We start from the raw sequence: 55628 nt of genomic DNA, 5'->3' as shown, positions 1-55628 counted from the left end.
AGATGACGGTGCCCTTCGGCACCGAAGCGGCGACTGCGGTGACGCGCTCGATGTCGTCATGGACGTTGCCGCCGACCTTGACCTGCAACCGGTGAAACCCGTCTTTGACGATGCGCTTGGCCAGTGCGGCCATCGCGTCGACGGTGCTATGGGTGACGACCTTGTAGAGTTCCGCCGTCTCGCTCTCGCGCCCGCCGAGCAGCGTCACCAGCGGCACCTCGGCGGCGTGCCGCGAGATCCGAGCAGGCCATGTCGAGCGCCGACTTGATGTAGGGATGGCCCTTGAACACCGTGTCCATCAGCCTGCCGATACTGGCCAAGGCGCGAGGATCGTGGCCGAGCAGATGCGGGGCAATTTCGATGACGCCGGCTCGAGTGCCGGCCGCGAATGCCGGCGAGTAGAAATTGCCGAGCGGCGCCATCTCGCCCCAGCCGGTCAGCCCGTTGTCGCAGGTAATGGCGACGATCACCGCGTCGAATGCGTCGGCGACGCGCCCCTTGGACATGCGGTAGGGCCCGTCCACAAAGGGCTGCACGACATGGTAGGCCTTGATGGTTTTGATCCACAATTTTTCTATCCGTGGTTGCCGCCAACCTGCATCGTCCGGCCGGCTCAACTGCCGTCAGGCCGGTTGCGCGACAGGCCGGCGCGATCGGCCTTGGCGCCCCGGGAAGCACACTGTTCGAGGCTGCGCGCATAGGCAAGCAATTCTTCGAAGCTGTGCCGTTGTCGCCGGCCCGGCCGAACTGCTCAGCGAAACGGCGCCCTCGGCATAGCCGGGAGCGCCGTTGGACCGGGCCTGATGCGGGGGTATCAGGTGGCCGGTTTCTGTGACAGCGGCGAGACAGGCATTCCTGGGCCGATCTTCTGCAGATTGCCTGTTATCACCTGGTCGCCTTCCGCTACGCCGCTCGAGATCGCCACCAGATCGCCGTCGGTCGGCCCCAGCGAAACAATGCGCTGGTCGACAGTGTTGTCCTTGCCGACGACGTAGAGATACTTGCCGAGCTGGCTCGACCCCAACGCCGTCTGCGGCACCATCAGTGCATCGGGCTGCTGCTTGATGTGCAGCCTGACGCGAACATATTGGCCCGGCAGCAGCGTGAACTTGGCGTTGCCGATCGTCGCGCGTGCGGTGATGGTGCCGGTCGAGCGATCGACCGTGTTGTCGATGAAGGTGAGCTGACCTTTGTGGCGCGGTTCGGTATCGCCGGGAAGCAGGACGTCGACATCGATGGGTCCCGCCGCGCGGGCCTCCTCGATCTGCGCCAGATCCGTTTCACTCGGATTGAAGGTGACATAGATCGGGTCGAGCTGCACCAGTGTGTTGAGCACCGTGCCGGCGACGCTGACCAGCGTTCCGACCGAGGCCTGGTTGCGGCCGACGCGCCCGGCGAACGGCGCCTTGATTTCCGAATAGCTCAGATTGAGCTCGGCGGTCCGCACCGCCGCCTGGTTGACGGCGAGCGAGGCCTGGGCCTCGCGCAAGCTGCTGGTGCGCTGGTCGAACGCATCCTTGGCGAGGTATCCGCTCTTGGCCAGCTCGGTGCCGCGACCAAGGCTGGAACGGGCATAGTCGAGCGTTGCTTCGTCGCGCTGGACCTGAGCCTTCGCCTGCTCGAGGGCAGCCTGGAAATCCTCTGGAGCGATCTTGTAGAGAAGCTCGCCCTTCTTGACATCGCTGCCGTCGGGCGCGACCTGCTCCTGCAGATAACCCGGCACACGCGATTGCATTGTGATGCTGCGGATCGGCTCGGTGCGGGCGGCATAGTCGAGATAGATCGGGATCGTCTTCTTGACGACGCTCACCACCGGCACCGGCATGACAAACGCTGCGGGCTCGGGCGCCGCGGTCTCAGGCGTTGCCGCCCCTGCCGTGCCGGCGTTGAGGCCGAAATTGCCCATGTCGAGCAAGTGGACGCTCACCATCGAGATCGCCCCCACGGCAACAGCCGCTCCCAACGCAATTTTCCATTTACGCATGATCAATTCTCCAATCCTATTCGGCCGCTTCGGCCAATCGCTCGAAGGCGGGTTCGGCAGTTGGTTCAGTCGGTTCGGCAACGGGTTCGCCCTTGCTGCGGCGCTCGCGCAGCTGCTCGATCACCGCGTAGAAGACCGGCACGAACACCAGTGACAGGATCGTCGCCGCGACCATGCCGCCAAAGACGGTGGTGCCGATCGACTGGCGGCTGGCTGCACCGGCACCTGTCGAGAACATCAGCGGCAGCACACCGAGGATGAACGCGAAAGCGGTCATCAGGATGGGCCGCAGCCGCAGGCGCGCCGCTTCCATTGCGGCGTCGACGATGCTGAGACCCTCCTCGCGCCGGCGCCGGGCAAACTCCACGATCAGAATGGCGTTCTTCGCCGCCAGCCCGATCAGCATGACGAAGCCGATCTGCGAATAGACGTCGATCTGCATGCCGCGCATCAACAGGGCGACAAACGCACCGAACAGGGCAAGCGGCACCGCGAGCAGAACCATGAAAGGCATGGCCCAGCTCTCATATTGGGCGGCGAGGATCAGGAAGACGAAGACCATGGCGAGGCCGAAGACAATCGAGGCGATCGAACCGGCCTTGAGCTCCTGATAGGTGATGCCCGTCCATTCGTAGCCGAAATCCTTCGGCAGCGCCGTGGCGGCGGCACGTTCCATCGCGGCGACCGCCTGGCCCGAGGAGAAGCCGGGTGCGGCACCGCCGTTGATCAGGGCCGACGCGTTGTTGTTGTAATGCGGAACGGTTTCCGGGCCGACGACAGGCACCAGCTTGCCGAGCGTGCTCAACGGCACCATGCCGCCGGAGGCATTGCGCACATAGAGCCGCGAAATGTCGGCAGCACCCGCACGCGCATCCTTGTCGGCCTGGATCGTCACCCGGAAGGTGCGGCCGAACAGGTTGAAATCGTTCACATAGAGCGAGCCGAGATAGATCTGCAGCGTGTTGAACACGTCAGGCAGGCTGAGGCCGAGCAGCTTCGCCTTGTTGCGGTCGAGGTCGTAGTTGAACTGCGGCGTCGAGGTCGAGAACGAGGAGAACAATTGCTGCGGGTTGAGCTCGGGCTGCTTGCGCGCTTCGGCCAGCACGGCTTGCGTCGCGTCGTTGAGCGCAGCGCTGCCGCGACCGGTCAGGTCCTCCACTTGGAATTCAAAACCGCCGGTCGTGCCGATGCCCGGGATCGAAGGCGGGTCGAAGCTCAGCGCGAACGCTTCTGGAAGTTCCATGAGCTTCGAGCGCACGTCGGCGACGAGCTTCGAGGCGCTCTGGTCAGGGCCGCGTTCGTCCCATGGTTTCAGGATGGCGAATTCCACCGCCGAGTTCGACTGGGCGGCACTGGTGAGGAAGTTCAAGCCGCTGATCGAGCCGACGATATCGACACCGGGCGTGTTCTGCAGGATGTCACGCGCTTTGCGGGCCACCGCGTCGGTGCGTTCCAGCGATGCCCCATCCGGCAACTGGATGACTACGAAGAAATAACCCTGATCCTCGACCGGAAGGAAGGTCGAGGGCAGCCGCTGCCAGACGAAATAGGTCGCGACAAGCCCGGCCGCGAATATGCCGAGCATGATCCAGCGCAGGCGGATGAGGAAGCGCACACCATGGGCATAGGCATGCGACAGCCGATCGAAGCCCGTGTTGAACCAGCGGAACAGCACGAACTGCGTTGCCGGGCGGTGGCGCAGGAAGGCGGCGCTGAGCGCCGGGGTGAGCGTCAGCGAGACGAAGGCGGAGATGCCGAACGAGATCGCCACCGTCAGCGCAAACTGGTTGTAGAGCCGGCCGGAAACGCCAGGTATGAAGGCGACCGGCACGAACACGGCCATCAGCACGGCGGTCGTGGCGATGATCGGGCCGGTGACCTCGGCCATCGCCGCGCGCGTCGCAGCCAGCGGTTTGAGGCCGGCCTCCAGCTGGCGTTCGACATTCTCGACGACGACGATCGCGTCATCGACCACGAGGCCGATCGCCAGCACCATGCCGAGCAGGCTGAGCATGTTCAGCGAGAAGCCGAACATGTACATGACGACGAGCGTCGCCACCAGCGACACCGGAATCGCAATCGTCGGGATGATTGTGGTGCGCCAGCTCTGCAGGAAGATGAACACCACCGCGACAACCAGGACCAGTGCCTCGCCGAGCGTGACCAGCACGTCGTGCATCGACGCCGAAACGAAACGTGTCGTATCGTAATGCATGGCGTAGCTGACGCCCTTGGGGAAGCGGGCCGACAGTTCCTGCATCTTGTCCTTGACGCGCTGCTGCAGATCGAGGGCGTTCGAGCCCGGCATCTGGTAGACCGCGAGCACCACGGTCGGGTCCTCGCCGAAGAACGCCGACGACGAATATTGCAGGGCGCCGAGTTCGATGCGCGCAACGTCGCGCAACCGCACCAGCGAACCGTTCGCGGCATCGGCGCGCACGATGATATCGCCGAATTCCTTGGGATCGCTCAGCCGGCCGACGGCGTTGACCTGCATTTCGAAAGCAGTGCCGGCCGGCGCCGGCGACTGCCCGATCTTGCCGGCCGCGACCTGAACATTCTGCTCGGCAATGGCGTTTTGGACATCGACGGCGGTGATGCCGAGATTGGCGAGCTTGTCGGGATCGAGCCATACGCGCATCGAATAGCGCCGCTCGCCGAAGATCTGCACGTCGCCGACGCCGGGCAGGCGCTTCAGCGGGTCGACCACTTGCAGGTAGGCGAGGTTGCTGAGCGCGACCGGATCGACAGAGCCGTCGGGCGAGGTGAGGTTGACGATCAGGACGAAGTTCGGGTTCTGCTTCTTGATCGTCACGCCGCCCTGGTTGACGATGGCAGGCAACGAGGACGCCGCCTGCGACACGCGGTTCTGCACGTCGACGGCGGCGGTGCTCAGGTCGTAGCCGACCTCGAAGGTGACGGTGATCGTCGAGGAGCCGTCATTGGAGCTCGAAGACGACATGTAGGTCATGCCTTGAACGCCGTTGATCTGCTGTTCGAGCGGCGTCGTGACGGTGTCGGCCACGACCTGCGCACTGGCGCCCGGATAGTTGGCGCTGACCACCACCTGAGGCGGCGTGATGTCGGGAAACTGCGAGACAGGCAGCAGGAAATAGCAGATCGTCCCGGCGAGCACCATGATGATGGCGATCGACGATGCGAAGATCGGACGGTGGATGAAGAAATTTACCATGACACGCACGCCTCGCCCGATGCCTGGCCAAAGGCCTTGGCGACTCTTGACAGCCGCCGGCTGCGGCTTTGCCCGGGAACTTCCAGGAAACGAGGCGGCGCCTTGCGGCCGCGGCCTTGCGCATCCGCAAGGCTACGCAGCATCGTCTCGAAAGCGTGCGGGTCGACACGGTCGGCTTTCATCAGCATCCGGATCATCGGATCCTTCACAACTTCGTCGATCGTCAAATCTTTGCGCTGCGACATCGTAGCGGCTCCTGGCTTGGCGATTTGCAGCGTAAGCCGCCGCAGATCGGGTGGTCTTCCTGTTCGCGGCCAAAGTCGCCTGGGGCGCAGTTTCATGCCTGGGCCGATTTGGCGGAGGCTGTTGACAGGCGCCTGCGAGATTGACACGAGGCAATGGGGGTGTTACCAGTAAGTAACATCTAGAAGTTACAGACCGGTAACACCCTAGTCAAGAGGTGTACCGAGGGATTTTTCGGAAACCCCGGAAACCAAGGAGGTTTTGATGGAAGACGGCACTGCGGAACGCATCCGCCCCCGGGATCGCATCCTGGAGACGGCACGGGATATGTTCCACAAGCATGGCATCAAGGGCGTCGGTGTCGACGCGATCACTGAGGCCGCCGGTACCAACAAGATGACGCTCTACCGTCATTTCGAGTCCAAGGACGATCTGGTCATCGAGTGCCTGCGGGCGACCGCATGCAGCGCCAACGCGATGTGGCAAAAGTTCGAGGCGGAGCATCCGGGCGACAAGCTTGCGCAACTGCATGCCTGGGTCCGGATGGCAGCCGATTGCCTGATGATGGACGGCCGCGGTTGCGACATGGCCAACGCCGCCATCGAGTTGAGCGAGACCGACCATCCGGCCCGTCGTGTAATCAAGGAACTCAAGCAGGCTCAGCGCGACCGTCTCGTCGGCCTGTGTCGGGATGCCGGCATCGGCCAGGCAGAGCTTCTCGCCGATACATTGTCGCTGCTGCTTGAAGGCGCCCGTGTCAGCCTTCAAAGCGTCGGAGCCGAAGGCCCCAGCGCGCAGTTTGTCCGCATGGCGGAAGGCCTGATCACCTCGTTCAGGGCCAGATAGTCTCGCAAGCGGAGAAACGATCGGTGGTGTGTTCATTGCGAGCCGCGCCGCGAGTGCTCTTTTGCCTTGGGATGTGCTGTCATCTCACGTCTCCGTTGCCGGTCTGCCGTCGCGCTCTTGCGCGCTGCGGTCGCTGCTGGTTGTGAGCAGGCTAGGCCCGATGGCGAACTGGTGAGAGTGACAAGTGTGGCGGGATTCCGATGGGGCTGCGGCGCTGCCCGAACCGGCCGATGGCGATAGCCGCCGCCTTGCCCGAGACCCCAGAACAAAAAAAGCCCGCTGCCGGGAGGAGGTGGCAGCGGGCTCGATTTCGAATACGGCACGGGAGGAGGTGCGCCGCACTCAGCGTCGGCATCGCATCTGGGAGGAGTAGATGGCCGACACCTGCGAAACTAGCGATTGCCCAATGATTCGGCAATAGCAAAAGATGCATAGCAGATGTGCAGATTCGCGGTATCAACCGAATTTTAACCATCGGGGCAAGTGACCGTGGCGGTTGCGCGGCATCACTGGACGGGCACGTTTTCCTTGAAGATAAGGCGCGGTTCGATGAATTTCCGCGTCAGATAAGGCGCCGAGGAAGCGATCGAGCCGAGCAGGCGAATGACCGATTGCTCGGCGATCAGCCGTGCATTCTGGTCGATGACGACATCGAGCAGATCGTCGACGAGATAGCCGCGTGTCGCTCTTGTCAGGTCGTGACAGATGAACACCGGCTTCCTTTGCGGTTTGGCTTCCAGCAGCGCTTTCGCTACGCCCGAGCGTCCGGCGCCGACGCAATAGATGCCGAGCAGTTCCGGCTCGTTGTGCAGCGCCTTCATCGTCGCCGTGTAGCTGATACCAGGCTCGTCGTTGATCTCGACGGCGCTGGTCACGGTCAAATTGCGGAACTCCTCGCTGAGCACCGAGCGAAAGCCCATTTCGCGTTCTTCATGCCCGCGATAGGAGCGTGACCCGACGATCATCGCCAGATGGCCCGTGCGACCGCCCAGGAAACGTCCCATCAAAAGGGCTGCGGTGCGCCCGGCGACACGGTTGTCGATGCCGACATAGGCCGATCGCGGCGCGCCCGGAACGTCCGACACCAGCGTGACCAGGCGGATGCCGGCTTCGACGATCTCGCGCAGGATGTTGCGCGTTCTCGGGTGATCGATGGCGATGACGCCGACGCCGTCTGCCTTGAGCGAAAGGTTTTCGACGGCCGCCTGCAACGCGTTCGGCGAGATGCCGGCGAGCTTGTGGATCCGGCAGGAGGCGACAAGCGGCAGGCGTGCGGCATAGTCCTCGATATGATTTGCCAGATCCGTCATGAAGGCATTCGAGCCGATCGGCAGGAAGAACTCGAGATGCGCCGGCCGCGAGGGCAGCGTGACCTGATCCACGACCGGCAAATAGCCAAGCTGCTTGGCCGCCTCCATTACCCGCTGCCGGTTGGCGGCGCTGGCGCCCGGCCGGTTGTTCAGCACCCGGTCGACCGTCGCGGTCGACAGCCCGCAGCTTCTGGCGATGTCCGCAACGGTGGCTTTCATAGTCGCAGTCATAGGAGCCGATGTGATCCTGTACCAGAGATACGGCCAACCCGGCTTCCAACTGGCCACTCAGCCTTGTGGTTGCTTCCCCTGGACGATGGCGTCGCGGATCTCCTTGTCGGACATGCCGGTGATGATCCGTTCGACTTCCGCGACGTCGGTGTTCTTCGGGTCGATATCGTCGGCAACCACCTTGCCGCGGCGCATGACGACGATGCGGTCGACCACCTGGAAGACGTGATGGATGTTGTGGGCGATGAAGATGCAGGAATGGCCCGAATCGCGGGCGCTGCGCACGAAGCTCAGCACACCTTGCGTCTCGGCGACGCCGAGATTGTTGGTCGGCTCGTCGAGGATGATGAGGTCGCTGTCGAAATGCATGGCGCGCGCGATCGCCACTGCCTGCCGCTCGCCGCCGGAGAGCGAGCCGATTGGTGTGGTCGGCGGGATGTTCTTCGAGATGCCGACCTGCTTGAGCAGATCGCGGGCGACCACGTTCATCGCCTCCTGGTCCATACGGTTGAGGAAACGCGGCGGCTTGATCGGCTCGCGCCCGAGGAACAGGTTGCGCGCGATCGACAATTGCGTGACCAGTGCGGAGTCCTGGTAGATCGTCTCGATGCCGTGGGCGATGGCGTCGCTGGTGCTGCGCAAGTCCACCTTCTTGCCGCGGATGAAGATGTCGCCGCTGGTCAGCGGGACCGCACCCGACAAGACCTTGATCAGCGTCGACTTGCCGGCGCCATTGTCGCCGAGCAGACCGACGATCTCCCTTTCATTGACATGGAAATTGGCGTCCACCAGCGCCTGCACGCGCCCGTAGTGCTTGCGGATGTTTTCCATGCGGACAAGCGGCTCAGTCATGGTTCAAGTTCCCGCCTGATGCCGGCGTTCCAGCCATGAGTGGAGCGCCATCATGCCGAGGATGATCGCGCCGATGAAGATGTTGTAGGCAAGCCCAGGCACCCCGATCAGCACGATGCCGTTGCGCATCACGCGCAGGATCAGGATGCCGAGCACGGTACCGATGATGGTGCCACGTCCGCCGGTCAGCGCCGTGCCGCCGATCACCACCATGGCGATGACTTCGAGCTCGTAGCCGGTGCCGCTGTTCGGGTTGGCCGCCGAAGTGCGCAGCGAGCTGATGACGCCGGCAAGCGAAGCCATGATCGACGACAGGATGAACAGGCCGATCTTGACGCCGCTGACATTGACGCCGCGCGCCCTTGCCGCATTGGGGTTTCCGCCGGCCGCCTGGATCCAGTTGCCGGTCCGGCTCTGCGTCAGCACGTAGCCGAGTGCAATCGCGGCTGCGATGAACCAGAACAGCGACATGTAAATACGGAACGGTCCGATGAAGAAATCGCCGACCAGCGCCTCGGCGAGCCAGCTGCCTTCGGCGCTCCAGGTGCGTTGCGGAAATCCGCTGGTGACGAACAGAGCGGTGCCGCGCACGACCAGCAGCATGCCGAGCGTCACCAGGAAGGACGGTATCTTGAGTTGCGTCACGAACCAGCCATTGACCAGGCCGATGAAGGCGGCAACCAGCAAGGCCACGATAAAGCCGGCTTCCAGCGAGGTGAGGCCGCTGTTGAAGAGCGTCCACATCAAGACGGGCGAGAAACCGAACAGCGATCCGACCGAGAGGTCGAATTCGCCTGAAGTCATCAACAGCGTCATCGCCAGCGCGATCAGGCCGAGCTCAACCGTGAAGGCCAGTATGTTGCTGATGTTCTGCGGCGACAGGAAGTCGTGGTTGAACCCCCAGAACACGACGAGCTCGACGACGAGCAGCACGAAGGGCCCGAATTCCGGCCTGGCGATCGAGCGTTGGATGATGGAACCGTTTTCCACGTTGGACCCGCGACATGGTTGGGACTGGCCAAGCCCGAAACCGCATGAGGCGGTTCGAGGCTCAGCGGGATGATGGGGATGATCGTGGCAGCGTGCCGCGACCGTCCCGATCGCGGTTTTATTTGCCGGACAGGATGTCGTCGTAGACCTGCGCGGTGTCCTTTTCGTAGAGCGCGCCTGTGATCACGTCGAAGCCGGGCGGAATGCCGCTAGCGGCCATGTTGGCGATCGAAAGCGCCACATAGCTGGTCGCCTGCGGATCCTGCCACTGCGCGGCATTGACGTAGCCGGTCAGCACCTCCTGGGTGGTGTCGAGCGAGTTGCCCCAGCCGACGACCGGGATTTCACCCGGCTTGATGCCGGCCTGGTCGAACACCCGCTCAATCGAGCCGGTCACCAGGTCGCCGAGACCGATGATCGCCTTGACCTTGGCCCTGTTGGCGGTGAGGTAGTCGACCATGCGGTTGATTGCTTCGGCCTGGTCGAGCGTGGCTTCGGTGATTTCATAGGTGATGCCGAGCGGCTCGAAGACGCTCTTGATGCCTTCTCCTTCCTGGACGCCATAGGTGGCGCCCGGGATTTCGACCGGCATCCAGACGAAATCACCCTTCTTCACCAGTCCCTTGTCGACCAGATACTGAGCCCAGTTCTTGCCGAAGGTGACGTTGTCGCCGCCGACATAGGCGTTGAAGTCCGCCTTCGGATCGGGCGTGTTGAAGTTGATGATCGGGATGTTTGCCGCTCGCGCCTCCTTGACGAGCTCGATAAGGCTGCCCGGGTCAGGGCTGGTGGTGGTGATGCCGTCGGCCTTTGCCGCGATGGCGGCGCGAACAGCCTCCTGCTGGGACGACACGTCGCCATTGTGGAACGAGGTGTTGACGGTGTTGCCGGTGTCCGTCGCCCATTGCTTGGCGCCGGCGAGGAAATAGGTCCAGACCGGGTCGGCCGGGCCGCCATGCGAAATCCAGTAGAAGGTCTTGGCCTGTGCCGCCGCCGGAATCGCCAGCGCCACGATCAAGCCGAATACAAATAGTCGTAGCCTCGTCAGCATTTGATTTCCTCCCATTTTTAAAACGTCCTCCAGCTCCGGCGACGATCACGGCAAGCCTGACCGTATTCTTGCCAGCGGCGATCTGGATGCATCAGAGCATCCGCTTTTTCGATCAATGGCAAGCCTCCATTTGCCAGTGGTAGTTGGCGCACGACGACGCGCCATCAGCCATCCCATCAGATTGCATCAGTTTGGCTGATATCTTTTGGGGCAAGCGGTACTCGGCGCCGAAGACGAGGCGCAGGCGGGACGGAAGCTAGATGAGGTCGGCCCTGGCAAGGTCGCGCATGAGATGGCTGGCGCCATAGGTCCAGTGGGGACAGTCGGGCGACAGCCGCACTCGGTTGACCAGAGCGCCGAATTTCTCCGAGGAGATGGTGACGATGTCGCCGACCTTGTGGGTAAAACCCTTGCCCTTTTCGCCGCGATCCTTGGACGGCACGAACATGGTGCCGAGATAGAGCGCCAGCCCGTCGGGGTATTGGTGATGCGGCCCCATGGCGGCGGCGACCAGTTCTTCGGGCGAGCGGCTGATCTCGGCCATCGAACTGGCGCCTTCCAGCGAAAAGCCGTCCTCGCCCTCGACCTTCAGCCGCACGGTGGCCTGCTTCACGTCATCGATGGAGAAGACATCGTAGAACAGCCGGATGAACGGGCCGAGCGCGGCCGAGGCGTTGTTGTCCTTGGCCTTGCCGAGCAACAGCGCCGAGCGCCCTTCGACGTCGCGCAGATTGACGTCGTTGCCGAGCGTGGCGCCGACGATCTTGCCGCTGCTGGCGGCGATCATGGCGATCTCCGGCTCCGGATTGTTCCAGGTGGAGACCGGATGCAGGCCGACATCGGCGCCGAAGCCGACCGACGCCATCGGCTGGCATTTGGTGAAGATTTCGGCGTCGGGGCCGATGCCCACTTCCAGATATTGCGACCAGGCGCCGCGCTGGATCAGCTTGGCCTTGATTTCCATCGCCTCCGGCGAGCCGGGCTTAAGCTTCGACAGATCGTGGCCGATCAGCCCGGCAATGTCGGCGCGAATGGCGTCCGCCTTCTCGGCGGAGCCACGCGCCTGCTCCTCGATGACCCGTTCGAGCAGGCTGACGACGAAGGTGACGCCCGACGCCTTGACCGCTTGCAGGTCGACCGGAGAAAGCAGGATTGGTTTTTGCGGATCGCGCGCGGCCTGAAAGCTGTTGGCGGCGATCGCATCGAGCGATCCGATCGGTTCGCCCGCAGCGGCGTGGACGTAGCCTGCTGGGTCCGGCATCTCGCAGACGTCGCGCACGGTTGGTGCCATGCTCGAGGTGATGTCGAAGACCGTACCGCCGCGTACCGTGACCACCAGCGGATGGGACCTATCGCTTGTCCGGGCGCGGCCGATGAAGAGGCCCTCTTTGGGCAGGAGAGTGGTGTTCGTCATGGCTACGGTCCTCTGCTGTCTTGTTCTGTGCGACGGTCATCGCTGCCGGACCAATGGTTCACAAAGAGCCTGGCCAGCGGCGGCGGCACTTTCAACAAATTCCGGCCAAAGGTCTATCCCGCCCTCAAGGCAAGTTTTGTCATTCTGTCCGGGCAATCTCTGCGCCGCTGGACGGTAATTGACCTTGGGCGTGTCCCAACAGCGAAGCGGAGACGCGCTTTCAAGATCGTGAAATCATGACTAGGATTTTTCACGCTAGAACTGCATTCCAGGTGACCTTTGCCCGCACCGTTCTCCAATCCGATCTGGCAGAAGCCGCAATCAACCGCCGGGCTCCAATCGCTTTTTCCCGGCGGGCAACCTGTCGATATCGTTATCGTCGGTGGCGGGATCCTGGGTCTGTCGACAGCCTTGCATGCAGCCCGATTCGGCCTTGCCGTGCAGGTGCTGGAAGCCGGCGAGATCGGCCAGGGCGCATCGGGCCTGAATGGCGGCCAGGTGATCCCCGGCCTGAAATATGATCCGGAATGGCTGCTGGAGCATTTTGGCCCCGAACGCGGCGAGACCCTCGTCAATTTTGCAGCCTCGACGGCGGACGCCGTCTTCGAATTGATCCGCGACGAGAAACTGGCGGTGCCGTTCGTTCGCAACGGCTGGATCCAGGCAGCGCACACCGAGACGGCGCTGAAGGCGGCGGCGAACAGGGACCGGCAGTGGCGGAACCGCGGCGCCGATGTCCGGCTTCTGAGCCAGACCGAGATCGCCGCGTTGACCGGCGCGCAGGGCTATCTCGGCGGCTGGCTCGACCGCCGCGCCGGCGTGATTGATCCGCTTGCCTATACGTCGGAACTGGCACGGATCGCGTCGGCCGCGGGCGTGAAGATCGCCGAGCACCAGAAGGTGGTGCGCCTCGATAAGAACGCCGGCCTTTGGCGTATCTCGACGGAGGGCGGCGCCGAATTGCAGGCGAAGGCGGTCATTCTGGCGACGAACGCCTATACCGGCGATCTGCTCCCCGGTCTCGCGGAGACGATCGTTCCGCTGCACTCCTTCCAGATCGCGACAGCGCCGCTGCCGGCCGATATGGCGGCCGAGATTCTGCCGGAGGGGCAGGCGGTATCGGACTCGCGCCGCATCCTCGTTTATTACCGCAAGAGTACCGACGGGCGGCTGGTGCTTGGCGGGCGCGGCCGGATGGCGCTGCCGACCAGCGAAGGTGACTGGGCGCATCTCGAGCGCGCGCTGCTGCGGCTCTATCCCGCGCTACCCGGCGTCGGCATCGAAAAGCGCTGGTTTGGCCGGGTGGCGATGACGCCGGATCACCTCCCGCATATTCACGAGCCCGAGCAGGGCCTGATGGCCGTGGTCGGCTGCCAGGGCCGTGGCGTCGGCCTGATGACCGCGCTTGGCGAGCGCATCGCTGGCTATCTAGCGAGCGGCGACGCCAGGCAATTGCCGTTCCCGGTCTCTCCGATCCGGCCGATCCCGTTCCACGCCTTTCGGCAGGTCGGCGTCGCCGCGACGATCGCCTGGTATCGTACGCTGGATGCATTCGAGCGCTGATTTCATATCGGCATAGGAATCAGCTTGACAGTTTCATGATTATGAAAAAGCTTTAGGGGATTTCAAAATCCGATAGGCATACGATGTCGACCATCGTTGCAAGGCAGCCACTGCCGGAGTCCCGGTCATCGACGCGTTTCCGGTTGGCCATGCTGCTGCCGGGCGGGCTGGTCACCTTCTTCCTGATCCTGTTTGCTCTCGTCCTGGTGCTTTTCCTCGCCTTTCGCGGCAATGACGGTTCGCTTCTGGGCGTCGGTTTCACCCTTGTGAATTTCATCACGGTGGCTTCCGATCCGCTGTACTGGACGGTGACGCTGCGCTCGCTGGCCATTGCCGGCCTGGTGACGCTGGCAACGGTCGTCACCGCTTATCCGGTTGCCTACTATCTTGCCTTCCACGCCGGCCGGCGGCGCGGGCTGCTGTTGTTTCTGGTGACGCTGCCGTTCTGGACCAGCTATCTCCTGCGCGTCTTCGCCTGGAAGATCGTGCTTGCCTATAATGGCGTGCTGAACTCGGCGCTCATCGAAAGCGGCATCTGGTCCGAGCCGACATTGGCGTTTCTCAACACGCCGGCCGCCGTCATCGTCACGCTGGCTCATGCCTATGCGCCATTCGCCATCCTGCCCATCTATGTGGCGCTGGACACGATCCCGAAATCGCTGCTCGAAGCCGCCTCCGATCTCGGCGCGAAGCCGTTCACCAGCTTCCGCCGCGTCGTGCTGCCGAACTCGATGGCGGGGGTGCTGGCGGCGGCTCTCGTCGTCTTCGTGCCGACGGTCGGCGACTATGTCACTCCGGCGCTGGTCGGCGGCCCTGCCAGCACCATGATCGGCTCGCTGATCCAAGCCCAGTTCGGCAAAGCCAATGACTGGCCGTTCGGCGCCGCACTCGCCGTCGCCGTCATGCTGGTCATCCTTGCCGTGGTGCTGGTGGTGCGTTCCGCCGATCGCAGATTTGGCAGCCGGACATGAACACGGCGCGTATCGATGCAAAGCAGGGCGGCGGTTGGCTCGGCGCCTATGTCCTTGCCTATCTGGTGTTCCTGTACTTGCCGATCCTGCTGATCCCGCTTTTCTCCTTCAACGATTCGATCCAGGCGGCGTTTCCGCTGCAAGGCTTCACGTTTGAATGGTACAAGACGCTGTCCGGCAATTCGGCGCTGTCCGGCGCCCTTGCCAACAGCCTCCTCATCGGTGCAATTGCCGCCACCGGTGCCACGCTCTGCGGCATCACCGTGTCCTACATGGATCTCTTCGGCCGTTCGCCGCTTGCCGCCACGATCAGCGCCATCGCGCGGCTGCCGATCCTGATCCCCGGCGTCATCGTCGGCATCTCGCTGCTGATCCTGGTCAACCTCATTGGCTTTGGACCGTCACGCACTGCCATCGTGCTCGGCCACATATTGGTGGCGCTGCCGACGACGGTGGTGATCATGAAAAGCCGCTTCGCCGCTATCCCCAAGACCATCCACGAGGCCGCGCTCGATCTCGGCGCGTCCGACTGGACGACGTTCAGGCGGGTCATGCTGCCGCTCAGCTTGCCGGCCATTGTGTCAGCGTTCATGCTGGCCTTCCTGACGTCCTTCGACGAGTTCATCGTCGCCTTCTTCCTCGCCGGCACCGAGCCGACCTTGCCGCTCTACATTTGGAGCCAGCTGCGTTTCCCGAAGTCGCTGCCCACCGTCATGGCATTGGGCACGGCCATCCTGGCCGTGTCCTTCGTCATCGCGGCAATTGCCGAAATCCTGCGCCATTGCGGGCTCGCCGCCGCTCAGCGGCCCGTACCCGCCAACCTGTCCAAACCAGAAGAAACCGAAAGAGGAGAACTGCAATGGCATTCGACCTGAAATCGATAAATCGCAAGACAGTCCAAGCCGGATTGGCAGCCTTCGCGCTGGCGCTTTCGTCGACCGTCGCGCTTGCGGCCGACAAGTTGCAATATTTCACCTGGTCGGGCTACGAACTTCCCGACTTCAACAAGAGCTTCCTCGCCGCACACCCCGATGGCGTCGAGGCCTCGATGTTCGGCGACGACGATGACGCCTTCACCAAGGTCAAGGCCGGTTTCCGTCCTGACGTCGCCCATCCCTGCTACGACAAGGTGGCGCGCTGGAACAAGGAAGGCCTGCTGCAGCCGATCGACACCAAGCGCATCAAGAATTGGGATTCGATCTTCCCAGTTTTCAAGAACCTGCCCGACCTGCAGGCCGGCGACGGCAAAGTCTGGATGGTGCCGTGGGACTGGGGCAACACCTCGATCCTCTACCGCACCGATCTGGTGAAGAACCCGGAACCGAGCTGGAACCTTTTGTGGGACAAGCAATATGCCGGGCGCATGGCGACGATCGACGCCGTCCACGATACGCCGGTGGTGGCGGCCCTTCTCGCCGGCGTCAATCCGTTCGACATGACGCCGGAACAGATGGAAAAGGTGGCTGAAAAACTGCGCGAGCAGCGCCCGCTGCTCTCCAACTACACTACCGACATGACCTCGGTCGAACAGGCGCTGGCGAGTGGCCAGTTGGTCGCCGCCATGACCTGGAACGCGTCGGCCACCTCGCTGAAGAAGCAGGGCGTGCCGGTCGAGTTTATGAAGCCCAGGGAAGGCATGCTGACCTGGGCCTGCGGCTTCGTCATGCTCAAGGACACCAAGAATGTCGACCTCGCCTATGATTTCATCAACAGCCGGCTGGAGACGGATTCGGGAAAATACCTGATTCAGGCCTATGGTTACGGCAGCTCGAACAGCTCGGCCTTCGCCGCGGTGCCGAAGGAGGAATTGGAAAAGCTGCAACTGCCGTCTGATCCGGAAGTGATGCTGAAGACCACCGTCTTCACCGGGCCGATGAAACAGAATGACGAACTCGCCAAGATGTTCGAGAAGGTCAAGGCAGGCGGCTGAACCTGGCCTTCCCTTCTCCCCTTTGTGGGAGAAGGTGGCCGAGTGGAGCTCGGTCGGATGAGGGGTGGTCCAGTTCGGCACAACCGAGCTCCGGCCAGCACCCTCAACCGTCTCGGCGCTGCGCGCCAAGCGCCGCTCCAGGATACCGAAAACGAGGTCGGGAAACAGATGGATATACTGGACAACGCGGCTGAAAAGCCGAAAGACGACGCCGATGTGCGGGTCGGCCGGCGCGTGCGGGCGCTCAGGCTGGAACGCAGTCTTTCGCTGGCCGAGCTTGCCGCCATGGCCGGCGTTTCGATCGGTGCTCTCAGCCAGATCGAGCGCGGCCTGTCCTCGCTTCGCGTCAAGGTGATCTGGCCGCTCGCCGCCGCTCTCGACATCGAGCCGTCGGCGCTGATCGCTGACGGCAACGATGCCGTCAGCGATCTCTATTGCGTGCGCGCCAACAGTCGGCGCCAGATCCCGGTGAAGTCGGAAGGCATTGCCAAGGCGCTGCTGTCGCCGCCGGCCGCTACGCTCAACGGCATGCTGGTGACGGTGGAAGCCGGCGGCGGCACCGTCGAAGCCTACGCCCATCCCGGCCACGAATTCGGTTTCGTCCTGTCGGGCGAAGTCGAACTCGTGATCGATTCAACCACCTACGGGCTGAAGACCGGCGACAGCTTCGCCTTCAAAAGCACCTTGCTGCATGCCTTCCGCAATCCGGGCGCCGAGCGCTGCCAGATCCTCTGGGTCAACACGACCAAGCCGTCCGAGGTTCGCGATGGCGCCTGATCCTCTGGTCCGGCTGGATGCGGTGTCGAAGATTTTCCCCGGCGGCATCGTCGGTCTCGACGCCGTCGATCTCGACATTGCCCGCGGCGAGTTCCTGACCTTGCTCGGCCCATCCGGCTGCGGCAAGACCACCAGCCTGCGGGTGATCGCAGGGTTCGAAAGCCCGTCGAGCGGACGGGTGCTGCTCGAAGGCCGAGACGTCACTTCGCTGCGGCCCTTCGACCGGCCGGTCAACACCGTGTTCCAGGACTATGCGCTGTTTCCGCACATGGACGTTGCCGAAAACGTCGGCTTCGGCCTGTCGCTGCGCAAGCTTTCCGGGGCAGAACAGGCAAAGCGCGTCGGCGAAGCGCTCGACATGGTTGGCCTTGCCGAGAAGCTCGGCGCCCGCGTGTCCGAATTGTCGGGCGGCCAGCGCCAGCGCGTCGCGCTCGCCCGTGCCATCGTCTGCGAACCGCGTGTACTGTTGCTCGACGAGCCGCTGTCGGCGCTCGACGCTCATCTGCGCGAACAGATGCAGGTCGAATTGAAGCGGCTGCAGTCGCGGCTCGGCACGACCTTCGTCATGGTCACCCACGACCAGACCGAGGCGCTGTCGATCTCCGATCGCATCGTCGTCATGAACAAGGGCGGCATCGAGCAAATCGCGCCGCCGGCCACGCTCTACGACCGGCCCGCCACCAAATTCGTCGCCAGTTTCATCGGCACGATGAACCTCCTGCAGTCGCGCTTTGTCGGCCGGGACGGCGATCGGTTGCGTTTCGCCGCCGGCGCCCTGCCGCTCGAAGCCACGTCGGAAACCGGCGAAGCGCCGGGAGAAGGCGCGGTGCGAACCATCGGCGTACGTCCGGAGGATCTGTTGGCGACGACCGAAGCAGCGACCGGCACCGCGCCGGTGCGGGTGAGCAGCATCGTCTTTCACGGTCGCACCTTGCGCCTGCACGCCGAATTGGGGCAGGGGATACCTGTGGTGATCGATGCGCCACGCCGGGCGGAAGGTTTTCAATTCAGCGTCGGCGATGTGGCGCATATCAGCCTGCGCCGCGGCGCTAACTGCCCTATGCTACCCGGCTAATCTGGATCCCCGTCCTATCCAGAAAACCGGAGGCACCACCCATGAGCAATCACCTGAACTTCTTCATCGACGGCAAATGGGTCGCGCCCGTGGTGCCGGCGACGCTGGATGTGATCGATCCGTCCACCGAAGAGGCCTACACCAAAATCTCCGTCGGCTCGAAGGCCGATGTGGATCGCGCCGTGGCGGCGGCGAAGGCGGCTTTTCCGGCCTTTTCGCAGGCCAGCAAGGCCGAGCGCCTGAAGCTGCTGAAGCGCGTCCTCGAAGTCTACAACGAGCGCTACGAGGATATCGCCCAGGCTGTCAGCCAGGAGATGGGCGCGCCGATCACCTGGGCGCGCCAGGCGCAGGCCTGGGCTGGCAGGGCGCATATGGAAGCTGCCATCAAGGCGCTGAAGGATTACGAATTCAGCGAGAAGCGCGGCACCACCATGGTGGTCAAGGAGCCGATCGGCGTCTGCGCGCTGATCACGCCGTGGAACTGGCCGCTCAACCAGATCGTCTGCAAGGTGGCGCCGGCGATCGCCGCCGGCTGCACCGTCGTGCTGAAGCCTTCCGAGATCGCGCCGATCAGCGGCATCGTCTTTTCGGAAGTGATGGCAGCGGCCGGCACGCCGAACGGGGTCTACAACATGGTCAACGGCACCGGTCCGGATGTCGGACAGGTCATGGCCGGCCATCCGGATGTCGACATGGTTTCCTTCACCGGCTCGACCCGGGCCGGCATCATCGTCGCCAAGACGGCGGCCGAGACGGTCAAGCGCGTGGCGCAGGAGCTGGGCGGCAAATCGCCCAACATCGTGCTTGCCGATGCCGACTTCGAGAAGGCCGTGCGCAAGGGCGTCAACGCCTGTTTCGGCAATAGCGGCCAGTCCTGCGATGCGCCGACGCGCATGCTGGTGCCGGCCGCCCGCCACGATGAGGCGCTGGCGATCGCCAAGAAGGCGGCCGAGGCGCACAAGGTCGGCGATCCGCGCTCGGAAGACACCAAGCTCGGGCCGGTGGTCAGCAATATCCAGTTCGAAAAGATCCAGCGGCTGATCGAGGCCGGCATCGCCGAGGGTGCAACGCTGGTCACCGGCGGTCCCGGCCGGCCGGAGCATCTTAAGCGCGGTTATTACGTGCGGCCGACCGTCTTCGGCCACGTCACGCCGGGCATGACCATCGAGAAGGAGGAGATTTTTGGGCCGGTGCTTTCGGTCATCTACTATGATGACGACGATGACGCGGTGAAGATTGCCAACGACACCGTCTATGGCCTCGCCGCCTACGTGCAATCAGGGGATATCGACCACGCGCGAAAGGTCGCCGGCCGCCTGCGCGCCGGACAGGTCTCGATCAACTATCCGGAGTGGGACACCTTCGCGCCGTTCGGCGGCTACAAGCAATCCGGCAACGGCCGCGAATATGCCGACTGGGCGATCCACGACTTCCTCGAGATCAAGGGCATCATCGGCTACGGCGCCTAGTGAAAGAACCCGCTCAGCCCTCCGTCCAGGAAGGACGCGCGGCGCTCTACAAGCCAGACTATTCGGCGGCTTCGCGGACAGGGATCAGGCGCCGCTCGACCTGCTGGAGATGCAGGCGCATCGCTGCTGCCGCGCCGCCGAGGTCACGCTCGGCGATCGCCTCGACGATCCGTTCATGGTCGGCAAAGCTGTGATGGTCTGCCGGAGGGCGGGCGCCTTCTGAACGAAGACGTCCCCAGACCACGGTGCGGCGCACCGCGTTCAGCACGTCGAACAGGCCGAGCAGCACATTGTTGCGGCTCGCCTGCGCAATCTGCCGGTGGAGCAGATTGTCGACATTCTCATATTGCCGCCATGTGACGGCTTCCCGCGTCTGCACCAGCGATTGCCGCATCGCGGCAATATCGGAAAGCGTGGCGTGCAGCGCCGCTTCGCGCGCAATCTCCGGCTCGAGGATGAGGCGCGCGCGCATCACATCGGCCGGATTGGTGCGTCCGGCGATTTCCGAAATGCCGATCGTCTCTTCGACCGGCCCGCTGCCGACGAAGGTGCCCCTGCCGACGTGACGCCAGATGCGGCCGTCCTTCTCGAGCACCGCCAGCGCCTTGCGCAGATCGCCGCGCGATACGCCGAGGCTCTCCGACAGTTCCCGCTCGGCAGGCAGCCGCGTCTCACCCGCATGGTCCATCTGGGCAAGATAGGCCTGCAGCTGAACCAGGGCGGCGTGGCCGCCATTGCCGGGATCGTCCATCAATTTAACCAATCCGCATATGATTTTCCTCTGCCGGTGTTAAAACGATTAGTGGAAACCGTCAACTGCCGAGTTTTCTTGATCGTCGTGCCCGATATGGCGCAGTTTCTTCTTGACCAATCTGCTCCATGGCCTTAACCAATCAAGGAAATGGTTGCAAAAAACGGGAGGAATGACAATGGCCGGCGTGTCCAGAATCCTTGCCACCGCTTTCGCCGCGGTCCTGGCATGTGCAGCGCCCTTGTCGGCCGCAAATGCGGGCGACATGCGCATCGCATTCGGCGACCTTCCCGGCATCGAGTCGGTCCAGACGCTCGCCGCGATAGAGCGGGCCAAGGAGCGCGGCGTGAATGTCGAGCTCATTGTTCTCAATGACGAGGATCTGGCTGCCCAGGCCATTGTCGGCGGCCAGGCCGATGTCGGCATTGGCGCGCCCTATACTTTGATCCAGAAGGTCGGCGTGCCGATCCGCATTTTCGCGCAGATATCGACGCTGCGCTTCTTTCCCGTCGTCAACAGCGAATTCTACAAGGAATGGAAGGATCTCGACGGGCAGGAGGTCGCCGTCCAGGCGCGCGGCTCCGGCACCGAGGCGGTCATGCTGCTGATGGCGAAAAATCACGGCATCAAGCTCGGCAATATCAGCTATGTCCCGGGTTCCGAGGTTCGCCGCAATGCGCTGCTCCAGGGCACCATCAAGGCGTCGATCGTCGATGCCGCCAACCGGCGCGCGCTCGAGGCCGAAGCCCCCGGCAAGTTCATCGTTCTGCCGGTCGAGGATCTCGGCGCCTCTGACGAAGCGCTTTTCGCGACCGCGGACTATCTGAAGAACAACGCCGCCGACGTCGACATCCTGGTCGAGGAACTGATGAAGACCGCGCGCGAGATCACCGAGAGCCCGGCGGTCGCCGTCGAGCTTCGCAACAAATACAAACTGCTGCCGGATCTCGGCGCTGAAGCCGACAGCGAAATCACCGAATACTACAAGGAAACCGCGGAAGCCGGCAGTCTTGCGCTGAACGGCGGCGGAGCCGACGCGGCCAAGGACGACTTTGCCTTCTTCAGCCTTGCCGGCCAGATCGAAGGCGATCCCGCCAGCCTCAAGGTCGAGGACTTCTGGGATGTCTCGGCAATCGACCGCGCCGTCGCCAAGCTCGGCAAGAAATAGGCGGCTGCCGGATGGCCGTAAGCGTCAGAACCGACGGCGAGGCTGCCGGCCTCGCTCCTCTTTCCAATCGCAGCGCAACGGGGGCTTCGTGGGACCAGCCGATCCTGCTCAGGCTTGTGTCGATCGCCCTGTTCGCGGGAATCTGGGAGGTGGCCGGTCGCATTCCGGTCAGCTTCGCCTTTCCGACTTTTTCCGACACGGTCGTCGCGTTTGCCGGACTGCTAGCCGACGGCAGCCTGGCGACCGCCTACCTTTCGACGCTGCAGCCGCTGGTGCTTGGCGTTGTCCTGTCGGCGTTCCTGGGTGTCGGCCTCGGCACGATCTGTGGCCTGTGGCGCACCGGCGAATGGCTGGTGATCCCTGTGTTCATCGTGCTTCAGGCAGCACCCGTCGCCGCCTTCATTCCGATGGTCACCTTTGTCTACGGAATAGGCATGACCGCCAAGACGCTCGCCGTCATGATCCTGGCGCTGCCGGTCATCGTGCTCAACACCTACAAGGCGGTGCGTAACGTCAACGAGTCGCTGCTGGTCATGTGCCGATCGTTCCTGGGCACCCGTTGGCAGACCGTCACGAAGATCATCCTTCCGGACGCCAGCCCGGTGATTTTTGCCGGCTTGCGCCTCGGAGTCGCTGCCGGCTTCGTCGGCGTGGTGCTCGCCGAACTGCTGATTACCCCGACAGGCATCGGCGACCTCATCACCTTCCACCGCTCGCGCGCAGACTACGCCGAGATGTACGCAACAATTGCCTCGATCATTGCGCTTTCCACCCTGACGCTCGTCTTTCTGCAGTGGGTGGAAGTCCGCGTTTTCAGGCCCGAGAGCCGAGGTGCTTAAGATGGGCGCGAGCGCACTGCGAAATGGACCGTCGCCGGTTCCCGCGCCGATCGATTCAATCGTGGAAGTGAGAGGAATTTCCAAGACCTACGGCAATGTCGAGGCGCTGCGCGGCATCGATCTCGACTTTCCCAGGGGTAAGCTGACCAGCCTTCTCGGACCCAGCGGTTGCGGAAAGACGACGCTGCTGAAGATCATAGCGGGGCTGATACGGGCCGATGGCGGCACCGTCGCGATCAACGGCAAACACGTCACCGCACCCGGCCCCGAACGCGCTTTCGTGTTCCAGGATTTTGCGCTGATGCCGTGGGCGACCGTGATGCGCAACGTGGCCTTCGGACTTGAATTGCGCGGCACCAACAAGGCCGAGCGCGAGGAGACCGCCCGACGCTACATCGCCGAGGTGGGGCTCGCCGGCTTCGAGGACAAATATCCGCATCAGCTCTCGGGCGGCATGCGCCAGCGTGTCGGCCTGGCGCGGGCGTTGTCGGTCGATGCCGATGTCCTGCTGCTCGATGAACCGTTTTCGGCGGTCGACGAGCAGAACCGGCGGAAGTTCCAGGAAGACCTGATCCGGCTGCGCACCAACCAGAACAAGACCTTCATCTTCGTGACCCACTCAATCGAGGAATCGGTCTACATCTCCGACCGCATCGTCTTGCTGTCGCCGAGACCCGGCCGGGTTTCGCAGATCATCGAACCGGAAATCGATCGCTCCGGCGACCCCGAGCGCATTCATCGCGACAGGTACTATCTCGATACCGTCGATGAGATCTGGCAGGGGCTGAAGCAATATGTGGAATAACCGGCCATGACCTTGTTTGGCTACCGTGTACCAATGATGGCGTCCCTGCTCGTCTGGTGCGTCGTATGGGAAGTCGTCGGCCGGCTCGACCTTGTCTTTCTGCTGCCGCCGTTTAGCGACGTGCTGGTTGCAGCGGTCAGTCTCGTGCAGACGCCGTCCTGGCAGAGCGCGACGGTCACGACCCTTCGTGCCTTCGCCATGGGCATGGCCCTGTCGATCGTTATCGGCGTGCCATTGGGCATCCTGATGGGACGCGTCAAGATCGCCGACGACCTGCTCGGCATGTGGGTCAACATCTTTTCAAGCGCACCGCTCTCGGCGATCGTCCCGGTGCTGATGATCCTGTTCGGCTTCGGCGAGAAGACGATCGTTGCGGCTGTGTTCCTGTTTGCGATCTGGATCGTCGCTCTCGACACCCGCGCCGGGGTCCGCCATATCTCGCCGTCGCTGATCGAGATGGCGCGTTCCTATGGCGCCTCGCGCCCGGCGCTCTATAGCAAGATCATCCTTTGGGCGGCACTTCCGGAAATCCTTGCCGGCATTCGCCTCGGCCTCATCCGCGGCGTCAAGGGCGTCGTCATCGGCCAGTTGCTCGTCGCCATCGTCGGCTACGGTGCGCTGTTCGAAACCTTCTCGCGAAACTTCCGCATGGCCGAATTCTGGGCCTTGACCATCATCCTTTTTGCCTTCGCCCTGCTGATCGCCGAACTGATCGAACGGGCCGAAGCCAAAGTCGAATACTACGCAGGAGCAAGACAGTGAGCATGCACGGCACGCCTTCAAGCTACGTCATCGAACCGACCGCAATCCCGAGCATCCCGGTGGCGGGAACCGACAAGATGTTTCCGGTGCACCGGGTCTATTGCGTCGGGCGCAACTATGCCGCGCATGCCGTCGAGATGGGGCACGATCCCGACAGGGAGCCGCCATTCTTCTTCCAGAAGAACCCCGACAACCTCGATACGACAGGAGAATTTCCGTACCCTCCGGCCTCCAACGATGTCCATCACGAGATCGAAATGATCGTGGCGCTGAAAAGCGGCGGTATCGACATCCCGGTCGAAAAGGCTCTGGACTGCGTGTTCGGTTATGGCGTAGGTCTCGACATGACGCGGCGCGATCTGCAAGGGAAGGCGAAGGACATGGGCCGTCCATGGGAGGTCGGCAAGGCTTTCGAGGCATCGGCGCCATGCACGCCACTGGTTCCGGCAAGCTCGACCGGCCATCCCAGCCAGGGCGCGATCTGGCTGGACGTCAATGGCCAGCGAAAACAGACCGGCGACCTCAACCAGATGATTTGGAAAGTTCCGGAAATGATCAGCTATCTCTCAGGTCTGTTCACGCTGAAGCCGGGGGACATCATTCTTTCCGGCACGCCGGCGGGCGTCGGCGCGGTCGTTCGCGGTGATGTCCTTCGCGGTCATGTCGATGGCGTCGGCGACCTAGAGGTTCGCGTTGTCTGAAGCGGCCTCGATCATTGAACGGCTTGCTGCCGGCGCCGACGATGCGCCGGCAATTTCGGCACCAGACAGGATCACGCTCAGCCATGGCGGACTGCGCCGCCTGATCTCCGAGACGGCAGCGCAATTGCATGCGCTGGGCCTCGGCCGTGGCGACCGGGTGGCCATCGTGCTGCCGAACGGGCCGGAGATGGCGACGGCCTTTGTCGCGGTGGCCGCAGTGGCGTCGACCGCGCCGCTCAATCCGGCCTACCGGGCCGACGAGCTCGATTTTTATCTCTCCGATATCGGCGCCAAGGCGATCCTCGTCGGCGAAGACGAAAGCGGCCCCGCGGTAACCGTGGCCGAGCGCCTCGGCATAGCGGTGCTCAGGCTCACAGCACTTCGTGACGCACCAGCCGGCAGTTTTGTGATCGAGGGCAAACCGGTTGGTCCGTCTGTTTCGCCCGGCCTGGCTGAAGACGGCGACATCGCGCTGTTGCTGCACACGTCCGGCACCACGTCACGACCCAAACTGGTGCCGCTCAGCCACGCCAATCTCGCCGCCTCGGCCGGTCATATCGGCGCGACGCTTTCTCTGACGGCCGGCGATCGTTGCCTCAACATCATGCCGCTGTTCCACATCCATGGGTTGATCGCGGCGGTGCTGACCTCGCTCGCCGCCGGCGGCAGCGTCTTCTGCACGCCAGGCTTCAACGCGCTGCGCTTCTTCCATTGGCTGAGCGAGGCGCGGCCGAGCTGGTACACGGCCGTGCCGACCATGCATCAGGCAATACTGCCGCGGGCGGCGCGCAATGCAGATGCATTGGCCGCAGCACCCCTCCGCTTCATCCGCTCGTCCTCGGCATCGCTGCCGCCGCAGGTGATGGCCGAGCTCGAAGCGACCTTCGGCTGTCCGGTGATCGAATCCTATGGGATGACCGAGGCCGCGCACCAGATGGCTTCGAACCGGCTGCCGCCGGGCCTGCGCAAGCCGGGCAGCGTCGGCGCCGCCGCCGGACCGGAGGTGGCGGTGATGGCGCCGGACGGGCGATTGCTGCAGCCCGGTGACACCGGCGAAATCGTCATTCGCGGGCCTAATGTCACCGCCGGCTACGAGAACAATCCGGACGCCAACGCCACGGCTTTTGCGCATGGCTGGTTTCATACCGGCGACCAGGGCGTGCTCGATGAAGACTTCTATCTGCGCGTCACCGGCCGGCTCAAGGAGATCATCAACCGCGGTGGCGAGAAGATCTCGCCGCTCGAGGTCGACGACGTGCTGATGGATCATCCGGCGGTGGCGCAGGTCGTCACCTTCGCCACGCCACACGACAAGCTCGGTGAGGAGGTCGCGGCTGCGATCGTGCTGCGCGAGGGCATGGCCGCGACCGAAGCCGACATCCGCCGCTTTGCCGCGACGCGGCTTGCCGATTTCAAGGTGCCGCGCATTGTCCTGATCCTGGACGAAATCCCGAAGGGCGCGACCGGCAAGCTGCAGCGCATCGGTCTGGCGACCAAACTGGGTCTCGTCAAACCCGGGCTTGGATAATGATGCGGATCAGCATTTTTGGCGCCGGCGCGATCGGCGGCTATCTCGCGGCCAAGCTTGCCATGGCCGGCCGGGTCGATCTGTCGATCGTGGCGCGCGGCGCGCATCTCGACGCGATCAGGGCGAACGGGCTTCGCCTGATCGAAGACGGTCAAGAAACCGTCGCCTCGGTCAGGGCCGCCGCGCAGCCGCAGCAGCTGGGCGTCCAGGACTATGTCGTGCTGGCGCTCAAGGCCCATTCGGTCGCACCTGCGCTCGACCAGATCGCGCCGCTGCTGGGCGAGGGGACCGCAGTCGTCACCATGCAGAATGGCGTGCCGTGGTGGTATTTCCACAGGATCGGCGGGCCGCTCGAAGGCACGCGGTTGCAAGCGGTGGATCCCGGCGGGATGATCTGGGACCGGCTTGGGCCGGATCGCGTCATCGGCTCGGTTGTCTATCCCGCGGCCGAGGTGGATGCGCCCGGCCTGGTCCGCCATATCGAGGGAAAGCGGTTCTCGCTCGGCGAGCCTTCGGGCCAGAAGAGCGAACGTGTCACTCGGCTTGCCGAGGAGATGGTTGCGGCCGGGCTGCAGGCGCCGGTTCGCGACGACATCCGCAGCGAGATTTGGGTGAAGCTGTGGGGCAATCTCTCCTTCAACCCGATTTCCGCGCTGACCGGCAGCTCGCTTGCGGCAATCGTCGCCGACGAGGCGACCCGCACGCTTGCCCGCGCCATGATGCTGGAGGCGCAGGCGATCGGCGAAAGCCTCGGCGTTCGTTTCCCGATCTCGGTCGACCGCCGCATCAAGGGCGCCGGTGACGTCGGCGAGCACAAGACCTCGATGCTGCAGGATCTCGAGCGCGGCCGTCCGATGGAGATCGACGCGCTGGTGACGGCGGTCCAGGAGCTCGGCCGACTGACTGGGCAACCGACGCCGACCATCGACAGCGTGCTGGCGCTGGTGCGCCGCCTTGCCGTCGAGCGCGGCTGCTATCTGACATGAGACACGTTTATCAGGCGCTCGCCTTAAGGAGGTGAGCGGAATGCCCTTGCGAAGAAAGAAGCTTCACGGCCTTTTTGTCAAAGGAAACGAAGACTTCCCCGCCCAGCCAGCGACCATCATAGGAAATCACCCCATCAGCAAAATCACCACCAGCATCAAGGACCGCCAGACCAGCTTCAACTGCGGGCCGATTGACCACGACATTTTCCGTGTTCAGCAGGGCACGGATCGCGGCGGAAATGTCATCACAGGCGGTCCCGTATTGGCGCGCCAAGACCCAGGTGAATTCACAGAGGGATTGTAAGCTTACCGCCACGATTTCAGCACTTGCCAGCAATTCGACAGCGGCACTCGCCTGCCTGGCATCGTCAGCCACATAGGCGCGGAGCAGAACATTCGTATCAGCCGTGATCTTCATTCCTTGCCGGCCCCGGCGGCCGCACCAGCCTCGGCAATTGCCTCATTGATTTCCTCAATGGTGAGAACCTGGCCATTCGTCTTGCCTTTCAGGAAGCCATGAAGGTCCCGGAACGATCCCTTCGGCCGCGATGCCTTTAGCTCTGCCCGGCCATCCGGCAGCAAATCCAGTTCGATTTTTTCTCCCGGCTTGATGCCGAGGTGTTGCAGCACGTCTTTCCGAAAAGTGACTTGCCCCCGTGCCGTTACGGTCAGTGTCGTCATTGGCAGCATCTCCTGATTGGAAGCGAATGTAATGCAAAAGTGCATTACATTCAAGCGCCGGCCCCAGCCGACTCGATCTCCACTTGACTCTCCAATTTGTTCCTGTTTTGTTTCACGCCTTCGTCGCGTCCAAAGTGCTTTAGGGGCACGCGATATTCATCCTGACATGGGTTGTCAGCTATCGAGCGGACCGCCAGTGGCAGGTTAGCAAACAGTTCCCTACTTGGAACGCGTCTGAACAGGAGGAACACCCATGACTACCGCGGAAATTGCAGAGGATTTCACAGAGCTGCTCAAGCAGGGTCAGAACGATGTTGCGGCTGAGAAGTACAACGCCGACGACATTGTTAGTTACGAAGCAATGGAAGGGCCGATGGCGGTCTGCAATGGCAAGCAGGCCGTGAAGCAGAAGGGCCAGTGGTGGGAGGAGAACAACGAAGTTCATGGCGGCTCGGTCGAGGGTCCATATGTCAACGGCGACCAGTTCGCAGTGCGCTTCAAGTTTGACATAACGCCCAAGGCTACCGGCGAGCGTGTCAGCATCGACGAGGTTGGTCTGTACACGGTCAAGAACGGCAAAATTGCCGAAGAGCGCTTCTATTATTGAGGCTGAACCGGTTCTTGGAGCCTGATCACTTAGCTGCATGGTTTGAAAATCAGGCATGGCGGCCAGGACAATGCCGTGGCCGCCATGTGAGCACCTCAAATCCCCTTCACATATGCCGCAAGCTGGTCGGCCACGGTGCCCCAGCCGTCGAAGAATCCCATTTCCTCGTGGTTCTTTCGTGTCGCTTCATCCCGGTGGATGGCGGTCGCGGTGTAGCGCGTCGCCTTGCCTTCCGGCTGCAACGATATCACCGCTGTGATAAATGGGTCTCCTGACGGCCGATAGCCGGGCAGCAACGCATCGGTCCACACCAGCCGCTCGTTGGGCACGATGTCGAGATAGCAGCAATGCCGGTCGTTGACCTCCTTGCCATCAGGCGACTGCATGCGGGTCCTGAACAGGCCGCCGGGTCTAAGATCGATCTCGCAATCGGAAACGATCCACGGCTTTGGTGTGAACCATTGCCGAACATGCTCGGGCGTCGTCCAGGCTGTCCACAAAAGCTCGCGCGGCGCGTCAATGATGCGTTCAAGGACGAGGTCGAGTTTGGGGTCGGGTTTCAACAGCAGGGTCGAACTCATTTGTCTTTCTCCTTGAGTTTTAGGACGTAGTCGTCGAATTGATCGAGGCGGCGTTCCCAAAGCGCGCGTTGCTCGGCCAGCCAGTTTTCCGCGAGCTTCAGCGGCTCAGGCGCGAGTTGGTAGGTCCTGATGCGGCCAGTCTTTTGCGAGCGCACCAGCCCGCAGCCTTCCAGAACTTTCAGGTGTTCAATGAAGGAGGGCAGCGCCATGCCGAACGGCTGGGCAAGCTCGCTGACCGAGGCGGGGCTTCTGTTCAGCCGCTCGACAACACGGCGGCGCGTCGGATCGGCAAGCGCCCGGAAGATGCCGTCGATCGGCGGGATGTTCGAACTTGCGGTCTGCGGGATTGTTGCGGCGGTCATGTCTTCCTCGTGCCACTGCGCATGGCAAAGATGTTCGGAAGATACTTAGGAAAATTCCTTAGTTTTAGCAAGCCCAAAAAATTAAGGATGCCGGCCTGATCGCTGGCAAAGGGAGAGACGCGGTTTTAGGGTGCCGTCAGATTTGAATTTCTATCCGTCCGAGGGACCATCATTATGACGATCACAATGTACGGCATCACCAATTGCGACACGATCAAAAAGGCGCGCATCTGGCTGGAAAGCCACGATGTCGCCTATCGTTTTCACGATTACAGGGTCGAGGGGCTGGAGGCGGATAGGCTCGACGGCTGGTCCGGCAAGGTCGGCTGGGAAATCCTGCTCAACAAGTCGAGCACGACGTTTCGCGAACTGTCGGACACGGACAGGCTGAGCCTCGACGAGAGGAAGGCCAAGGCGCTGATGCTGGCCAAACCGACGATGATCAAGCGGCCGGTCCTCGATCTTGGCGATCGTATCCTCGTCGGCTTCAAGCCTGATGTCTATCAGCAGGCGCTGGGCGGGTTGAAGTAGCCGGACGGGATGCTTTTCACGCTCCGGCTCGCCAGGCGAATCGGGTCGCGGAAAAGACCTTGGCCTGCCTGGCCGAGAGCGCGTCCCACGCTGCGCGGCAGCCGGGGTCCGGCTCGATTGTCTCGGCGATGCTCGTCATCGCATCCGCAGCCTCGGCAAAACCCTCGAACCATCCGATGCCGACCGCCGCGCTGATCGCTGCACCGAGCGACGAGGCTTCGGCATTGTGACCCTTATGGATCGCGATCCCGGTTGCGTCCGCGATCATCTTTGTCCAAAGCTTGCTGTTGGCGCCGCCGCCGATCGCCACCATTTGCGCCGGCGAAAGACCATGGCTGCGCATCTCTTCAAGAGCCCGGGCGGTTTGCAGCGTCATTGCCTCGAGCCCTGCACGATAAAAATGACCGAGCGTGTGCGAGGGGTGCATGCCGATGAAGCTGGCGCGTGCGCTCGGATCCCAATGCGGGTCCATGCAGCCGACCAGGGTGGTGCCGGCGAGAAGTCCGTCCGAGCCGATCGGCACGGCCGCCGCTTCCCTTTCGAGGCGGTCGAAGATCGCCGGATCGGAGCGCCCGCCGGCAAACATGTCGACGAACCAGTTGACGTAATAGACACCCGCCCGCTGCACGGCCTCGAGGAAATAGCCATCGCCGGTTGGCGAGGTCATGGTGCGCCAGAAGGCGCCGACCACCGGTTCTGGCGACCAGATTCCCGCGATGATCGCGGTTCCGAGATTGAGATAGACGACGCCGTCGCGCATGGCATTGACGCCGAGCCCGGCGCATTGCCCATCGCCGCCGGCGGCAATCACCGGCGTTCCTTCCGAAAGGCCGGTTGCGGCGGCGGCTGCGGCATGAACAGTCCCGACTCGCGTGCCGGACCGCACCGCATCGGGAAGTTGCGACGGTTTGATGCCGAGATGATCGAGGATCGGCTGCGACCATGCCTTGCGCGAGATGTCGAAGAGACCGAACGGATCGGCGCTGGTCCAGCTCGCGCTTGGCGTTCCCGTCAGTCTCAGCGTCAGATAGCCATGCACGTCGAGGATTTTGTTCGCCTGGTCCAACCGTTCCGGATCGTTCTCGCGCAGCCATTTCAGGCGATAGACGACCGGCGTCACGTCGATCGGCTTACCGGTGATCTGGTGCAGTCGCTCACGGCCGATCTCCGCCGCGAAACGGTCGACCAGCCCGGCGGCGCGTTCATCGAGCCACAGGCTGGCGGGTCCGATCGGCGCGCCGGCGCCGTCGATGAGGGCAACGGTCTCGCGCTGGTTGGAGATCGCGATCCCGGCGATGCGTGTCGCGTCGACCGCGTCGACAAGCTGTCGCAGCGCCGCTGTTGCGGCCCGCCACCAGTCGGTGACCTCCTGCTCGACATAGTCCGGCCTCGGCTTCATCAGCTCGAGCGGCGCCCGGCCTTCCGCCACGGCTCGTCCGTCCCGGCTCCAGGCAATCGCCTTGCAGGATTGGGTGGAACTGTCGAGGCCGACGACAAGAGGTCCGTCGCTGCTGCCCATGATTGTCCTCCGAGACGATGAGTTCCACCGGTGCTGGTTACCGGCTATTCCAAGAGACTGTTCGCGGTGGCCATGTCGGTGACAAAATGTGTCGCATATCCGCCGCCGAGCCCGGCCCTGATCGCCGCCATCTTGCGGGCGCCACCGGCGGCGCAGATGCGGACCGGCACCGCTTTCAGTTCGTCGAGCGTGATGCCGACGGTGCGTCCGTCGAGCGGCGTTGCGAAAGCGGCTCCCTGAGCGTCGATGAACCGCCCGATGATGACCCCGAGCGCGCCCTGCTCGATCATGCCGGCAAGTGCGGCGGCATCCGATATCCCGGCTCGGGCATAGGTGCTCTCCGGCCCGATATCGCCGATCCCGAAGATGACCTTGCCGGCGGCATGGATCATGCGGAACTGGTTGACGAGCATCGGCTCCTGCATGAGTTGGTCGTGCAGTTCGTCGGTGGAGACGATCGCCGGGGCAAGCAGGTTTATGCAGCGGGCGCCGAGCCGGTTGGCCATCAGCGAGGTGCAGAATTCCGGCGAGAAATCGCTGGTGCCGATCGAGCTTCCCGAGAGCTGGACGACGGTGAGGTTCCGATCATGCCGTAGTCGTGGGATCGAGCGGGCGGCAGCGAGCACCGTTTTTCCCCAGGCAACGCCGATCGTGTCGCCCGGATCGACCATCGACGCCAGCAGCCGTCCTGCCGCTTCGCCGATGCGGCGGTCGGCATCGTTTGGATCAAGGTCGGGGATAACCGCCGCGCCGCGAAGCCCGTATTTTTCCATGAGACGCCGCGAGGTCAAGGTGCGGGCAAAAGCGTCGTGGTCGACCTGCACGGCGACAAGTCCGCTTTCGCGCGCCTCCTGCAGATAGTGCACCACGCTCGCCCTGGAGACGTTCATGACCTTGGCCACGTCGCTCTGGTTGAGCTGGTCGACATAGTAGAGCCAAGCAGCCCACGCCACCGCGCTGTCGAATTCGGGCGGCAGTGCCGAGAGCCCAGATGGTCGGACCACGTCGATGTCGGCGTTGGCATTCATGCCCCTTTTTCCGCAGGTTTGCAGAACGAAGTCAAGCGTCGCGGGCAAATGCTTGACAAAAGACAGTGATAGGTGACTATTGTTTATAACGCCAACGCTCCTGCGCCTCGATTACAGGGTCGCCAGCATGAGGACGTCATGACCAATCCGGCAGCCGGATCCTGGACGGCATTGATCGACGACATTCTGGACGGGCGCTGGACCAACCCGGAGACCGGGAAAAAGGCGGTGGTGCCGTATGACCGGATTGTCATTGAAGAAAGCCTCGAAGGGCGGGCGGCCGATCTGGTTTCGGAGCTCGATCTGGGCGAGCGGTTCACGGTCGTGGCGGATGCCGCCACCTATGATGCGCTTGGCGAGCGCGTTGCGCGCGAACTGAAGACGCTCGGCCCTGTCGATGTGGTGATCCTGGATCACCCACATGCCGACATGGCCAATGTCGAAAGCCTGGCCGTCAAACTCGCCGATGCAGACGCCGTGGTCGCGGTCGGTTCCGGGACGATCAACGATCTCTGCAAGTTCGTCACCGGAAGGAATGGACGGCGCTATTGCGTGTTCGGGACGGCCGGTTCGATGAACGGCTACACATCGACGACTGCGTCCATCACACTGGAAAGCGGCCTGAAGGTATCGCTGCCTTCCCACGCCCCATCAGGCTTTTTCGTCGATCTTGGCGTCTCCGCTGCCGCCCCGACCTATCTGTCGGCAGCGGGGTTCGGTGACTGCCTTTGCCGCTCGGTCGCCCAGATCGACTGGTGGATGTCGCACCGTCTGCTTGGCACGGCCTACCATCAGGTCCCTTTTCTCATCCAGGAAAAGGATGAGGCGGCGCTCAACCAGCGTGCTGCAAAGCTTCCCGAACACGACATCGAGGCCAATGGCTATCTCTATCGCGTACTGACGCTCTGCGGTCTCGGAATTGCCTTCACCGGCGTCTCAAATCACGGTTCCATGGGCGAGCATCAGATATCGCATTACATCGACTGTTTCGCCGGCGAGCGTCACCCCGGCACGCTGCACGGCACCCAGGTCGGCGTCGCTTCGCTCACCATGGCGCGATTGCAGCAAGCAATGCTGGCAAGCGAAAAGCCGCCGGTGGTGAAGGCGACGAAGATCGATCCTGACGACATGGTCCGCCGCATGGGCCCGGCCGTCGCCGCACAATGTCTCGACGAACTGAAGAAGAAGGCCTTCGACGAGACTGCCGCCGCAGCATTCAACGAGCGGCTGCAGGAGCTCTGGCCGACACTCAGGCAGGAGCTCAAGCAATTCCTGATGCCAGTCGACGAGATGCAGCGCCTGCTGAAATCCACCGGCGGGCCGATTTCAGCGGCCGAACTGGGCACGCCGGCCGATTTCTATCGCGAAGCCGTCGTTCATTGCCGGGAGATGCGCAATCGCTTCTCGTTCCTCGACATTGCTGCGGATGCAGGAATGCTGGAGGATTTTGCGCGCGGGGAAGCCTGACCGGATGCGCGACCTCGCCGAATTCGGACCCGAAACTGCATCGCGCATTCGCGGCGTCTTCTGCGATATCGACGACACGCTGACCACCGAGGGTCGTCTTCCGGCCGATGCCTACCGTGCGCTCGAACGCCTGCACGAGGCGGGCCTTGTCGTTGCTCCCATTACCGGGAGACCGGCAGGCTGGTGCGACATGATTGCCCGGTTCTGGCCGGTCACCGGCGTGATCGGCGAAAATGGCGCTTTTTACTTCGCTTATGACCAGGCAACGCGAAAGATGATCCGGGTTTTCGCGGCGAGCGCTGAGGAACGCCGGGAAAACAGGCGCAGACTTGCCGAACTGGAAAAGCGCATTATCGAGGAAGTGCCGGGTTCGGCGGTATCCGCCGACCAGCGATATCGCGAAGCCGACCTGGCCATCGACTTTTGCGAGGATGTTCCGGCGCTGCCGCTCTCCGATGCCAGGCGCATCAAGCAGATTTTCGAGCAGGCCGGCGCTGTCGCCAAGATTTCGTCGATCCATGTGAACGGCTGGTTTGGCCGATACGACAAGCTGGCGATGACGCGCCGCTTTGCAAGCGAGAGGCTGGGAACCGATCTCGATGCCGAAAGGCAGGCCTATGCGTTCGTCGGAGACAGCCCGAACGATGCCCCGATGTTCGGGTTCTTTCCGAACTCGTTCGGGGTCGCGAATGTGATCGACTTCCAGGGACAGATCGACGCCGAACCGGCTTTCGTCGCCAGGTCGCGGGGTGGACGCGGCTTCGTCGATATTGCCGATATGATCCTGGCAAACCGAAGGTCGGGAGAGGTCTGATCGGCAGGCGCCAAATGTGCCGATTGCAAAAGACGCAAAGGATGTTCTGCAGGCGATGGAACCGAACCAGGGACGGCTTAGGGAAGATTCGCTGCCAGTCGGTTTTCAGATGAAAGCCGGCGAGATGCACCAGGCAGTATCGCACAGCAGCTTCGGTTGCTGCCGCAATGCCGGCCGGTCACAGCGAACTGCCCGTCTCCTGGTCGGTTATGAGGCCGGTGAAGAATCCCTTTTCCAGGAGCTTGGTCATGATGCCGACCTTGTTCTTTCCGCCGGAAACAAGGATGCGTTTGGGAATGTTCAGCGTGTCGCTGGGATAAACCCCGACAATGCGCTCGTTGACGGGATGGTCGATGAGTTCGGCGTCCCGGTCGAAGAAATAGCCGAGAAAGTTCCCGATCGGCTTCAGTCTCAGGATATCGTCGAATTCCTCGTCGGTCATGTAGCCGACGCTCCGCAGCGTCGAGCTGGTTGTGCCGCCGACGCTCATCAGCGCAAGGTCGGCGTTCAGCGCCTTCTGGATAACCTCGCGCGCGCTCGGTTGCTGCAGGATCGTTTCGCGGCTTTCGCGGCTGTCGCAGATGATCGGTCCGGGGAGATAGTAGGATTCGGCCTGGGTGCGCTGGGCAAAGACGGCGGCGGCGTCGTATTTGTCGATCGACGACCGGCGCGACAGCGAGCCGAGAAGCGGCACGACGGTAACGTTCCTGAGCGCCACCGGCTCGATGTTGGAAGCGAGCCATCGCATGGTTCGGCCCCACGCCATGGCGATCGTCATGTCGTCCCTGAGCAGCGTCTCGACCGTCTGCGCGGCATAGATGCCGATCACTTCGGAGAGCCCAAGCTCCGAACCGGTATCGTTGGGTGTGACGCTGCATATGTCGAGCCGGTACTTTCGCCTGAGCTGTTCTTCCATTTCGAGCGCCTGGGAGGTCCCGGCGTTGATGCGGATCGAGACGATGCCGCGCTCCTTCGCCTCGGCCAGCAGCCTGTGGATCTTGGTGCGGTTGATCTGCAGCCGCTCGGCGATGGCCTGCTGCGTTTCGCCCAGCACGAAATACTGATGGGCAACCCGTGCCAGCAGACCGATCGACGTCATGAGGGTCCTCCGATGCTTGTGGCGCACTCATCCGAATGCCGCTGTAGCCGGCCAACAAGTGCTTGCCACGGACAGGGCGACGATATAGCATTTGAACAAATGCACAAGATATGAACATTTGTGCATCGCAAAACGAAGCGGTTCGGGAGGAACGCGTGCGGGTTGCCCAAGCCAGACGTTTCGTCATTTCGGATCACCCACTGCCCTGGCTGCTGCCGCTGGTGGCGATCCTGCTTGTCTTCACCGTCTACCCCCTGATCTACAACATCTGGCTGAGCTTCCATGAGTTCGTCCCGCGCCGGCGGGCGCTCGAATTCGTCGGAACGGAAAATTGGGTGCAGCTGTGGAACGACACGCGGTTCTGGCAGTCGCTCGTCATCACCTTCACCTATTTCGCCATCGCGCTGATCTTCGAGCTGGTGCTCGGCATGGCGATCGCGCTGCTCCTCGACAGCGACGGCTTCGGTTTCGGATTCCTGCGCGGCGTGCTGACGATGACGCTCGTCATCCCGCCAGCCATTGTCGGCATGATGTATCTGCTGATGGAGGATCCGCAGTTCGGCGTGATCAGCTATCTCCTGCAGTCGATCGGACTGCTCAATTCGAACAACCCAATCCTCGCCACTGCGTCGACCGCGCTTGCCGGCGTTCTCGTCGCGGAAATCTGGCAGTGGACGCCGTTCATGGTGCTCATCTTCCTCGCCGGTCTCAGGGCGCTGCCGCCGGAGCCTTACGAGGCCGCGATGATCGACGGCGCGTCGTCGTTCCAGATTTTCCGGCGCATCACCTTGCCGATGATGTCGAAGGTGATCGCCATCGCCGTGCTGGTCCGCGGCATCGATCTGTTCCGCGTTTTCGACTACGTCTTCGTCATGACCTCCGGCGGGCCGGGAGCGTCGACCTACTCGCTGTCCCTCTATGCATGGCAGCAGACGTTCAGCTTCGTAAAATGGGGCTATGGAGCCACGCTCAGCCTCGTCACCCTGGTGATCATCCTCGTCATTGCCAACCTCTTCATCCGTATCGCCAAGGTGAGGTGGTAGAATGAACGGCTCCTTCTCGACCCGCATGCTTCGCACCATCGCCGCCTGGGTTGTGGTCGCGATCTTCTTCTTTCCGATCTACTACTGGACGTCGGTGGCGTTCAAACACGGCAACGACATCTTCAACCGGCCGCCGAAACTGTTCGCCTTCACGCCGACCTTCGACAATTTCCAGAAGGTGTTCGGGATTTCGCTGGGCAGCGGCGGCATCACCGTGACGCCGGGCGGCGGCAACTTCTACATGGCGCCCCGCGTCTGGGATTCGATCGTGATCGCGACGCTGTCGACCGTGCTCGCCGTCGCCATCGCCACGCTTGCCGCCTATGCCCTGTCGCGAATGAACTTCCGCGGCCGGCACAGTTTTGTCGGATGGGTGCTGTCGACGCGCATGATGCCGCCCGTCGCGGTCGCGGTCCCGATGTTCTTCATCTACAAGAATTTCGGTCTCATCGACACCTATACCGGCATGGTGCTGATCCACGCGCTGATGAACCTGCCGCTCGCCGTCCTCCTGATGAAGAGCTTCTTCGACGACATTCCCTCCGAGATCGACGAGAGCGCGATCGTCGATGGCGCCAGCCGCTTCATGATTTTTCGCCGGATCGTGCTGCCGATGGCCAAGGGCGGCATCGCCGCCACGGCAGTGCTCTGCTTCATCTTCAGCTGGACCGAATTCCTCTTTGCGCTGACCCTGACCACCACCTCGGTCAAGACCGTGCCAGTCGTCTCGTCGACCTTCGTCACCTCGATCGGCACCGCCTGGGGCAACATGGCCGCGCTTGGCGCCGCATCCATCATTCCCGCTTTCATCTTCATTCTGTTGGTTCAGAAGCACCTCGTGCGCGGTCTCACGATGGGATCGTTGAAACAATAGATGGGAGGCTCGAATTCGCAGCCTTGTGAAAATCGCGAATTAAACCGGAGGAGTAGACAATGAAAGACAGCATCAGAAAGGCGCATCTTGCTTCTGTCACCGACCGCTTCGTTCGCGGACAGATGGACCGCCGCTCGTTTCTTCGCGCAGCAAGCATTCTCGGCCTCGGTGCCGGCGCGCTCGGCATGGGCTTGGGACGACGTCCGTTCTACGGCATCAGCCAGGCATCGGCTCAGGAACAGGAGCTAAAGCCCAGCGCCGAAGTCACCAAGTGGCTCTCGGATGTCGGCAAGCCCTTTGCCGGAACGACGCTTCGTCTCGCCACCGAATCGACGCCGCCGTCGAATGCCATCGCCACGCAGCTCAAGCAGTATTTCGAGGAGGCTACCGGCATCAAGGTCGAGATCGAAGTGCTGCCGCTCGAGCAGGTGCTGCAGAAGCTGACGCTCGACGTGGCCTCGAGCCTTGGCACTTACGACCTCTACTATATCGACCAGAGCTGGGCGGCGAGCTTCAGCCAGGACGTCTTCGATCCGCGTGAGCAGCTCAAGAACGCCGACCTGGCAATGCCGAACTACAACATCGACGACTTCCTGAAGCCGCTCGTCGACGGCATCGCCATGTACGAAGACCGCATGGTCGGCGTGCCCTACGACATCCCGATCTTCATCATGCAATACCGCAAGGACGTCTGGGACGAGCTCAAGCTGCCGCCTCCGGCCACGCTGGACGATTTGCTAAAAGCGTCTGCGGCGATCACCGACGCCAAGGGCCCGAACATGTACGGCACCAGCGGCCAGATGAAATCGGGCCATTACAGCCTCGAATGCGATTGGACGGCGTGGCTTTGGGGCCATGGCGGTTCGATTTTTGGCCCCGACGGCAAGTTCACCGGCAATGACGACGCCGGCTTGGCCGCCATGGCCTACTGGGACAAGCTCAAGGCGACGATGCCGCCCGGCGTCGACGGCTGGACATGGGACGGCGAGGGCCAGTCGGTCGGCCAGGGCGTCGCCGCCTCGATGCTGTCCTGGGGCGAATTCTTCCCGTTCTTCGACGATCCCAAGGCCTCCAAGGTCTCGGGCCTGATGGAAGCGATGGTTCCGCCGAAACCTGCCGCGACGCTGCGCACCGTCGAGCAGACCGGGTTCGGCGAAATTCCGGGCGTTGGTCACCAGGGCGGCTCTTCGCTCGCGGTATCGAAATACTCGAAGAGCCCGGACGCCGCCTGGATTTTCATGCAGTGGGCGACCTCAGCCGATACCCAAGCGCTGATAACGGTTCTGGGCGGCGGTACCGGGCCAACGCGCACCAGCGTCTATGACGATCCGCGCGTGCTGGCCAATGCGCGTGTTGGCGCCGGCACGACCCGCCACTTGCCGGTCGTGCGCGACACCATCGCCAACTACATGGGATCCGAGCCCGACCTGCCGGCATGGGCAGAACTCTCGAGCGACATGATCCCGGTTGCGCTGGGCAAATACTTCGCCGGCCAGTCGGGCTCGGCCAAGGAGTCGCTCGACGCCCTGAAAACCCAGGTCGACGATCTCGTCGCCAAGGGCTGAGTCTTCCCCCGGGCTGGCTGCCCGAAGGCCGCCAGCCCGGGGTATCGACAATTTCGATTGAGGAAAGCCATGGCTGGAAAACAGCTCGTAGCAGTGACAGGAGCCAGTTCTGGTATCGGCGAGGCGGTCGCCAAGGCGTTTTCCCGCGCCGGCCACCCTGTTTTGATGATGGCCCGCCGTCTGGAGCGCATGGAGGCGCTGAACCTGCCCGACAGCATGGCTCGGCAGGTCGATGTCCGCGACCGCGCCGCGATCGCGGCTGCCGTGAAGGAGGCGGAAGCCGAATACGGACCGGTCGACATGCTGTTTGCCAATGCCGGCATTGCGCGGCTTGCCGACATAGGCCGCCAGCCGCCCGAGGAATGGGACGAGATGATCGACATCAACACGAAGGGCGTGCTGAATTCGGTCCACGCCGTGATGTCGGGCATGATGGAGCGCCGTCATGGGACCTTGTTCATGATGAGTTCGATCGCTGGCCGGAAGGTCTATCCGGATCATACCGTTTACTGCGGGACGAAATTCTTCGTTCACGCCGTCTCGGAATCGCTGCGCGACTATCTTTCCGATTACGATGTCCGCGTGGTCGTGCTTTCGCCCGGGGTGATCGAAACCGAAGTTCTGAGCGGCGTCCTCGATCCGCAGACGCTCGCCAACTACAAGGCCAATAAGCTCAAGATCGGCGGCGGCATCGGACCGGAGCACGTCGCTGACCTCATGCTGCACACCTACCAGATGCCGCAGAACGCTCTCGTGCAGGAAATCGTCATCACGCCGACCAGGCAGAAATACTGACGACCCGAATCCGGGCGTCTGGAGAGAGAGAATGGCTACCGTAGAATATAAGAACATCGCCAAGAGTTTCGGGCATGTCGAGGTGATGAAGGACATCTCCTTCGGCATTGCTGACCGCGAATTCGTCGTCCTTCTTGGGCCGTCTGGCTGCGGAAAGACCACGCTCCTGCGCATGACAGCCGGGCTCGAGCGAGTGACCAACGGCGATCTGTTGATTGGCGACAGGCGGGTCAATGACGTTCACCCGCGCGATCGCGACATCGCGATGGTGTTCCAGAACTACGCGCTCTATCCGACGATGAAGGTGTTCGACAATATCGGCTTCAGTCTCGAAGTGGCGAAAGTGCCAAAGGCCGAGATCAGGAAGAAGGTCGAATGGGCGGCGGAAATCCTGAATCTCACGCCCTACCTCGGCCGCTATCCCAAGGAACTGTCGGGCGGCCAGCGCCAGCGCGTCGCCATGGGCCGCGCCATGGTGCGGAATGCCGCCGTTTTCCTCTTCGACGAGCCGCTCTCCAACCTCGACGCCAAGCTGCGCACGCATATGCGCGTGGAAATCCGCCAACTCCACAATCGTCTCGGCACGACCACGATCTACGTCACCCATGATCAGATCGAGGCGATGACGATGGCCGACAAGATCGTGCTGATGCATGCCGGCAGGATCATGCAGATCGGCACGCCCGACGAGGTCTACGAGCGCCCGAACTCGAAATATGTTGCTGATTTCATCGGCTCGCCGTCGATGAATTTCATCGCCGGCGCTGTCGAGACCGCAGGCGGCCGTCCTCGCTTCGTCGCTGAAGGCGTGTCGATCGGCCTCTCACCGCAGATCAAGGCGACGCCAGGCCAAAAGGTCATCATGGGCGTCCGGCCACACGATCTCGGCATTTCGGATGCGGGTGAGATCAAGGGCGAGGTCGTGCTGTCCGAAACGACCGGCGCGGATGTTCAGATTCATTTGCGCGTGGCGGGATACGACGCTGTCGCCGTGGTGCCGCGTGACGAGCGCCGCAACGCCGGCGCCGCGATCAATCTTTCGGTGCTGCCGGGCAAGGTGCATCTCTTCGATGCGGCCACGGAACTGCGCGTCGCCTGAGTGATCCGGCAGCACGCGCTGCCTCAGCCCTTCAGGCTGAGATAGTCGGCCAAAGCCACCGCGTTGTTATGCAGTTCGTCCTGGGCGCCGTAGAGCAGCGTCACCCGGCCGTTGTCGAGCAGGGCGCGCAACTGGCCGACCGCCGCGCTGTTCCTGTCGAGTTCGCCGCGATAGCGCTGCTGGAATTCCATCCAGCGCGTCGGATCGTGGCCGAACCATTTGCGCAATTCATCGCTTGGCGCGATGGTCTTCAGCCATAGCTTCAGTTCGGCGTCTTCCTTGCGGACGCCGCGCGGCCATACGCGGTCTATGAGCACCCGCTGCCCATCGCCAGGCGAGGGCGGCTCGTGGATGCGCTTGACCCTGATATCGAGTTTCATTGCCAACTCCGGGGTTGGCCGCCATGACGGCTTGCCGGCCATGACGGCTTGCTGGCGGCTGCTTACGCCCACTCGCCCTACGCCCACTCGCCCTTGCGCATCACCGGCACGCGGCCGCCGTCCTTGCCGACGCCGTCGATGTCGACCTTGTCCGAACCGATCATCCAGTCGATGTGGATGAAGCTCTTGTTGCCGCCGCGCGCAGCGATCTCGTCCTGAGTGAGCGAGGCGCCGTCGACAAAGCACTTCGAATAGCACTGGCCGAGCGCGATATGGCTGGCGGCATTCTCGTCGAACAGCGTGTTGAAGAACAGCAGGCCGCTCGCCGCGATCGGTGAGGAATGCGGCACCAGCGCGACCTCGCCGAGCCGGCGCGCGCCTTCATCGGTGTCGAGCACCTTCTTCAGCACATCCTCGCCGCGGCTGGCCTTGGCCTCGACGATGCGACCCTCCTCGAAACGCACCGCAATGCCGTCGATCAGCGTGCCTTGGTACGACAGCGGCTTGGTGCTCGAAACATGGCCTTCGACGCGCCTTGCATGCGGCGTGGTGAAAACCTCCTCGGTCGGGATGTTCGGATTGCAGGTGATGCCGTTTTTGGCGGTCGAGGCGCCGCCCATCCACTCATGGCCGTCGGCCAGACCGACGGTCAGGTCGGTGCCGGGTCCGGTAAAATGCAGCGCGTGGAAATTATGGCCGTTCAGCCATTCGGTGCGGCTGCGCAGCGCCGCATTGTGCGCTGTCCAGTTGCCGATCGGGTCGTCCACGTCCACCCGCGAAGCGGCGAAAATGGCATCGGCGAGTTTTGCCACGGCGACATCGTCGGCATCGTCGGGAAAGACCTGCCTGGCCCAGGCCAGGTCGGGATAGGCGACGATGTTCCAGTTGATGTCGAAGCCGGTGATCTTTTCCAGTGCCGGCTGGTAGGCGATCGAGTTCGCCTTGTTGGCGCGCGCCACCTTCGCCGGATCCTGCGCCGACAGCAGCGACGGATCCTCGCCGCGCACGGCAAGCCGCGCCGAATGGTTGGCGAAGGCCTTGGCCATGCCCTCATAGAGCCAGCCGGCGGCGTGGTCGAAGCTGGCATCGGCGCCGTAGCGAAAGCGTGCCAGCGTCATCTCGTCGTCGTTGAAGATCGGCGTCACCAGGCCGGCGCCGGCCTTGTAGGCATGCTCCACGATCCGTCGCGTCAAAGGCAGCGCTGCGATCGACGATGTCACCACCAGATCCTGCCCCGGCTGCAATTGCAGCCCGACCTTGATGGCGACTTCTGCCAGCCTGTCGAGTTTCACCGGGTCGATCGTTGCGGCAACGCCGCGCGAATGTGTGGTCATGATCCTGCCTGTCGCAATTGGGAGTCTGGTTCTTACATAGACCGGTGGCACCGGTCTTTCCACCGTGATCGACCGGGCCTCCTCAGGCCGCGCCGGCGAGCGCGCCGAACTGCGCCATCGTTGCCTCGATCTCCTCGCGGATCCAGATCTTGAAATCGCGCAGCTTGCGGCTCTCGCTCTTGCTGGCCGAGGTCACCAGCCAGTAGCCCAGCCCGCTCTCAGCGCGGACGCCGAACGGCGCGACCAGCCGGCCGTCGGCGAGAGCGTCAGCCGTCAGCAATTGCCAGCCGAGCATGACGCCGTGGCCGGCGATCGCCGATTCCAGGCAAAGCATCGGGTCGGTGAAGCGCGCGCCCTTGAGGAAGCTGACCGGCTTTACCCCGGCCGCCTCGAACCAGCTTTCCCAGCTGATCATCGCTTTTTCGTCGGTGATCGCGCAGGTCAGGGCGAGATCTTCGATTGATTTCAGTTTGTCGGCGATCGCCGGAGCGCAGACCGGGAAGACTTCCTGCGCCAGCAGCAGTTGCGCGCGCACGCCCGGCCATTTGCCGTCGCCAAGCCGGATGGCGATGTCGATGTCCGAGCGATCGAGATCGGCGATCCGCACCGAGGCGTCGATGCGCAAAAGCACATTCGGATGGCGGGCGAAGTGACGTGACAGTCGAGGCAGCAGCCACTTCGAGGCAAAGGCCGGCGCGACTGAGACCACCAGCGTGCATTCGGAGGCCTCGTCGGCGAGCGCCACGGCTTGGGCGAGCTCGCGGAAACCTGCCCCGAGCCGGGCGGTGAAGACGGTGCCGAATTCGGTCGGCACCAGACCGCTTGCCGTTCGTTCGAACAGCGCCTGGCCAAGTTGCGCTTCCGTCCGCCTGACTTGCTGGCTGACGGCGCTGGCGGACACGTTGAGTTCGCTCGCCGCAGCCGAAAGCGATCCCAGGCGGGCGACGGTTTCCACGGCGCGCAGGCCGTTGAGGTGGACGCGGTTCAGCATGGCCATACAGTTTTTCTGAACCGGCACGGTTGAAATCTCAATTGAAATACACGGTAGATTTTAAGGAACAGGCAGACCTGTGGAGGAAAAATACGATGAAGATTTTGTCACTGCTCAGGGTCTTTTCCGGCACAAGAGCAAAGCCGGTCGCATGAAAACGAGGCCATCCGATGGGCGACCGATCCGCTGTCGCATCCTGTGCTCGACACCATGTCGGAGCGTGAACTCGGCGACGTGCCGTTCCGGCTGACGGCCCGGCGCACGGCTTACGAGACGGGCACCGGGCAGGTCGGCTGCGGCTGAAATCCTCCGCACACAGAGGATTTGACTTTAATTAGACCCGAAAAGGACTGCGGACGGTCGCTGCGGAAACGTTCGCGGGACAGCGCCCCCCTCTGCCCTGGCCCAATAAAAGGCGGATTGTCTCACTGGCAGGCGCCCCTATGGTGCACTGCAATGAGAACCGCTTCGCCGTCTCCTTTGCGCCTCGCCTTCGCCGGCATGATTGCCCTGGCCGTCGCCATGGGCATCGGCCGCTTCGTCTACACGCCGATCCTGCCCGGCATGATGGAGGAACTTGGCCTGTCGCCGGCCGATGCCGGCTGGATCGCATCCGCCAACTATCTCGGCTATCTCGTTGGCGCGCTCGCGGCCGTCGGCGGCTGGGCGCACGGTCGCGAGCGCCTGCTGATGCTTGCCGGTCTTGCCGCCACCGCAGTCCTCACCGGGCTGATGGGCCTGGCCGACACGATGGCGGCTTTTCTCGTCATCCGCTTTCTTGCCGGTGTGGCCAGCGCCTTCGTCCTGGTGTTCATGTCCAGCATCGTTTTCGGCCATCTCGCCGCGGCCGGCCGAAACGACCTGCAGGCGCTGCATTTCGGCGGCGTCGGCCTTGGCATAGCGGCGTCCTCGGCGCTGATGGCGATACTCGTCACCGAACATGCCGGCTGGCCGGCGGGCTGGTTCTGGTCCGCCGCGATCTCAGCCTGCGCCATTGCCGTCGTGGCGCTGCTGCTCGGCCGCACTGCGACCGCCAACGGTGCCGATGGTCGCGAACCGGCGCTGCCGAAGGACCGCTCGCTGACCAAGATCATTGTCGCCTACGGGCTGTTCGGCTTCGGCTATATCGTGACGGCGACGTTCCTGGTCGCCATCGTCCGGCAGGGCGGCGGCGGCCGCGTCTTCGAAACCATCGTCTGGATGGTCACCGGCCTTGCCGGGATTCCCTCGGTCTGGCTTTGGCAGAAGATCGCAGGAAAGATCGGGCTCTACCAGGCTTATGCCTTGGGGTGTCTTGTCGAGGTGGTCGGCGTCACCGCGAGCGTCACTATGGGCGGACAATTTGGGCCGCTGCTCGGCGGGTTTCTGCTTGGCGGCACCTTCATCGCCATCACCGCGCTCGGCTTGCAGAGCGGAAGGCAGCTTGCCCCGCAAGCGCCACGCCGGATCCTGGCGTTGATGACGGCATCCTTCGGCCTCGGCCAGATCATCGGTCCGGTCGTCGCCGGCCTGCTTGCCGAAGCCTCGGGCGACTTCTTCCTCGCATCGATTGTGGCCGCCGCCGTCCTGCTTGTCTCCGGCGCGGTCATCTGGTCGGCTGCGCCAAAATCGCCATGATTGTGGTCTTGCTCCGTGCCGGGCATCACGCACCGGCCATTTTCATTCCGATCGAGGTGTGACCTTATGCCCGCTGAACAGCAACGCCGCTGATTTGCGCATCGACCGAGGATTTCCCTACAGTGTTCGTATCCTTCTTCCCGCAGCCGAAGCTGTTCTTCATTTCGGCCGTCGCCTGGAGCCTTCTGCTCGTCCTCCTGTGGTTTTTCGGCGGCGAGCACCTTGGCACGATCCTCGGCATGCCGCCGGTCGATCCGCAGGCAGCACCCGTCATCAGCCCGATAAGATTCCTGACGCCGGCATTCCTCTGGTTTTACGGATATTTCTTCGCCGGCATGGGCGTATTCTATCTTTTCTGGGCGCTGTATGCCCCACATCGCTGGCAGATCTGGTCGATCCTTGGCTCTGGTTTGATTATTTTCGTCACCAATTTCATCGTGCAGATCAGCGTGGCGCTCAATGACTGGCGCGGCATGTTTTACACCATGGTGCAGAAGGCGCTGACCACGCCGGGCTCCGTTTCCCCTGCCGAGCTTTACTATGGAGTATGGCAGTTTCTGTCGTTGGCCCTGGTCTATATGAGCATTGCCGTCCTGAACGTCTTTTTCGTCAGACACTATGTGTTTCGCTGGCGCACCGCGATGAACGATTATTTTACCGCTTACTGGCCGCGGCTGCGCCATATCGAAGGGGCGTCGCAGCGCGTTCAGGACGACACGATGCGCTTCTCCAGCACAATGCAGGGGCTCGGAGTGAACTTCATCGATTCCATCATGACCCTGATTGCATTCCTGCCCTTGCTGGCCTCCCTTTCTCTCCATGTCTCAACGCTCCCTATCGTCGGCGCAATCCCTTATCCGCTGGTCATCGCGGCGATCGCCTGGTCGCTGTTTGGCACCGGCTTGTTGGCAGTCGTCGGCGTCAGGCTGCCCGGGCTGGAGTTTCGCAATCAGCGGGTTGAAGCCGCTCTGCGCAAGGAACTTGTCCTCGGCGAGGACGATACGGCACGCGCGCAGCCACCAACGCTGGCCGAGCTTTTCAGAAATGTTCGCAAGAACTATTTCACGCTCTACGCGCACTATGTCTATTTCGACATGGTCCGTTATCTCTATCTCCAGGTCGATAACGTTTTCGCCACGCTTATTCTGGTTCCTACCTTGGCTGTCGGCAAGATAACCCTTGGCGTTTTCCAGCAAATTGTCGCCGCCTTTTCGCAGGTCGCCAGTTCGTTCCAATATCTCGTGAATTCCTGGCCGACCATCGTCGAGCTGATCTCCATCTACAAGCGCCTGCGCGCCTTCGAGGCGACGCTTGAAGGGGCGCCGCTGCCGGAAATCGACCAGGCCTATCTGGAGCGGGAGCGAGCCGGCTTGCGGCCTGAGGATCAGCCGGTAAGTTGAGCGTGACGGGGCGGCGCGCGCTTCCGGCTCAGCCGCCCACCGACGCCTGCTTTTGCCGGCGTTGGCGCGAAACATAGTCGCGAAAACTGAGGCACTCGACGTCGGGCATGGTGCAGACCTCGCCGGCAAAGCGCTCCAGTGCCTTCCAGTAGGCGCCGTCATTCATCAGTGTGAAGTGGAAGCCGAGTTCCAGCGGAATGCGTCTGCCCTGGTATTGGGTGTCGAAGGCGGCGTAAAAAGCGTCATAGGTCCGGTTGGCGAATTCGTCCGCCTGGCTCGGCCGCTCGAAACCACCGGAATGCCTGACATAGAGATTGTAGTCCATCGCGATCACCCGCCTTGTGTCAGGACCTTCCGGAATCTGCGGCAGTGAGAAGCGTGTGATGCCGTCGCTGGTCTGTGGCCGGGCAGGGCCGCGCGACACACCGCTGGCGTCGAACCAATAGCCCGCCTTTGGCAGCGCCTCGTAAAGCGCCTTGTTTGCCGACAGATAGGGTGCGCGAAAGCCGACCGCCTTACGTGCGATTTCGCGCCAGCCTGCGGGTTCGGAGGTAATAGCATTGATCGAATAGGCGTTTTCGAGAATGCGCTTGAACGAACCGAACTCGCTCAGCCAGTCGGCCTTGTTCCAGTCCTTGCCGTCGAAATGGCCGCAAGCGTGGCTGCCGATGTCATGCCCTTCCAAGGCGGCGAGGTTGATCTGCTCGAGCCGGTCAGCGACGTCCTGCTTCGAGGCGGCAAAGCCGATATTGGATTTGCCTGATGTCTTGCCGGGCGCCGTGTATTCCTTGCGCGTCTCCGGCGACAGCAGGAAGACGCAGGACACGAAGTAGGTGAAACGGGCGCCGGTGCGCTGGGCCAGCGCCCGGCTGCGCTTCCATTGCGAAATATCGCGGGCGCTGTCGAACGAGATGTGGACGGCCTGCTTCGGCTTTACCGGCGCTGGCGGGTCGGCGACAGCGGCGCCCGCCGCAGCAAGCGACGCGATCGAAAACGCAACAGCGCGGGGAGTCATCAGTGTCCGATCTGGATTTTGAGGATGGTTCGCGCAGCGGCTATCGGCGAAATGTGGCGTGGGTGCGGTCGCCCTTTTCGGTCATCCTTGACATCGCCTGTCCGGCGATTAGCCGATTTTCCGGTCGAACCCCTTCCATGCCGGCAAAATTTCGCTAAAACGCCGCATCGGCCTGAAGTGCAGAATTGATTTTCAGGAAGCACGATGCGCAAATTCAAAGTGTTAGAGCGTACTTTCCATGGACGCACGTCGCTCTAAACCGCCCTGAGGCGGGCAGGATGGTTTTGAGATGTCGGACGACAGTTTTATCCGCGAAGTCAATGAAGAGATGCGTCGCGATCAGGCGCATGCGCTATGGGACCGTTTTGGCCCTGCCTTGCTTGCGCTCGCGGTGCTGGTCGTGGTCGGCACCGCAGCCTTCGTCGGCTATCGCTATTGGGACGAGACCCGCGCCAATCGCTCGGGCGATGCCTTCTCGCAGGCGCTGAAGCTCGCCAATGAAGGCAAGAGCGACGAAGCGCTGGCAGCCCTCGATGCGCTGGAGAAGGATGGCTACGGCGCTTATCCGCTGCTCGCGCGCATGCGGGCGGCAACCGTCAAGGCGGATAAGGGCGATGTCGCCGCCGCCGTCAAGGACTTCGACGAGGTCGCCGCCGATACGGACATTCCATCAGGCCTTCGCGACATGGCGCGCCTCAGGGCAGCATTGCTGCTCGTCGACCACGGTTCCTTCGCCGATGTCTCCAGCCGCGTCGAGGCGCTCACCGCCGATACCAACCCGCTGCGCCACACGGCGCGCGAAGCGCTCGGCCTTGCCGCCTGGAAGGAAGGCAAGGCGACGGACGCACTGAAACTGTTCGACCAGATCGCCTCGGATGACAGCGCCCCGCGCAACGCGCGCGAGCGGGCGACCTTGATGTCGGAGCTGATTCGTGGGTCGGGCGGCGTATCCTAATGCATGTCGCCCAAAAGTGTGGTTCGGTTTTGGGACAACGACATGCTGGCAGATGTAGGGCCGCATGACGTTCAAAGTCGCCATCATCGGCCGGCCTAACGTCGGCAAATCGACCCTTTTCAATCGTCTGGTGGGAAGGAAGCTGGCGCTTGTCGATGACACGCCGGGCGTCACCCGCGACCGTCGCGTCCATGCCGCCAAGCTCTACGACCTGCATTTCGACGTTATCGACACTGCCGGCTTCGAGGATGCTGCTGCTTCGACGCTGCCGGGCCGCATGCGCGCCCAGACCGAGATCGCCATCCGCGAAGCCGACCTGATCTTTTTTACCATCGATGCCAAGTCCGGCCTGATGCCTGACGACAAGACCTTCGCCGAGATCGTGCGCAAGTCCGGCAAGCCGGTTGTCGTGGTCGCCAACAAGGCCGAGGCGCGCGGCGCCCAGGGCGGCATGCTGGAGGCCTGGGAACTCGGCCTTGGCGAGCCGATCCCGGTCTCGGCCGAACACGGCCAGGGCCTGCCCGATTTGCGCGATGCGGTGATATCAGCACTGGGCGAGGCGCGCGCCTTCGGCGAAGAAGAGGATGCCGACGAGGAGGCCGCCGCCAGCGAGGTGCTGATCGGCGAGGACATCACCTATCCGGACGCCGAGCCGGGCTATGACGATACCAAACCGATGCGCATCGCCGTCGTCGGCCGTCCGAACGCCGGCAAGTCGACGCTGATCAATGCCCTGATCGGCGAGGAGCGGCTCCTGACTGGGCCAGAAGCCGGCATCACCCGCGATTCCATCTCCGTCGACTGGGACTGGCATGGCCGCCGTCTCAAACTGTTCGACACCGCCGGCATGCGCCGCAAGGCCCGGATCCACGAAAAGCTGGAAGTCATGTCGGTGCAGGACGGCTTGCGCGCCATCCGCTTTGCCGAGATCGTCATCATCGTGCTCGACGCCACCATTCCCTTCGAGAAGCAGGATCTGCAGATCGCCGACCTGATCATCCGCGAGGGCCGTGCGCCGGTGATCGCCTTCAACAAATGGGATATGATCGACCGTCCCCAGGAACTTCTGGCGGAACTGCGCGAGAAGACCGAGCGGCTGTTGCCGCAGGCGCGCGGCATCCAGGCGGTGCCGGTCTCGGCCGAGACCGGGCGCGGCCTCGACAAGCTGATGGATGCCGTCATCAAAACGCACAGAGTGTGGAACAGCCGCGTCTCGACCGGCAAGCTCAACCGCTGGCTGGAAGGCATCCTGGCGCATCATCCGCCGCCTGCCGTCGCCGGTCGCCGGCTGAAGATCAAATATGTCACCCAGGCCAAGACGCGCCCGCCGGGCTTCGTCGTGTCCTGCTCACGGCCGGACGCGATGCCGCAATCCTATGTTCGCTATCTCTCCAACAGCCTGCGCGAAGCCTTCGACATGCCAGGCGTGCCGATCCGCATCGCCTTGCGCACCTCGGAAAATCCGTTCGCCGGCAAGGCGAAGAAACGCCACTGAGCGCCGCGTCTTCCGGGCGCCGGCATAGACCGCGACGCGCTTTAATGGGCGGTGTAAGCTCCGTCCACCAGATGGTAGCTCCCAGTGATAAAGCTGGCCTGATCGGACAACAGGAAGCACACAAGAGCCGCTACCTCTTCCGGTTTGCCGCGCCTGCCCATCGGCTGAAGGGCTGCCATGCGCCGGGTGGCCAATGTCTCAATTTGCTCCGATAGAAGCGGCGTTTCGATCCAGCCGGGGCCGACGGCATTGATTCGGATGCCCATCCTCGCATATTCAATCGCCGCAACCTTGGTCAGTCCAACGACCCCGTGTTTCGCTGCCGTGTATGCGGACGCAGTCGGCAAGCCGACGGAACCGAGAATCGAGGACATGTTCACGATGGCGCCTCCGCCTCGATCCAGCATGGCGGCGATTTCGTACTTCATGCTGTAGAAAACGCCATTCAGATTGACGTTTATCAGCTGGTGCCAGTTGTCGAGCGGATAGTCTGCCGTCGCTTTTCGAACGCCGTCGATACCTGCATTGTTTACCGCCATATCCAGTCCGCCGCATTTCTGGACAGTGAACTCGATCAGCTTTTCGACGGCTGCCGCATCCGTGACATCGACCGCAAAGTCGTGGGCCCTGCCGCCTTGCGCGCTTATTTCGGCGGCTCTGCAGCGCGCGGCCTCGGCATCAAGGTCGGCGACAACAACTTCGGCTCCTTCTTGCGCGAGTTGCCGTGACACAGCCGCTCCTATTCCGGAGCCTGCGCCGGTCACAATCGCGACTTTACCATGGAAGTCAGGCTTCATCGTCTCTGTCCTATGCCCATTGTGGCCTAACCGAACAGAGGCGGACGGTTATCGCAAGAAGTTTCGCTCCAATTCGCTCGTCAATCCTGTGAATTCATTTTGCCACCCCACAGCGAGACTTGGCCCGCAGGCCTTGCAATGGTAGAGACGAGGAAGGGCGGTAGATTGACCAGTTTCCTAGCAGGTAGAAATGGAAGAACACAACATTGCGCGCCGGGGGCTCGTGCTGGGAAGTCTGGCTCTGATGCTCTCCGGGTGTACGTCGACGTTACAGCAGGTGACGGAGCCGATTTCATCCGCGTTCGGACCAAGGAATGGCCTCAATCCTCGTTTCCGACGGAAGCAAGTGCGGTACGACGGAAACGAGCCGCCTGGAACGATCGTCGTCGATACTTCGCGACGTTTTCTCTATGCCGTCGAGGGCGACGGGTGGGCGACGCGCTACGGCGTCGGCGTCGGCGAGCAGGGGCTTTCGTTCAAGGGTACAGCGACCGTCGCCCGCAAGGCGGACTGGCCGTCGTGGACACCCACCACCAACATGATGAGGCGCAAGCCTCGCCTGGTGAAATATGCAGGCGGGGTCCCTGGTGGACCAAACAACCCGCTTGGTGCGCGTGCCCTTTATCTCTATCGCAACGGGCGCGACACCTACTTCCGGATACATGGTACAAACGAGCCATGGACGATAGGCACAGCGGTATCGAACGGGTGCATCCGTTTGACAAATGACGACATCATCGACCTCTACGACCGGACTCCTTTGGGCACGACGGTGGTGGTGGTTTGATGGTGGGCAGGCCTGATCTTCGTTGGATGGTGCGCCCTGCCGGCACGTCACCGCAGAGGTGTCGCCTGCAACCGGGTGCCGAGTGTGTCATTTCTGCACTAGGCTTTGGTGTAGATCGCAGCTAACTTGGTGGGGCTGCATATCTTTTTATTTGTGGCGATTCTATAGGCTCTTCCGCCCCTGGGGAAAGGATTGCTTGATGAGCAGGATGTTGATTGTAATGGTTGCTACCCTCGCCGTTGCCAGCCTGAGCGGCTGCGCGAACGGCTGGATCGGTAAAGGAAAGGGGAAGGCTCCTCCGCCGGAACCCGTTGCCGTAGAAGAGCCCGTGATTAAATAAGCACCGGCTTTCGGAGATGGGGAAGGGCCGCCAGGCCCTTCCCCATCGATATGCAGGGGCCAAGGCCGGATTCGCAGCCTACCTGAGGTTGGCGGGCATAGGCTGGCACCAGGTGTGCGGTCCTCGGAGTTCTGGATGAGATGACGCTTGTAAGTGGCCGTTCAACAATTGTGGCCCTGCTCGCGCTTGTTGTGGCGTCATGCCAGTCGCAGGACAATAAGCCTCAGCCGACTTTTGTATCCAATGATCGGGCACTGAGAACCGCGGCGATGCCGGCGCGCGCGGCCCAACGACATTTCATCGAGTTCCGCTCCCGGTACGCCCTTACCTACGGCCATTCGTACGTGATTTTTGGACGATTGAACCAGGCGGGACGGATGGTCAACCCCGAAGTCGCGGGGCTCGCTCCGAAGTCTAATGATCCCAATGTCTATGTTCTCGGCCATTTGGCGCCCGTGCCAGCCTCGACCGGGTGGACGGACGGCGACCTGGAAGATGCCTACCGGTCGGCAAGCTGGCGAGTTTTAATCACCGAAGCCGAATACAGGAAAGTCGTTGCGAGCATACGAAAGCTGCAGGCCAGCTCTCCGCTTTGGCACGCCTCGCTCTACAACTGCAACGCATTCGTAGCGGACATCGCCAGATCGATGGGGTATAAGACCCCCGGTACCTGGCTCCGGCCGCAACAATTCATAACCAAGCTTCGGGAGATGAACGGGGGTTGAAATGCGATTGGCAAAACCCGCTTTCGCGTCATTCGCCCGGTCAAGTCCGAAAGGAGCACGCTCTGAATGTCTATCGGTCGACAATTCGGACGCTGACATCGTTGCGACGGTTTATCGTGGTCCCAGATCGAGAAAAGGCTCCGTGACTAAAGTGACCATTTCTGTAGCATCACTTGGCGAGATCATTTGGGTGATCGGCCTCGTTGCCTGGTACGTGATCCGGTATCCCTTCGAGCGCCGGGCAAGGCGCGTGCGAATTGTAGCTGGTGGCCGCTCAACTTCCGACACCGTCGGGCTTGCATCGGCTCTCCTTGGCCTGGCGATCCTGCCTGGCTTCTATGTCGCCACCGGCGTCCCCGCAGCGGCTGACCATCCGGCCAGCGTGTGGTCGGTGGCGCTCGGAACCATCATCTTCTGCTCCGCGCTGTGGATTTTTCGCATGTCCCACAAGGAACTTGGCCGTAACTGGTCGATCACGCTCGAGATTCGCGAACGGCATGAACTGGTCAGCGCCGGGCCATACGCCTTGGTCCGTCACCCGATGTACACCTCGTTCCTGCTTATGGGGCTCGGCCAGCTCTTTCTGCTGCCGAACTGGGTTGCGGGCATAGCCGGTTTGATTGGTTTCGCCGTCCTTTTCCTGCTGAGAGTGGATAAGGAAGAGCGTATGATGCTGGAGAATTTAGGCTCGCAATACCGTGCCTATATGGAAAGGACCAAGCGAATATTCCCTTATCTTTATTAGAGGTCGTTTGATGCGAGGCCGAGCCCTCAAGCTTTCGGCGCCCCGGCGCCTTGTTGGCGACCTGATGAGGTTTTCGATCGGCGTGCCACGCGTTGCAGTGCAGCGCCAGATGAACCTCGGCCCACTCCTAAGGGCCAGAATGGCGCAGCAGACCAGGCCCTCGTGGACCGCGATCTTCCTGAAAGCATATGCTCTTCTCGCCCTGGAGATGCCGGAGCTGCGGCGCGCCTATGTCAAGTTGCCCTGGCCGCAACTTTACGAGTATCCGGCAAGCGTTGCCTCGATTGCCCACGAACGCGAATATGATGGCGAGCCGGCCGTTCTGCTGAGCTGCATCAAGTGCCCGGAGCGCTACTCCATCACCGAACTTGAGGGGTCCATCCACGCGGCTCGATCACGGCCGATCCTCGAGGTCCCTGAGTTCCGGCGTGCCTTGCGCATGGCAGGTGCGCCCGCGCCAGTCAGGTGGCTGCTTATGTGGCTAGGGTTGAACATCGCCCGGCAAAGGGCAAATTACTTCGGTACCTTCCAACTGTCCGTCTATTCTGGTCTCGGTGCGGAATCACTCAACCCGCTGACACCATTGACCACGCTTCTGAACTACGGTCCGATCGGCAACGACGGATCGGTGAATGTGCGCATCCACTACGATCACCGGGTCATGGATGGAGCGAACGTCGCACGAGCACTGGAGCGATTCGAAAAGATTCTGAACGGCACTGTCGCCAATGAAGTGGTGCTGCTCGGTCAAGGTGTTGCCGCTCCTGCAAGACGGAGGAACGCGACGTGATTTCGCACGATGAATTCCGGCCAGCCGTCGTCGTGATTGGCGGCTCGGGTGGAATTGGCCGGGCAATTGCGGGCGTCGCTGCACGGGAGCGCGGTGCGGTTGTGCTGGTTGCCCGCTCGCCCGAGGGTTTGGCCGCCGCGGCATCTGAAGTTCGGGAGGCGGGTGGCGAGGCATTCACGCTCGAGTTGGATCTCGTGGCAGGCGATGCGCCAACGCGCCTGGAGGGCTTTCTGTCCGCACACGGCCTGGTCTGTGATGTCCTGGTCAACAGCGCCGGCCATGGCCTGCGGGGCGCGACGACGGCGCTGCCTATTGATGGTCAACTCGGCATCATCGATCTCAACATACATTCCCTCACAGAACTGACCCTTCATTTTCTGCCCGGGATGGTGGCGCGCCGACGGGGCGGGGTGCTCAATCTCAGTTCCGTGGCCGGCTTCCTTCCCGGACCTTACATGGCTCTGTACTTCGCCAGCAAAGGTTTCGTGCGCTTCTTCTCAGAGGCGCTTCACCAGGAATTGCGCCGAACCGGTGTGACGGTCACATGCGTGGCGCCAGGCCCGGTGTCGACGGAGTTTCTCGCAAGGTCAGGCGCCAATCAGACGGTGCTCTTCAACGTCTTGCCCAAGGTGGATGCGGAGTATGTGGCCGAACGTGCGTGGCGAGGGTTCAAATCCGGTCGTCGCCTCGTCGTGCCGGGAATCTCGGCCAAGTTGGTGGCCCTTGCGGCGACGCTCCTGCCTTCCGCAGCGC

At 62.6% G+C, this 55628-nt stretch carries 55 protein-coding genes and 1 pseudogene (2 of these 56 cut by a window edge); 34 read left to right on the top strand and 22 right to left on the bottom strand.

Annotated elements, in window-relative coordinates; all coding sequences use genetic code 11:
• From AC0L16_RS02315 to AC0L16_RS02300, 4 genes and pseudogenes are all read right to left on the bottom strand, one after another.
• Window positions 1-569: pseudogene (locus AC0L16_RS02315) on the bottom strand (mandelate racemase/muconate lactonizing enzyme family protein) (it extends 508 nt beyond the left edge of the window).
• A 245-nt stretch (window positions 570-814) separates the two neighbouring features.
• Window positions 815-1984, bottom strand: coding sequence for an efflux RND transporter periplasmic adaptor subunit (locus tag AC0L16_RS02310; RefSeq protein ID WP_473618736.1), 1170 nt, complete (start codon window positions 1982-1984; stop codon window positions 815-817).
• 16 nt (window positions 1985-2000) lie between these two features.
• Entirely contained in the window at window positions 2001-5177 is a 3177-nt protein-coding gene (locus AC0L16_RS02305) for an efflux RND transporter permease subunit (protein ID WP_473618735.1), read from the bottom strand.
• Window positions 5171-5422 carry a hypothetical protein gene (locus AC0L16_RS02300; protein WP_473618733.1) on the bottom strand — a complete coding sequence of 84 codons (252 nt, stop codon included), beginning with the start codon at window positions 5420-5422 and terminating at the stop codon, window positions 5171-5173. Before AC0L16_RS02300 ends, AC0L16_RS02305 begins: the two co-directional genes overlap by 7 nt.
• 262 nt (window positions 5423-5684) lie before the next feature.
• Here AC0L16_RS02300 and AC0L16_RS02295 point away from each other — a divergent pair, with 262 nt between their 5' ends.
• Complete coding sequence (locus tag AC0L16_RS02295; protein WP_023799451.1) at window positions 5685-6266, top strand: TetR/AcrR family transcriptional regulator; 582 nt, start codon at window positions 5685-5687, stop codon at window positions 6264-6266.
• 506 nt (window positions 6267-6772) lie between these two features.
• Here AC0L16_RS02295 and AC0L16_RS02290 read toward each other — a convergent pair.
• From AC0L16_RS02290 to AC0L16_RS02270, 5 genes are all read right to left on the bottom strand, one after another.
• Window positions 6773-7795 (bottom strand): LacI family DNA-binding transcriptional regulator, encoded by a 1023-nt coding sequence (locus AC0L16_RS02290; RefSeq protein WP_077381698.1) that lies wholly within the window; start codon window positions 7793-7795, stop codon window positions 6773-6775.
• A gap of 69 nt (window positions 7796-7864) precedes the next feature.
• A complete protein-coding gene (locus tag AC0L16_RS02285) occupies window positions 7865-8659 on the bottom strand; it encodes an ATP-binding cassette domain-containing protein (protein ID WP_473618732.1) in 795 nt (264 codons plus the stop codon).
• Window positions 8660-8662: 3 nt separating this feature from the next.
• On the bottom strand, window positions 8663-9649 hold the full coding sequence (locus AC0L16_RS02280; protein WP_077381426.1) for an ABC transporter permease: 987 nt from the start codon (window positions 9647-9649) through the stop codon (window positions 8663-8665).
• Between the two features lie 118 nt (window positions 9650-9767).
• Window positions 9768-10700 (bottom strand): substrate-binding domain-containing protein, encoded by a 933-nt coding sequence (locus tag AC0L16_RS02275; RefSeq protein WP_473618730.1) that lies wholly within the window; start codon window positions 10698-10700, stop codon window positions 9768-9770.
• 256 nt (window positions 10701-10956) lie between these two features.
• Window positions 10957-12114, bottom strand: coding sequence for a fumarylacetoacetate hydrolase family protein (locus AC0L16_RS02270; protein ID WP_473618729.1), 1158 nt, complete (start codon window positions 12112-12114; stop codon window positions 10957-10959).
• 279 nt (window positions 12115-12393) lie between these two features.
• Between AC0L16_RS02270 and AC0L16_RS02265 the strand changes: the two genes are divergently transcribed.
• From AC0L16_RS02265 to AC0L16_RS02235, 7 genes are all read left to right on the top strand, one after another.
• Window positions 12394-13677: an NAD(P)/FAD-dependent oxidoreductase gene (locus tag AC0L16_RS02265; RefSeq protein WP_473618728.1), complete on the top strand. Its 1284-nt coding sequence runs from the start codon at window positions 12394-12396 to the stop codon at window positions 13675-13677.
• A gap of 83 nt (window positions 13678-13760) precedes the next feature.
• Entirely contained in the window at window positions 13761-14648 is an 888-nt protein-coding gene (locus AC0L16_RS02260) for an ABC transporter permease (RefSeq protein ID WP_473618726.1), read from the top strand.
• Window positions 14645-15523 (top strand): ABC transporter permease, encoded by an 879-nt coding sequence (locus tag AC0L16_RS02255; protein WP_473618725.1) that lies wholly within the window; start codon window positions 14645-14647, stop codon window positions 15521-15523. The genes AC0L16_RS02260 and AC0L16_RS02255 overlap by 4 nt, the downstream gene beginning before the upstream one ends.
• The gene (locus AC0L16_RS02250; RefSeq protein WP_473618723.1) at window positions 15508-16578 is read left to right on the top strand and encodes an ABC transporter substrate-binding protein; all 1071 of its coding nucleotides are present in this window, start codon (window positions 15508-15510) and stop codon (window positions 16576-16578) included. The genes AC0L16_RS02255 and AC0L16_RS02250 overlap by 16 nt, the downstream gene beginning before the upstream one ends.
• Before the next feature lie 168 nt (window positions 16579-16746).
• On the top strand, window positions 16747-17355 hold the full coding sequence (locus tag AC0L16_RS02245) for a cupin domain-containing protein (RefSeq protein WP_473618722.1): 609 nt from the start codon (window positions 16747-16749) through the stop codon (window positions 17353-17355).
• Window positions 17345-18430, top strand: a complete 1086-nt coding sequence (locus tag AC0L16_RS02240) for an ABC transporter ATP-binding protein (protein ID WP_473618721.1) — start codon at window positions 17345-17347, stop codon at window positions 18428-18430. The genes AC0L16_RS02245 and AC0L16_RS02240 overlap by 11 nt, the downstream gene beginning before the upstream one ends.
• A 41-nt stretch (window positions 18431-18471) precedes the next feature.
• Window positions 18472-19899 (top strand): aldehyde dehydrogenase family protein, encoded by a 1428-nt coding sequence (locus AC0L16_RS02235; RefSeq protein ID WP_473618720.1) that lies wholly within the window; start codon window positions 18472-18474, stop codon window positions 19897-19899.
• 58 nt (window positions 19900-19957) lie between these two features.
• Here the strand turns inward: AC0L16_RS02235 and AC0L16_RS02230 are convergent, their stop codons facing one another.
• Entirely contained in the window at window positions 19958-20650 is a 693-nt protein-coding gene (locus AC0L16_RS02230; RefSeq protein WP_023799437.1) for a FadR/GntR family transcriptional regulator, read from the bottom strand.
• 178 nt (window positions 20651-20828) lie between these two features.
• On the opposite strand from AC0L16_RS02230, the gene AC0L16_RS02225 reads away from it, so the two are divergent.
• The 7 genes from AC0L16_RS02225 to AC0L16_RS02195 are packed head-to-tail and all read left to right on the top strand — an operon-like array spanning window position 20829 to window position 27439.
• Window positions 20829-21818, top strand: a complete 990-nt coding sequence (locus AC0L16_RS02225) for an ABC transporter substrate-binding protein (RefSeq protein WP_473618719.1) — start codon at window positions 20829-20831, stop codon at window positions 21816-21818.
• 11 nt (window positions 21819-21829) lie between these two features.
• Window positions 21830-22657 carry an ABC transporter permease gene (locus AC0L16_RS02220; protein WP_473618718.1) on the top strand — a complete coding sequence of 276 codons (828 nt, stop codon included), beginning with the start codon at window positions 21830-21832 and terminating at the stop codon, window positions 22655-22657.
• A 1-nt stretch (window position 22658) separates the two neighbouring features.
• Complete coding sequence (locus AC0L16_RS02215; protein WP_473618716.1) at window positions 22659-23462, top strand: ABC transporter ATP-binding protein; 804 nt, start codon at window positions 22659-22661, stop codon at window positions 23460-23462.
• Window positions 23463-23468: 6 nt separating this feature from the next.
• Window positions 23469-24224 carry an ABC transporter permease gene (locus tag AC0L16_RS02210; protein WP_473618715.1) on the top strand — a complete coding sequence of 252 codons (756 nt, stop codon included), beginning with the start codon at window positions 23469-23471 and terminating at the stop codon, window positions 24222-24224.
• A gap of 2 nt (window positions 24225-24226) precedes the next feature.
• A complete protein-coding gene (locus tag AC0L16_RS02205; RefSeq protein WP_473618785.1) occupies window positions 24227-24925 on the top strand; it encodes a fumarylacetoacetate hydrolase family protein in 699 nt (232 codons plus the stop codon).
• A complete protein-coding gene (locus tag AC0L16_RS02200; protein WP_473618714.1) occupies window positions 24918-26453 on the top strand; it encodes an acyl--CoA ligase in 1536 nt (511 codons plus the stop codon). The genes AC0L16_RS02205 and AC0L16_RS02200 overlap by 8 nt, the downstream gene beginning before the upstream one ends.
• Before the next feature lie 2 nt (window positions 26454-26455).
• Window positions 26456-27439, top strand: a complete 984-nt coding sequence (locus AC0L16_RS02195; RefSeq protein ID WP_473618784.1) for a 2-dehydropantoate 2-reductase — start codon at window positions 26456-26458, stop codon at window positions 27437-27439.
• A gap of 10 nt (window positions 27440-27449) precedes the next feature.
• Here the strand turns inward: AC0L16_RS02195 and AC0L16_RS02190 are convergent, their stop codons facing one another.
• Together AC0L16_RS02190 and AC0L16_RS02185 are read right to left on the bottom strand one after the other, a co-directional pair.
• Window positions 27450-27857 carry a type II toxin-antitoxin system VapC family toxin gene (locus AC0L16_RS02190; protein ID WP_473618712.1) on the bottom strand — a complete coding sequence of 136 codons (408 nt, stop codon included), beginning with the start codon at window positions 27855-27857 and terminating at the stop codon, window positions 27450-27452.
• Window positions 27854-28120 carry an AbrB/MazE/SpoVT family DNA-binding domain-containing protein gene (locus AC0L16_RS02185; protein WP_473618711.1) on the bottom strand — a complete coding sequence of 89 codons (267 nt, stop codon included), beginning with the start codon at window positions 28118-28120 and terminating at the stop codon, window positions 27854-27856. Before AC0L16_RS02185 ends, AC0L16_RS02190 begins: the two co-directional genes overlap by 4 nt.
• A gap of 253 nt (window positions 28121-28373) precedes the next feature.
• On the opposite strand from AC0L16_RS02185, the gene AC0L16_RS02180 reads away from it, so the two are divergent.
• A complete protein-coding gene (locus AC0L16_RS02180) occupies window positions 28374-28727 on the top strand; it encodes a SnoaL-like domain-containing protein (protein WP_473618710.1) in 354 nt (117 codons plus the stop codon).
• 95 nt (window positions 28728-28822) lie between these two features.
• Here the strand turns inward: AC0L16_RS02180 and AC0L16_RS02175 are convergent, their stop codons facing one another.
• Both AC0L16_RS02175 and AC0L16_RS02170 read right to left on the bottom strand, forming a co-directional pair.
• On the bottom strand, window positions 28823-29308 hold the full coding sequence (locus AC0L16_RS02175; RefSeq protein WP_473618709.1) for an SRPBCC family protein: 486 nt from the start codon (window positions 29306-29308) through the stop codon (window positions 28823-28825).
• Entirely contained in the window at window positions 29305-29670 is a 366-nt protein-coding gene (locus AC0L16_RS02170; RefSeq protein ID WP_473618708.1) for an ArsR/SmtB family transcription factor, read from the bottom strand. Before AC0L16_RS02170 ends, AC0L16_RS02175 begins: the two co-directional genes overlap by 4 nt.
• A 174-nt stretch (window positions 29671-29844) precedes the next feature.
• Between AC0L16_RS02170 and AC0L16_RS02165 the strand changes: the two genes are divergently transcribed.
• Window positions 29845-30201: an ArsC family reductase gene (locus AC0L16_RS02165; protein ID WP_473618707.1), complete on the top strand. Its 357-nt coding sequence runs from the start codon at window positions 29845-29847 to the stop codon at window positions 30199-30201.
• 16 nt (window positions 30202-30217) lie between these two features.
• Here the strand turns inward: AC0L16_RS02165 and AC0L16_RS02160 are convergent, their stop codons facing one another.
• Both AC0L16_RS02160 and AC0L16_RS02155 read right to left on the bottom strand, forming a co-directional pair.
• Complete coding sequence (locus AC0L16_RS02160) at window positions 30218-31720, bottom strand: xylulokinase (protein WP_473618705.1); 1503 nt, start codon at window positions 31718-31720, stop codon at window positions 30218-30220.
• 44 nt (window positions 31721-31764) lie between these two features.
• On the bottom strand, window positions 31765-32748 hold the full coding sequence (locus AC0L16_RS02155) for a sugar-binding transcriptional regulator (RefSeq protein ID WP_091596103.1): 984 nt from the start codon (window positions 32746-32748) through the stop codon (window positions 31765-31767).
• 138 nt (window positions 32749-32886) lie between these two features.
• On the opposite strand from AC0L16_RS02155, the gene AC0L16_RS02150 reads away from it, so the two are divergent.
• Window positions 32887-34215 (top strand): sn-glycerol-1-phosphate dehydrogenase, encoded by a 1329-nt coding sequence (locus AC0L16_RS02150; protein WP_473618704.1) that lies wholly within the window; start codon window positions 32887-32889, stop codon window positions 34213-34215.
• Between the two features lie 4 nt (window positions 34216-34219).
• The gene (locus AC0L16_RS02145) at window positions 34220-35029 is read left to right on the top strand and encodes an HAD family hydrolase (protein WP_473618703.1); all 810 of its coding nucleotides are present in this window, start codon (window positions 34220-34222) and stop codon (window positions 35027-35029) included.
• 178 nt (window positions 35030-35207) lie between these two features.
• On the opposite strand, the gene AC0L16_RS02140 is transcribed toward AC0L16_RS02145, so the two are convergent.
• Window positions 35208-36128 (bottom strand): sugar-binding transcriptional regulator, encoded by a 921-nt coding sequence (locus AC0L16_RS02140; RefSeq protein WP_473618701.1) that lies wholly within the window; start codon window positions 36126-36128, stop codon window positions 35208-35210.
• A gap of 155 nt (window positions 36129-36283) precedes the next feature.
• Between AC0L16_RS02140 and AC0L16_RS02135 the strand changes: the two genes are divergently transcribed.
• The 5 genes from AC0L16_RS02135 to AC0L16_RS02115 all read left to right on the top strand — a co-directional run bounded on the left by AC0L16_RS02135 (window position 36284) and on the right by AC0L16_RS02115 (window position 41504).
• A complete protein-coding gene (locus AC0L16_RS02135) occupies window positions 36284-37171 on the top strand; it encodes a carbohydrate ABC transporter permease (protein ID WP_031255008.1) in 888 nt (295 codons plus the stop codon).
• Window position 37172: 1 nt separating this feature from the next.
• Complete coding sequence (locus AC0L16_RS02130) at window positions 37173-38045, top strand: carbohydrate ABC transporter permease (protein WP_077381408.1); 873 nt, start codon at window positions 37173-37175, stop codon at window positions 38043-38045.
• Window positions 38046-38104: 59 nt separating this feature from the next.
• Complete coding sequence (locus AC0L16_RS02125) at window positions 38105-39610, top strand: ABC transporter substrate-binding protein (RefSeq protein ID WP_473618700.1); 1506 nt, start codon at window positions 38105-38107, stop codon at window positions 39608-39610.
• Between the two features lie 69 nt (window positions 39611-39679).
• Window positions 39680-40405, top strand: a complete 726-nt coding sequence (locus AC0L16_RS02120) for an SDR family oxidoreductase (RefSeq protein WP_292161537.1) — start codon at window positions 39680-39682, stop codon at window positions 40403-40405.
• A 31-nt stretch (window positions 40406-40436) separates the two neighbouring features.
• Window positions 40437-41504, top strand: coding sequence for an ABC transporter ATP-binding protein (locus AC0L16_RS02115; protein ID WP_473618698.1), 1068 nt, complete (start codon window positions 40437-40439; stop codon window positions 41502-41504).
• A 23-nt stretch (window positions 41505-41527) separates the two neighbouring features.
• Here the strand turns inward: AC0L16_RS02115 and AC0L16_RS02110 are convergent, their stop codons facing one another.
• From AC0L16_RS02110 to AC0L16_RS02100, 3 genes are all read right to left on the bottom strand, one after another.
• On the bottom strand, window positions 41528-41884 hold the full coding sequence (locus AC0L16_RS02110; protein ID WP_473618697.1) for a DUF488 domain-containing protein: 357 nt from the start codon (window positions 41882-41884) through the stop codon (window positions 41528-41530).
• Window positions 41885-41961: 77 nt separating this feature from the next.
• Window positions 41962-43218: an aminopeptidase gene (locus tag AC0L16_RS02105; RefSeq protein WP_473618695.1), complete on the bottom strand. Its 1257-nt coding sequence runs from the start codon at window positions 43216-43218 to the stop codon at window positions 41962-41964.
• Between the two features lie 82 nt (window positions 43219-43300).
• Window positions 43301-44215, bottom strand: coding sequence for a LysR substrate-binding domain-containing protein (locus AC0L16_RS02100; RefSeq protein WP_473618694.1), 915 nt, complete (start codon window positions 44213-44215; stop codon window positions 43301-43303).
• 450 nt (window positions 44216-44665) lie between these two features.
• On the opposite strand from AC0L16_RS02100, the gene AC0L16_RS02095 reads away from it, so the two are divergent.
• Together AC0L16_RS02095 and sbmA are read left to right on the top strand one after the other, a co-directional pair.
• Window positions 44666-45826: a YbfB/YjiJ family MFS transporter gene (locus AC0L16_RS02095; RefSeq protein WP_473618693.1), complete on the top strand. Its 1161-nt coding sequence runs from the start codon at window positions 44666-44668 to the stop codon at window positions 45824-45826.
• Window positions 45827-45948: 122 nt separating this feature from the next.
• Window positions 45949-47226, top strand: coding sequence for a peptide antibiotic transporter SbmA (gene sbmA, locus AC0L16_RS02090; protein ID WP_473618691.1), 1278 nt, complete (start codon window positions 45949-45951; stop codon window positions 47224-47226).
• Window positions 47227-47254: 28 nt separating this feature from the next.
• On the opposite strand, the gene AC0L16_RS02085 is transcribed toward sbmA, so the two are convergent.
• Complete coding sequence (locus AC0L16_RS02085; protein WP_473618690.1) at window positions 47255-48241, bottom strand: polysaccharide deacetylase family protein; 987 nt, start codon at window positions 48239-48241, stop codon at window positions 47255-47257.
• Window positions 48242-48530: 289 nt separating this feature from the next.
• Here AC0L16_RS02085 and AC0L16_RS02080 point away from each other — a divergent pair, with 289 nt between their 5' ends.
• Both AC0L16_RS02080 and der read left to right on the top strand, forming a co-directional pair.
• Window positions 48531-49196: a tetratricopeptide repeat protein gene (locus AC0L16_RS02080; RefSeq protein WP_473618689.1), complete on the top strand. Its 666-nt coding sequence runs from the start codon at window positions 48531-48533 to the stop codon at window positions 49194-49196.
• A 64-nt stretch (window positions 49197-49260) separates the two neighbouring features.
• A complete protein-coding gene (der, locus tag AC0L16_RS02075; RefSeq protein ID WP_473618687.1) occupies window positions 49261-50691 on the top strand; it encodes a ribosome biogenesis GTPase Der in 1431 nt (476 codons plus the stop codon).
• Window positions 50692-50732: 41 nt separating this feature from the next.
• Here the strand turns inward: der and AC0L16_RS02070 are convergent, their stop codons facing one another.
• Complete coding sequence (locus AC0L16_RS02070; RefSeq protein WP_473618686.1) at window positions 50733-51488, bottom strand: SDR family NAD(P)-dependent oxidoreductase; 756 nt, start codon at window positions 51486-51488, stop codon at window positions 50733-50735.
• A 190-nt stretch (window positions 51489-51678) separates the two neighbouring features.
• Here AC0L16_RS02070 and AC0L16_RS02065 point away from each other — a divergent pair, with 190 nt between their 5' ends.
• From AC0L16_RS02065 to AC0L16_RS02040, 6 genes are all read left to right on the top strand, one after another.
• A complete protein-coding gene (locus tag AC0L16_RS02065; RefSeq protein WP_473618685.1) occupies window positions 51679-52275 on the top strand; it encodes a L,D-transpeptidase in 597 nt (198 codons plus the stop codon).
• A gap of 199 nt (window positions 52276-52474) precedes the next feature.
• A complete protein-coding gene (locus tag AC0L16_RS02060; RefSeq protein ID WP_473618684.1) occupies window positions 52475-52615 on the top strand; it encodes an ABC transporter in 141 nt (46 codons plus the stop codon).
• 140 nt (window positions 52616-52755) lie between these two features.
• Window positions 52756-53340 carry a hypothetical protein gene (locus tag AC0L16_RS02055; RefSeq protein ID WP_473618683.1) on the top strand — a complete coding sequence of 195 codons (585 nt, stop codon included), beginning with the start codon at window positions 52756-52758 and terminating at the stop codon, window positions 53338-53340.
• Window positions 53341-53497: 157 nt separating this feature from the next.
• Window positions 53498-54085 carry a protein-S-isoprenylcysteine O-methyltransferase gene (locus tag AC0L16_RS02050; RefSeq protein ID WP_473618783.1) on the top strand — a complete coding sequence of 196 codons (588 nt, stop codon included), beginning with the start codon at window positions 53498-53500 and terminating at the stop codon, window positions 54083-54085.
• Window positions 54086-54095: 10 nt separating this feature from the next.
• Window positions 54096-54875: a hypothetical protein gene (locus AC0L16_RS02045; RefSeq protein ID WP_473618681.1), complete on the top strand. Its 780-nt coding sequence runs from the start codon at window positions 54096-54098 to the stop codon at window positions 54873-54875.
• Window positions 54872-55628: the 5' portion of an SDR family NAD(P)-dependent oxidoreductase gene (locus tag AC0L16_RS02040; RefSeq protein ID WP_473618680.1), read on the top strand. It continues 134 nt past the right edge of the window; 757 of the gene's 891 nt are visible here — the first part of the coding sequence; the start codon lies at window positions 54872-54874; its stop codon lies beyond the right edge, outside the window. Before AC0L16_RS02045 ends, AC0L16_RS02040 begins: the two co-directional genes overlap by 4 nt.

This window comes from Mesorhizobium sp. WSM4848 (assembly GCF_055811375.1).
This window is presented reverse-complemented; position numbering and strand designations above follow the sequence as displayed.

Excerpts from the sequence above, each read along its gene's own strand:
- AC0L16_RS02105 (WP_473618695.1), bottom strand. The coding sequence starts at position 43,218 with ATGACCACACATTCGCGCGGCGTTGCCGCAACGATCGACCCGGTGAAA.
- der (WP_473618687.1), top strand. The coding sequence starts at position 49,261 with ATGACGTTCAAAGTCGCCATCATCGGCCGGCCTAACGTCGGCAAATCG.
- AC0L16_RS02270 (WP_473618729.1), bottom strand. The coding sequence starts at position 12,114 with ATGACGAACACCACTCTCCTGCCCAAAGAGGGCCTCTTCATCGGCCGC.
- AC0L16_RS02060 (WP_473618684.1), top strand. The coding sequence starts at position 52,475 with ATGAGCAGGATGTTGATTGTAATGGTTGCTACCCTCGCCGTTGCCAGC.
- AC0L16_RS02255 (WP_473618725.1), top strand. The coding sequence starts at position 14,645 with ATGAACACGGCGCGTATCGATGCAAAGCAGGGCGGCGGTTGGCTCGGC.
- AC0L16_RS02140 (WP_473618701.1), bottom strand. The coding sequence starts at position 36,128 with ATGACGTCGATCGGTCTGCTGGCACGGGTTGCCCATCAGTATTTCGTG.
- AC0L16_RS02155 (WP_091596103.1), bottom strand. The coding sequence starts at position 32,748 with ATGAATGCCAACGCCGACATCGACGTGGTCCGACCATCTGGGCTCTCG.
- AC0L16_RS02175 (WP_473618709.1), bottom strand. The coding sequence starts at position 29,308 with ATGAGTTCGACCCTGCTGTTGAAACCCGACCCCAAACTCGACCTCGTC.
- AC0L16_RS02160 (WP_473618705.1), bottom strand. The coding sequence starts at position 31,720 with ATGGGCAGCAGCGACGGACCTCTTGTCGTCGGCCTCGACAGTTCCACC.
- AC0L16_RS02310 (WP_473618736.1), bottom strand. The coding sequence starts at position 1,984 with ATGCGTAAATGGAAAATTGCGTTGGGAGCGGCTGTTGCCGTGGGGGCG.
- AC0L16_RS02080 (WP_473618689.1), top strand. The coding sequence starts at position 48,531 with ATGTCGGACGACAGTTTTATCCGCGAAGTCAATGAAGAGATGCGTCGC.
- AC0L16_RS02070 (WP_473618686.1), bottom strand. The coding sequence starts at position 51,488 with ATGAAGCCTGACTTCCATGGTAAAGTCGCGATTGTGACCGGCGCAGGC.
- AC0L16_RS02240 (WP_473618721.1), top strand. The coding sequence starts at position 17,345 with ATGGCGCCTGATCCTCTGGTCCGGCTGGATGCGGTGTCGAAGATTTTC.
- AC0L16_RS02205 (WP_473618785.1), top strand. The coding sequence starts at position 24,227 with ATGCACGGCACGCCTTCAAGCTACGTCATCGAACCGACCGCAATCCCG.
- AC0L16_RS02085 (WP_473618690.1), bottom strand. The coding sequence starts at position 48,241 with ATGACTCCCCGCGCTGTTGCGTTTTCGATCGCGTCGCTTGCTGCGGCG.
- AC0L16_RS02110 (WP_473618697.1), bottom strand. The coding sequence starts at position 41,884 with ATGAAACTCGATATCAGGGTCAAGCGCATCCACGAGCCGCCCTCGCCT.
- AC0L16_RS02220 (WP_473618718.1), top strand. The coding sequence starts at position 21,830 with ATGGCCGTAAGCGTCAGAACCGACGGCGAGGCTGCCGGCCTCGCTCCT.
- AC0L16_RS02235 (WP_473618720.1), top strand. The coding sequence starts at position 18,472 with ATGAGCAATCACCTGAACTTCTTCATCGACGGCAAATGGGTCGCGCCC.
- AC0L16_RS02215 (WP_473618716.1), top strand. The coding sequence starts at position 22,659 with ATGGGCGCGAGCGCACTGCGAAATGGACCGTCGCCGGTTCCCGCGCCG.
- AC0L16_RS02275 (WP_473618730.1), bottom strand. The coding sequence starts at position 10,700 with ATGCTGACGAGGCTACGACTATTTGTATTCGGCTTGATCGTGGCGCTG.
- AC0L16_RS02245 (WP_473618722.1), top strand. The coding sequence starts at position 16,747 with ATGGATATACTGGACAACGCGGCTGAAAAGCCGAAAGACGACGCCGAT.
- AC0L16_RS02120 (WP_292161537.1), top strand. The coding sequence starts at position 39,680 with ATGGCTGGAAAACAGCTCGTAGCAGTGACAGGAGCCAGTTCTGGTATC.
- AC0L16_RS02055 (WP_473618683.1), top strand. The coding sequence starts at position 52,756 with ATGACGCTTGTAAGTGGCCGTTCAACAATTGTGGCCCTGCTCGCGCTT.
- AC0L16_RS02115 (WP_473618698.1), top strand. The coding sequence starts at position 40,437 with ATGGCTACCGTAGAATATAAGAACATCGCCAAGAGTTTCGGGCATGTC.
- AC0L16_RS02190 (WP_473618712.1), bottom strand. The coding sequence starts at position 27,857 with ATGAAGATCACGGCTGATACGAATGTTCTGCTCCGCGCCTATGTGGCT.
- AC0L16_RS02125 (WP_473618700.1), top strand. The coding sequence starts at position 38,105 with ATGAAAGACAGCATCAGAAAGGCGCATCTTGCTTCTGTCACCGACCGC.
- AC0L16_RS02225 (WP_473618719.1), top strand. The coding sequence starts at position 20,829 with ATGGCCGGCGTGTCCAGAATCCTTGCCACCGCTTTCGCCGCGGTCCTG.
- AC0L16_RS02290 (WP_077381698.1), bottom strand. The coding sequence starts at position 7,795 with ATGAAAGCCACCGTTGCGGACATCGCCAGAAGCTGCGGGCTGTCGACC.
- AC0L16_RS02095 (WP_473618693.1), top strand. The coding sequence starts at position 44,666 with ATGAGAACCGCTTCGCCGTCTCCTTTGCGCCTCGCCTTCGCCGGCATG.
- AC0L16_RS02300 (WP_473618733.1), bottom strand. The coding sequence starts at position 5,422 with ATGTCGCAGCGCAAAGATTTGACGATCGACGAAGTTGTGAAGGATCCG.
- AC0L16_RS02305 (WP_473618735.1), bottom strand. The coding sequence starts at position 5,177 with ATGGTAAATTTCTTCATCCACCGTCCGATCTTCGCATCGTCGATCGCC.
- AC0L16_RS02295 (WP_023799451.1), top strand. The coding sequence starts at position 5,685 with ATGGAAGACGGCACTGCGGAACGCATCCGCCCCCGGGATCGCATCCTG.
- AC0L16_RS02210 (WP_473618715.1), top strand. The coding sequence starts at position 23,469 with ATGACCTTGTTTGGCTACCGTGTACCAATGATGGCGTCCCTGCTCGTC.
- AC0L16_RS02230 (WP_023799437.1), bottom strand. The coding sequence starts at position 20,650 with ATGGACGATCCCGGCAATGGCGGCCACGCCGCCCTGGTTCAGCTGCAG.
- AC0L16_RS02195 (WP_473618784.1), top strand. The coding sequence starts at position 26,456 with ATGCGGATCAGCATTTTTGGCGCCGGCGCGATCGGCGGCTATCTCGCG.
- AC0L16_RS02260 (WP_473618726.1), top strand. The coding sequence starts at position 13,761 with ATGTCGACCATCGTTGCAAGGCAGCCACTGCCGGAGTCCCGGTCATCG.
- AC0L16_RS02145 (WP_473618703.1), top strand. The coding sequence starts at position 34,220 with ATGCGCGACCTCGCCGAATTCGGACCCGAAACTGCATCGCGCATTCGC.
- AC0L16_RS02150 (WP_473618704.1), top strand. The coding sequence starts at position 32,887 with ATGACCAATCCGGCAGCCGGATCCTGGACGGCATTGATCGACGACATT.
- AC0L16_RS02130 (WP_077381408.1), top strand. The coding sequence starts at position 37,173 with ATGAACGGCTCCTTCTCGACCCGCATGCTTCGCACCATCGCCGCCTGG.
- AC0L16_RS02170 (WP_473618708.1), bottom strand. The coding sequence starts at position 29,670 with ATGACCGCCGCAACAATCCCGCAGACCGCAAGTTCGAACATCCCGCCG.
- AC0L16_RS02180 (WP_473618710.1), top strand. The coding sequence starts at position 28,374 with ATGACTACCGCGGAAATTGCAGAGGATTTCACAGAGCTGCTCAAGCAG.
- AC0L16_RS02250 (WP_473618723.1), top strand. The coding sequence starts at position 15,508 with ATGGCATTCGACCTGAAATCGATAAATCGCAAGACAGTCCAAGCCGGA.
- AC0L16_RS02065 (WP_473618685.1), top strand. The coding sequence starts at position 51,679 with ATGGAAGAACACAACATTGCGCGCCGGGGGCTCGTGCTGGGAAGTCTG.
- AC0L16_RS02165 (WP_473618707.1), top strand. The coding sequence starts at position 29,845 with ATGACGATCACAATGTACGGCATCACCAATTGCGACACGATCAAAAAG.
- AC0L16_RS02285 (WP_473618732.1), bottom strand. The coding sequence starts at position 8,659 with ATGACTGAGCCGCTTGTCCGCATGGAAAACATCCGCAAGCACTACGGG.
- AC0L16_RS02100 (WP_473618694.1), bottom strand. The coding sequence starts at position 44,215 with ATGGCCATGCTGAACCGCGTCCACCTCAACGGCCTGCGCGCCGTGGAA.
- AC0L16_RS02185 (WP_473618711.1), bottom strand. The coding sequence starts at position 28,120 with ATGACGACACTGACCGTAACGGCACGGGGGCAAGTCACTTTTCGGAAA.
- AC0L16_RS02045 (WP_473618681.1), top strand. The coding sequence starts at position 54,096 with ATGCGAGGCCGAGCCCTCAAGCTTTCGGCGCCCCGGCGCCTTGTTGGC.